Source organism: Saccharicrinis carchari (assembly GCF_900182605.1).
Classification (GTDB): domain Bacteria; phylum Bacteroidota; class Bacteroidia; order Bacteroidales; family Marinilabiliaceae; genus Saccharicrinis; species Saccharicrinis carchari.
Window position 1 is genome coordinate 288,358 of record NZ_FXTB01000001.1, and the last position, 57,671, is coordinate 346,028.

Consider the following 57,671-nt stretch of genomic DNA (forward strand, 5'->3'; position numbering starts at 1 on the left):
ATGTAACGTCCCACATACAACAGGCGCTGAGGTACGGTAGTTTGGGCTGCTTTTTTTTCATAGACCTTGGAGAAAGAGGCGGTATCGGCACTGTAAAATCCGGTTTGTATCTTCGCTCCAAAACCCAGTTTGCGCGCGTAAACGGCTTGCGGTTCTCCCGGCACCCAGGCATGGGAGAAATGTTTTTTCAGGTAAAAGGGCGAAATCAAACGGGCTACCTGTTGCCTGAAGCTTCCGTTCCACTGGTTGTCTAAGGTTAATACGGTAGGCACTTGGTTAAAAAAGTGCTTGGCTACTTTTAGATAGCCTTTGTCCACCCATCCGCTGACGATGATTTTATCGGGGTTGATACCTATCACCAAATCAAGCAATTGTTCATCAGTGTAATTGGGGCGGTCGTAGATAGTGACTCCTTCCGGAATGTCGAATTCAAAAGGGGCTTCTTTGTTTACAGGCCAGCGCACCACATGTACTTGCGTATTCTTATCGGCCAATGCCCTAAAGCAGCTCATCACGTAGCCGGCCAGTTCGGTATAAAGGAATAGTATTTTCATGATATTAGGTTGTTAGGTATAGGGTATAGGGTTTAGGTAATAGGTTATGGGGTGTTGGACCTAGGACTTTGGCCTTTGACGGCAGCAAAAGATAGGTAATTGTCTGGTGTCCTACAATATGTGATGCTTTGTACATAGTGTGCTTATTTCTTTTAAAGTAATTTATCAATTGAATATATTGTTAGCGTTTTGAGGTTATTAGCGCGTTTAACATTTTTAATATTTCCATGCTTTTAAGCTCCAGAAGGTCAAGTTTAGATTTTTGAATATATCCTCTACGAAAAAAAATGTTTAGTACAGTAATTGCTTCAAATAATGAACCTCTGGCAAAATGTAGAAAACGAACAAAATCTTTATTAGAAAAACGCCCTTTACCTTCGGCTATATTCTGGGGCACGGAGCATGAGCATGATTCTAACTGTTCGCATAAGCGAAAATGTCCTTTAATGGCTTCAGTAATTTGAAGACATTCGTCAGCGAAATCCATGGCCTTCTGCCAAACTACCAAATTCTTAAAGCTAAATTCGTCCATCTCTTATTCAATTTATCAAATTTTACCTTTGTATGGGTATAGGTGATACATCGAAAGATATAGGGTAAAATGAAATCCTATAACCCACTCCCTATAACAACCTATTACCTAAACCCCACATCCTAAACCCTAAACCCTATCTCCTAATTCCTCACGCTCATAAAACGCACTATTGCTCAGCAAACTCAAAATAATAACCAACTGAATGGTAAAGGGGTTCATACTTGCGGCCAGCCAGCTTTCTACGGTGGTAGACAGGATAATGCCGAACAAAACTGCCCATACCACCGGGGTAAAGAGCGAAGCACGATAAAAGTTTTTTAGCCAGCCCCATACAAAGGCCACCAATCCCACTAAGCCGGTATCTAACCAAATAGTCAGGTAGCTGTTGTGCACATTGCCTTGATGCCCTTTGTTCAGGAAGTAATCCGCATATTGGTGCATCAGGTGCTCAGTATATCCAAAACCTTTGCCCCACCAATAGTTGTATTGTATGTGTTGCCAGGCAAATTCAAAGGCCACTACACGTCCCGATCCCTTCTCCAGGGTGTCTATCCTAAAATAGTCTTCCAGGCCCATGGAGGCAATTATTTCTATGGCATTGTTTACCACCAGCTGGTACGATATAAAAATAGCAATCATAACCACAAAGCCCACCAAGGTGTTGCGTTGGAATAATATAAAACCGGCCAAAAATAAAAAGGAAGAGAAGATACCGCCACGGCTCCCCGCAAAAATGAGCGAAAGGCCTATGGCACCCAAAATTATATAATGTTCGGCCCGGGTAAAATAATGCCGGTGAAACCGGTGGATGAGCATATACATCATTAAAAAGCAAAAGGCAAAGATGCCCAGTCCGTTGGGATTGCCCAGCAGACCGCTGAAACGCTCCCCCTTGAAAATGACCATGCCGGGCAACACGAAGCGCAATGCCAGGCCTATGAGCAGTACCAGGGTGCCGGTGGTTACCAATCCGCGTAAAAAGCGCTCTTTGTTTATTAGTAGCAATCGATCCACCAACTGCGGTACCACAAAAAGGACTAAAAAGTAGGAAAAAGTTTTTTGTAGAGAGGTAAATTGTACAGGACTGTTAAAAACGCAATAAACGGCAATAACAAAAAACAGGATAAAAGAATGGTAAAAGTGGTTTTTAGGCCAATACGCCCGTTCTTCCCATATCAGGTAGGCTACCACCACCATGGCCACCGGTTTAACGGTTTGGGCAAAGCCAAAGAAATACTGGCGGCTGTCGGACAACAGGAACAAAAACCATAGCCCCAACAGCAATAGCAGATGAGCCTGCTTTTGGCGAAACGTAAATATATGCAAGGGTATGATGACCAGCGCGGCGGTTGACGAGGCCATGCCGATTATAGTCCACACCAACAGGGTAAGGAAGAGTTTTTTTTCGTAGATTAGGTAGTTTATCATTTTAGATCAATAGGTAGTTAGATCAATAGGTCGTTAGGTTGATATATCGTTAGGTTGATAGGCGGTGCAAGGTTAACGGTACACGGTTAATGGTTTGTCGGTGTGCGTTATGTGGTGCATGGCTTGATGATTTTTTGTTTATGCAAAAAAAGCAAAGAAAATAGTAACGGCAAAGGTCACGTTTAAATTAACGGCAAAGGTCACAATAATTTCACGGCTCGCTATGATATTTGTGATATCGCAAAATATTTATAAAAAGGCAGCACGCTTATACTGCAGTCAGATTCTGTTATTGTCTCCTCCTCATCCAGTGTGATGATGGTGCCACGATCAATCTTCAGAAAATGACATGCGTTAACAAGGCCTTTTATTTCTCTTGTGCGTGTTGTCTACGATCTTGATTCGTGAGATAAATTAAGTAAGAAGAACCAAGGTAATATCTTTTTATTGGTAAAAATTACTAAAGTTTATGATGTTTGATATTGATTAGAGTAAAGGTTGTTCTGCACACACTTCTAAGTTTTCCGTATATGATCTTAAAAATTATTCTTTTTCAGGAAAGCCCTTAGATGCAGGTGTTGAATACCTTTATATGGACCTATCTGAACAGGATCGAGCGAAACCACATATTTGGGGTAATTATCTTTTATGAGCAGTAAGTTGCCAAATTCCCGTAATTTCACCTTTTCGTCCGGTATCAAATAAGCTACCTGGATATATAGTTTTTCACCGTCTTTTTCTGCAATAAAGTCTATTTCGAGCTCTTTCATTACCCCAACATATACTTCGTATCCCAAAGTCTTTAGGTGGGCAAACACTACATTTTCCAATACATCGGGCACCGAATAATGATGCAGCCCAAGAAGGGCGTTGCGCAAGCCCCAATCTTCGAAATAGTATTTATTATTGATCTCAAATACCTTTTTTGAATGTACATCCACCCTGTTAACTTTATACAGTAAAAAGGCGTTTTGTAGGTGCTGCATGTACGCTAAAACTACCTTTGTGGATATATCAACTTTCTGTGATTTTAGATAATCGCTTATTTTTTTTGATGTTATAAGGTTGCCGGTGTTCGAAGCCGTATATAAGATGAGACGTTCAAAAAAATCAATGTTCCGTATTTTATAACGTGATATCACATCTTTAAACAGTATGGTGGAGAGTATGTTTTTTAGATAATCAAAGATGACTAGATCATTTTTTTGTAAGTTTTTAACGTAGGGCAGCCCTCCCCATCTTAAATATTTATACATGTTTTCGTCATGGTCTTCAAAATCGTGAAATTTTAAAAATTCAATATATGACAAAGAGTTGATTTGGATTTCGATATAACGCCCGCTTAACATGGTGGCCAGATCGCCCGAAAGCATATCTGCATTGCTGCCGGTGATGTATATGTCGGCTTTGTTTTGGTTCTGAAAGTGGCGCAATGCTTTCTGAAAAGCACTAATCTCTTGTATTTCATCGATAAATAGATAATTACTTTTCGATGCGTCAAGCCGCTCTTCTACATATTCAATCAGATGGTGATAGGTGCTGATATGGTCAAAATCATATAATTCTTTGTCGATATAAATGATATTGGCCGAAGGGTTACCTTTGAGTATATGATTGATGGTTGATTTTATTAAATACGATTTGCCGACCCTGCGCTGGCCAACAAATACTTTGATTAGATCTTTGTCAACATAGCTTTTTATTTTGTCCAAATATCTTAGTCTATCTATCGCTTCCATAAGTAAAAGTTTTATGCGAATGTACGAAAGATTTACTTACAAGTAAAACTTATAGACTTTTGGCTTTAAGTTTAACTTATAAAGACCTAAATGTATTAAAGTGCTGATAGGCAAATAAGGCGTTGAAGCGGAGTGTATTGGTCAACGAATTAAAGCTAAATATTACTGCAGGGCAGTGTTTTTTGTCAACACCGTACATTATTTAATGACTTTTATATTATCACGATAAGTCAGGATTGATTTGTATAGGTTGCCATAATAGCTGGTGTTAAAGGTGTATTGCAAAGTTACAAAAACAATACTGCAATTAAGACCGAGCCTTACGTACTAAAGGCCGGCAGATCCGGGTTAGCGGAGTTATCAGCTAATGTGTCAGCGAATTAGCACGAATTTACGCGAATTAGAACTGCTGTGCAGTTTGGTTTTTGTCAGCGAATTAGCACAAATTACTGCTGCGCATTTCGCTATCAGGAGCTACGCGCGCTGACAGGTTTATACTTTCTTCCAAGGGTTTATAATCATTCGTAAAAACCTGTCCGGCTCCCTGATAGAATCGTGTTAATTAGTTGATCTAATTTCTACCGACCTCTCCGGGTGCAAGCACGCCGAAGGGGCTATGTCCTGCCGGGTTGATATTGTCAAAGCTAATTTTGTTAGTGGGTTTAAAGTTTCAGAGCTTAAGTTCTCGGCTACCGTTATTTCGCATAGGTTAACGCCAATCCGTCAAGGGCCGGACAAGGTTGGTCTTCTTTCGCTAAAGCTATGGCGGACGAGGTTATTAGGTCAGCAGGTTAATACGATTTATTACTGCTGCGCAGTTTCTCTACTGATATTCATTTAACAAAAGGAAGTCGGCGATGTGTATGTGCCTTACTCCCTCGATATTATCCTGCCAAAGCGTATCCATGGTTACCACATATTTGGGGTAGTTGTCCTTTATCTCTAGTAAGGGTTTGAATTCTCTCTCAATGGTCGATTGCTCTGCCAATAAATATGAAACCTGAATATAAAGAGTTTTGTTACCTTTTATTGCAACAAAGTCAATTTCGGTGTTGTGGAGCTTACCCACAAACACCTTGTAATCACATCGCAGTAATTCCAGCATAACAATGTTTTCGAGGACACCTGCTATAATGCGATCTTTGTATCCCATAACTGCATAAATCAAGGCAGAGTCGGCTGCAAAATATTTTTCCTGTGTCTTTAAAATTTCTTTGCCTTTTACATCAAAACGGTTTAATTTATGAATGATGAATGCACTTTCGAGAGCAGCCAAATAGTTATATATGGTATTGATATCTACTTTTCGGTACTGGCTTTTAAAATAATCCGCTACCTTTTTGCCGGAGAATTTACTTCCAATATTGTCGAAAACATATTTTACAACACGCTCTAACAGCTCAATGTCCCGTATCTTGTTACGCTGAATGGTATCCCTTAGGATGACAGAGGAATATATGTCAAAAACAATTTTGTATGCGGTATCGTACGAGTAATCCGAGATGTGTAATACAGGAAAGCCCCCTGTCCGTAAATATATTTCAAATTCCTTATAATTATCAGTGATTTCCCGCTTACGTTCTTTCTTAAAAAAAAGATACTCCTTAAATGATAAAGGGAAAATATGAAATTCGATATATCTACCGGCCAAGTAGGTGGCAAGTTCTGAGGATAATAAATTGGAGTTGGAACCGGTTATATAAATATCCACGTTAAAATCTACCATGAATGAATTAATCGCCTTTTCCCAGTTGTTCACTTCTTGTATCTCGTCAAATATTAAGTAATAGCGCTTGGGAGCTGATATTTTAGAACTTATATGTGTGTGCAACGAAATCGCATCGCTTAAATTGAAATTCCTGAAACTTTCAAAATTGATGTATATAATTTGATCTTTACTTATGCCTCGCGACATCAGGTCTTTAGAAAGCAGCATAAGTATCGTGGATTTGCCGCTTCTGCGTATGCCTGTTATAACTTTTACAAATGGTTTATCAATGTAGTGCTGTATTTTATTTATATATAGATTTCGGGTAAGCATTGTGGATGGTTTTTAAGGTTGTAACCATAAAGATATGGATATATTTTTATTTTTTAAGGTTATAACCATAAAAAGTAATAAAATTGGTGTGCGCTTATTGGGTTGTTAGTCCTCCTTCGCTAAAGCTATGGCGGACGAGGTTAACACAGCCTGCCCCTTTTTAGGGGGAATTAGAACTGCTGTGCAGTTTGGTTTTTGTCAGCGAACCCGCCTGCCGGTCGGGCAGGTTAACACGAATTAGCACGAATTACTGCTGCGCATTTCGCTATCAGGAGCTACGCAAGTATAGGTCAGTAGGTCGTTAGGTCTCAGTAGGTCGTTAGGTCTCAGTAGGTCGTTAGGTCAGTAGGTTAATAGATTGGTAAATACTTTCTATCAACCCCAGCCTGCCGGCAGGCAGGTAACAACCTATCAACCTATTAACCTAACAACCTCCAGGCTTTGCCTGGCCACAACATCCCAGGTGTATTTCTCTTTTACTTTGTGCATGGAAGCTTCTTTCATTTGTTGTAAGGAGCTTTCTTCAATGGACAGGGCTTGGCGCATGGCATTTTTTAATCCGCTTACTAAATCATTTGCGATGTTGCCTTTGATAAGCCATCCGTTTTGGTCGTTCACCAACTCGCCCGAAGCCCCCACATCGGTGGCTATGATGGCACAGCCGCAGGCCATGGCTTCCAGTATTACCGTGGGCATGCCTTCGGAGTACGAGGGGCACAATAGTATGTCGCTCTCGTGCAGCAATGTTTGTATGGTTTGCTGTGAGGTGATGGAACCGTGGTAGATTATAGGGTTTAGGTTGTGGGGTTTAGGTTGTGGGTTGTAGGGTTTGGGGTTTAGGGTTTGGGGTTTAGGCTGTGGGTTGTGGGAATTAGAATTTCCCGTATTTGCTTTTACGCTATCACCTATATCCTTTTCCCTATGCCCTATATCCTTTTCCCTATGCCCTATATCCTTCGCCCTATATCCTATACCCTTTTCATTATCTCCTAAATCCAACCTTTTATTCTCTGGGATGGGCCCCACAAAATCGATTTGGAAATTGCGATGGCCTTCCTGCACCAATTGCTCCACGACTTGGTTGATTTCTTCGATGCCTTTGAGGCGTTCGTAACGGCCGATGAAGATAAAACGGCGGGTTTTATTAATTTTAACGTAGTCCCGTTTTTTATTCAAATTTTTAACCTTATCCGGTTTGGCATTGCTGACAGGTGAAAAATCAATCCACTCCCCGGCAATGGCATTGGGCACCTCGAAAACACTGTTGGGCTGGGCACCCTGCTTGTAAAGAATGTCCGTTAGCTTGCCTCCCAGGGATATTTGTTTGTGCGACTTTAGTATAATGGGCTTGGCGGGGATGCGCAATAAAAGTAGCTGTATCTTGTGTTTTATATTGACCGAGGCTTGAAACATATTTAAACCATGCAGGTTGGTAACCAGGTTGATATCTTCCTGGTTTTTTACAAAATACCATCCGGTAAAGCCCTGGGCATAGATGGCATCATATTTTTGGTTCCCCACTTTTTTATACAAGGCCTTGCTGTAGCGGTAACTGTTGTAAATGTAGTGGCCCGGAAACTTTATGGATTGTGGATGCTGCACATATACAAAATGGATGCGTTCTAGTTCTTCCGCCGTAAAATGCTCGTTCAGTACTTCCGCCTTGTATGGGTTGGGATGATACACATGTACGGCAATGCCTTGCCGGGCCCAGTACTTGGCCAAATAGTAGCTGTGCTTTTGTATGCCGCCCATGGTAAAAGGGTAGAAGCCGTCGGTGAGGAGTGCGATGGTCATTTTTTTGAGGTGTTAGGTGTTAGGTGATAGGACGCAGCAAAGCTGCTTTAGGGTATGGGTTGTTAGGTCGATTGGAGCTCAGCTCCATCCCGTCGCCTAAAATTTAATTTATGACGGGAAGGTTGATTGGTTGTTAGGTCGATAGATCGCTAGGTTATTAGGTAATTAGGGTTTAGGGTTTAGCATATATCAATAACCTGCTTCGTGTTTAAATTGAATCCGGTTTGATCTTTAAACAACCATCGTCCGATTCACATCCTTTGACAATAGGGCCAAAATTTTTTATCTTAACTTTAGTCATGGATTTTTTCTCGTTGAACGCCTTGTAAAGTTACATTTTTTAAATGCCGGATGGCTAATATTCCGAAATAACTGCCCATTTTTACCTAACTGCAATTGTAAGCACCATAATATGAATCAAATACAAGATTTAAGAAACAAGGTTGTTGAGAATGATATTTGCCATGTTCTCCCGCCTGCCTGCCGCTAGCAGGGATTATTGGATAGACCCCTTGTTTTGCGGCTAGGATACTGTTTACTGACCACCTACCGATCTAATGGCCTAATGACCTACCGATCTAATTATCTGCATATATTTCTCTGCAATATCTTCCGATTCCTTAGCTAAATATTTTTCTACAATCATCCTCGATTGTTCCCTATCTGCATCCATTATTTTTGATAGGCTTAGCTGCATGCCCTCTTCCCAGATGTAACCTGTTTTTGTGTTGGCTATCAGCTTGCTGTAATCGCCAATATTCGGCGAGATAATCACTTTTAGTCCGGCACGTAAATACTCGGCTACCTTAACAGGAGAGGCCACCCGGTTGGTAAGAGTGGGGTAACGCAATAACAAACCATAATCGCATTGGCTGATGATGGTGTGTACTTGCTCCGGTGATACAGTTTCTATATGCACTCTGTGTGGATATTTTTTTTGTAGTTTTTCCAGTTCGCTGTTTAAGGGGGTGAGTAACAAGGCTGCCGAATTATCATTTCGTTTAACCTCTTCTTCTAAAAAAGTAATCAATAAATCGATGCCTTGCCATTTGCCATTGCCTCCCGCAAAAGTAAATATAGTTTTGTTGTGCATACATTGTATAAAATTGGCGATGGATGAGGGGATACTTTCAGATTTGTCCGTTTTAGCCGATGATACCGTGCAAGGTATAACGCTGTGTTGTGTGCCGCGGTATGCGAACCTATCTTGCCAGTGCTGCACCAATTGTTCCGTTACCGCTATGCACCAATCGCTTTTTAATACGGCTTTTTGTTCAATGCTGTATAACTTGTGCTCTATACCTGAACCATCATATACACCATACTCCTCTTGCTCTGCCACAACTGCGCCACGCCCATCGTATATAACCGTACTGTCTTTAAAGGCATCAATGGACAGACAGGTGGCTACAGGGCCGCGACATATTATTTTTGAAAATCCCGAAAACAAACGGATAACGAATAGCCATAAAATATTTACACGCCAATATTTTAATGGAGCCAAAGTAGGAAGGACAACGGCATTGGGAATGAGTGCTTTTATTTGCTTTCTGTTTTTTAAAAACCCCCTGGGTGATATAATGGACAATAGCCTAACCTTTGTTGCAGGGTTTAAACCATTCAAATAGTTAACCACCTCAATCACCTGACTGTTGTAAACACCGCCGGGCAGATCGTTGAAGGTAAAGTAGAATAGTTGTTTATTTGGCATAAAGTAGGTTGTTAGCTTAATAGGTTATTAGATTTTTAGGTCGATTGGAGCGTAGCTCCATCCCGTCGCCTAAAATTTAATTTATGACGGGAAGGTTTTTAGGTCAATAGGTCAATAGGTTTTTACCTGCCAGCCGGCAGCCCGGGGTTAATAGGTCAACGAAATTACAGAATTATCACGAGTTTTACTGCTGTACAGGGGGTAACACTAGACTTTACATATTTGATTCTGTGTTCGAAACAACTTTAGGCATTTGCAATAGCTTCATCTTAATCATATAGGCTAGAAGTTCCAAAAACTGAAACATTGTATTTAGCCTGCCCTATTGGCTGCGTACTTTGTCGATGAAGCTTAAGCGTTCGGCGCAGCCAATAGGGCACCAAAGGCCGATTCAGCTTAGGCTGAATAGTATGTTAACCCTCGTAAAAGTTTTCTTAACTTTTAAGGCTTTCCGCCTATTAAAGCGTAACCTGAAAAATGTGTGCATTTTCAGCTTAGGTGTTTTTTCCCAATTTAAAACGCCGATTCGCTTGACTTATTGTAAAATAATCAATACATTTATTATCGTTCATTCATTTTTTTAACTTTTTAAACTTGTACTATGTCCAATTCCGATGATTATGCTTTAAAGTTGCCACTTGCCATGCAACTAAAACCTGACGAAATTAAAACCCCTTACATCCCCGTGGGCGTTTACCTGCAGGAGGCCGAGGATCTGTACCACTGGTGCCAGCCCGACAGAGAGAAACTGTTGGCCGCCGGGCTCGACGAAACTTTTGTAAATGATTTACCTGTTTTGGCAGGGGCCACCCGCGAGGCGCAATCCATATGGATGAAAAATGCACAGGCCAGGCAGGATGCAGAAAAAGCCTGGGCGGAGGAGGCACCCAAGGCCATTGATTTCCGCGACCAAATGCTGCATACCTTCCGTTATGCTTACCGCCAAATGCCCGATGTGCTGACACGTATTGCCGAAATTAGCGAGGGCACAAGCCATGCCGACATGATACAGGACCTGAACGACCTGGCCGTATTGGGGCGCGAAAACCCGGAACCCTTAACTACCATTGGCCAAACTGCCGATTTGTTTACCCAAGCGGCTACGCTGAGCGACGAGATGGCCGATTTGCGCGCCCGTGCCAACGGCGAAAAATTTGACGAGAATGAGCACAAACAAAATCGCGACCGACTTTATACCCTGCTTAAAACAGCCGTTGACGAAGTGCGCCAATGCGGTAAATTTGTTTTTTGGCGCCAACCCGATAGGTTGAGGGGCTACAATAGCAAGTATATACGGCAGAATATTAATAAGTAAATTAGGTTGTTAGGTTGATAGGTTGTTAGGTTGATAGGTTGATTGGAACGAAGTGACCCCGAAATGATATAAATATAACGCATCGGGATTTCACTTTATTCAACATCCCGTAGCCTGAAATATAATTACTACGGGAAGGTCGATAGATCGATAGCTTGTTGCCTGCCTGCCGGTAGCACCGACGGCATTCCTTACGCTTGCGCTGGAGCTTCAACGTAGGCGCATGGCGACCGATGGCAGGCAGGGGTCACTAGGCCAATACCTTAGAAATGTAACGATGCGATGTGCGTATAAATTATCCCGGCTGATATATTTGGCCGGGATTTTTTATTGGTATTCCTTAAAACCCAACTTGGACAAGCAAAACCAAACAAGGTGATTACGTAAACACTTGAGATATTCCTGTTTTGGTTTGTCCAAGTTGCCCGGCAAAATTTAAAATGCCCATATTACAGTAAAGCGCTTTTTTATTTTTCCTCTTTTCTCTAATATTCTGCCAATTTTTGGCAGAATATTAGAGAAAAGGTACTAATTAGTTTATCACTGAGATTCCCCGTAAAAACGGGGCAGGCTGTGTTGTTCTTGGCAGTATATTGTTAATAATGTAAAGAATTCCCCTAACAAACGAGGCCTTGATACTTCCCGCTAATGCGGGACAGGTTGTGTCTTGATACTTGATACTTGATACTTATTTCTTGATTCCTGTGTCTTGATTCTTGATACTTGATACTTGATACTTTGTCTTTTCTGGCGGATGGCCAAACACCTATTAGTTAAGGTCAAACACCTATTAGTTGACTAAAAACACCTATTAATTGAGCCCAAACACCTATTAATGGCCTGCAATTACCTATTATTTCAATAATAACAGCTATTAATTGGCTTAAGTAGTTATTAAATTGCCCCAAACTACTATTAGCGGGCTAAAATATCCTATTAATACAACCAAATTATCTATTAGCTGGCCCGGTACTGCTATTACAGGGCTTAATTATTCTATTTATCCACTTGCTACAGTTATTGCAAATGCAAAAAACCTATTAGTGCCGACTAAGCGATCGGTGTCCTCGATATATTATGTCCCGAACCATCGCCTAAATTGCTCTGCACCACGGAAACCAAAAATACGATAGAGCATCAAATATCCTTTGGTACAGTGGTTTTGTTGCGGTGACGGCCGGTAAGCTTTGCCCAGATGCTCGCCAAACAATTGATTGGCCTTTTTTAAATCGTGCTGTGCCATAATGCGCAGGATGCCAAATAAACTGTCCTTGTATAATGCCTCTTCTTTTTTGTAATAGGCGGTTTGGGTGTTTTTAATCCATTGCAACATTTTTAAGCGTACTTCAAAATATTGCACCCATTTTTCACTGGGATTACGCTGACTGATTTGCCCGGATTCGCGCTCCCAAATAATGGTTAGGGGTGTATTGTTGAAAAACAAATTGCTTTAATTCATATTCTCTATGCGCTGTCTATCTATATTTATTCATCGAAATTGTGAAATATAAAACTTCATTCTCTCAATGGGAGACAGTGACTTATGTAACATTAATGTAGATTTAGTGAAGCTTTTATAGCTGCCATATTTTTTAGTATGATATAAACATTCGTAAATCCTTTGGCTTAGCTGGTTAGCAAATATATTTTCATCATATATCATTAATTGATTATTTGCGCGAATCAATTTTTCACCAAGACTAGAAAGGATAACTAAAGATGCTTTATTGAAGTTAAAATCATAGCTAAATAATTTAAACCATATCTCACTCTCAATTTGATTTAATATTACTCCCAATTTTGTTAATTGGCGCATATTAATTTCAAAAGCCTTGTTCACCATTAATTCATTTTGAGTATAAGTCAGGTTTGCAGGGTGGGAATAATATTTTACCAAAACTTCATCCAAATTTCTTAATTCAAAACAATTCTGTGCTCTTTCAAATATATCATAATCCTCAGCTACTGGGAAGTTCTCATCGTATCTTAGATTGTTTTCAATCATCATTTTAAGGCGCATCATCAGGGTAGAATTAATCATTGAAGAGCCCCAAAATAACCTACACTTAATGTTTTTAGGTTCATTAGGATATTCCCAAATTCTTTTCTCTCCTAAGTGGTCTATCCTAAGCGCTTTACCACCGAGAATGCCAATTTGAGCATTGCTGTCTAAAAATTTGACTTGCTTCTCTAAGCGTTCAGGTAGCGAATAATCATCACTATCATTGATTGCTAGATATTCGCCACTTGCTAATTCAAAGGCTCGGTTTCTTGTGTAAACTACACCTTTGTTTTCGCTGTTTTGATAAACCTTAATTCTTTTGTCGTTGTATTTATTAACTACTTCAATGGAATTATCCGTTGAGCCATCGTCAATAATTATTAATTCGAAGTCTTTATAACTTTGTTGTAATAAACCTTCAATTGCTTTACCAATAGATTGTTCCCTGTTGTAAAGCGGAATATATACTGATACTTTTGGCATAGCTAAAATAAATCAGAGTTTATACTTGTATAGTTTTGTTTAACCCAATTGTAACCATTTTGTCCAAGTGTGGTTTGAAGTTCTTTATTTGTAAGTATTTCTTCTATTGTTTGAGTAAGTATGGTTTCGCTGTTGGGTTTGTCAAAATCAATTATATAACCTGTCTTTGTATCATTAATGGCTTCCGGTACACCACCGTGATTACCTCCAATTACGGGGGTGCAAAAATAGGATGCTTCAATAAAGCTAATGCCAAAACCTTCAAAATCTTCTTGCCCGAGGCTTTTGGTTGGCATTACAAATAACCTGGCATACTTTAATATTGAATATTTAGTTTGGTTATCAATGAATCCAAGAAGCTTTATATATTCTTTGGCATTGAGGTGGTTGATTTGAGTTTGCAGCGAGTCGTACATATTACCTCTACCACCAATTAGTAATATTGAATCAGGATGCTTTTGGTGGTATTTCATAAATGATGTTATTAAAGTGTCTAAACCTTTTCTTTTATCCAGTCGGCAGATGGAAGTGACAATTTGTTTATTTGTTAGCTTGGCGCCTGTTTTATGTTCTAATTGGCGTAATGAATAAATTTGCTCTTTATCTATTTCTTCGGGTTGTATTACAGGGTAAATAATTACTTCTTTCACTTGTATTTTACCATAGTTGGCATGTAGTGCGTTTTGACTGGCTTTTGAATTAATATAAATGGTGTGTGCCCCACTATATACCCATTTACTTAGTCGATAGTCAGATTTGGCATTGCTGATTATATCAAGACCATGTAATAGTATTGAATATTTTAAACCAAACAACTTAAGCGGTATAATATATAAAAGTTGAATTAAACCAAAGCAAGAATTAACAAAGTAATGTTGTTGAGGTTTTCTTAAAAACTCGATAGATGCTAGAATTAAAAGTTTAATATAATAAAAGTATCTTGCTATCCTGATTTTGCTGTTTAAGCTATTGATGGTTTGCGTGCAACTCGATAAAGTAATTGGGTAATTATATTGCGCCAATGGCTTACCATTGGTTGTTATGATTTTTGTTAGTTTCTTGCTTTTATATAGTTGTTTTGCAATAGAGTTAGTAAAATGTGATATCCCCCCATCACAGGGGTCGAAATTTAAGGCTAAAATAGTATATACACTCATTTTCTTTTAAATAACTTATTAAAGATTCTGGTAATTGCATAATTTGAATGGCTCCATATTTTGAGTATTCTATACTCTTCATCATTAAAAAAATTACTTGGCTTTAAATAGTTAAAAATTACTTGCCTTATTGTTCCATTTGATAATCTTTTATAATTCCAATAACAGAATGTAAGAAGCAAGCTGTTTGTATAGTTATCTTTTTGCGGGATTGTAAGTTGCTTTATGCTATGGGGCAAATGTTTTTTCCACTTCGTTGTGAATACAATGGAGGCTTCTGCCCAATGATTACTAACACTACCACTTGATAAATGAGCAATTAAAATATTGTGTGCTACAGCTACCTTATAATTAGCTTTATTTACCTGCATACAGATGTCTAAATCGTAGCAATGGAAACCATCAAAGGTATCGGTATCAAACTTAATGTGATTGAAAAGGTGTTTGGGTATAGCCATAAAAAAACCATCCACCGATGTTACCTGATTAATATTTTGGCTGGTATCATTTTCCTTATGGTAAATTAGGCTGGTATCTTTATAAGGTTCATTATAACTCCAACGTTTTATATTATCTCCCGGCTGCCATTTTTGCAATAAATGGATATAGTGTGTATTTACTTTATGACGATTCCACCAAGGCGCCGGCGCACCCGGTAATGCCGTACTACCCACTGTGCCTATTAAACCAAGTTGAGCGTCCAGTTTAAAATGCTCTAATAGCTTTAAACCCCAATCATTCGTATAGAAGAGAATGTCTTCATGGGCAAAACAGAGGATTTCGCCTTTGCTTTTTTTAACACCTAGGTTGTAGGCTTCAAATATATTATAATGGTTGTTGCTGTTGTCAATTGTAACAATCTCAAAGGCACAGCCAATAGTTTCACTTATGTTTTTTTTGAGTTTATTTAAAAGCTCAACTTCGCGGGAGCATACTATTATACTAATCATTTAGGGCAGTATTTAATAATTTAGGAGCAACTTTTTCAATATCATATTTTTCTCTCACAATATTGTAGCCTTTTTCACCAATTGATTTTAGTAACCCTTTGTTATCATATAATAAATTGATTTTTTTGTACACCGCATCAATATCCATATAGGGTACAACATATCCTGCACCCTGACTGACAAATTCCGGTTGTCCTCCTGCTTTTTCGAAACATATGATAGGTACTTTATTTAAAGAAGCTTCCAATCCAACCAGTCCAAAACCATCACTCTTGCTTGAGAAGAAGAAACAATCTAAAATAGAGAAATATTCAATTGATTGGTTTGGCAAAAAGGAATCAACAATAAATTTATCAGTGAGATTTAACCTGATAACATCATACTCAATTTCGGTTTTTTTTATTTTATTAGGCATTCCATACCATATAAAATAAAACTCTTTGGTTTCCCTAAATTTTGCCGCTAATTGTAAAAAAACATCAAATCCTTTAATATTACCCAGATTACCACATCCGCCAATAAGAAATGCCTCTTTAGGAATATTATATTTTCTTCTTAATAAATATTTCGATTTTATATTAGTTGTTTTCAATTCAATATGATTATTAACCACGCTTATTTTAGTTTTATCTACTCCATACCTTACCAAAGCGTTACTTACAGCATTAGTTATTGCAATAAATTTATCGGCATGTTGATTGTTTAATGAAATAATTTGCTCTCCACCAAAATCATTGTACGTCAGATCTACCTCTCTGGCATGTACAATTTTTTTGCATTTTATTGAAGATAAAAAGTCTAATACATCAGCATTTACAATAGTGTTGGAATAGATTAAATCATAGTTGTTTTTTTTTAATTTACAGAGAAGCAACAATTTGTGTATCCATTTTGTTAATAATAAAATTTTAGAATGAAAAGCTATTCGATTAATTATTGAACCACTTCTTTCTAAATATGGGGGAGTGTAGAGGTAAGTATTTATAGTGTCATCTAAAAAAGGTAGCTTAACTCCTCTTCTAAGAAGAATATCACATTTAATATCACTACGATTGTTTGCAATCCAATTAATAAATAGTCGAAGAGATTTTGGAGCTCCTGAGTGGCTTGTGTCGTGTGATATAAATAAGATTTTCATTATTGTTTCAAAGGAAATATGTTGTTACGAAGCCCAAAAATTAAATAGGCAATTCTATTTCTACCAAAGCAATTGTAAACAATATTGTTGAATAGTGACCTGTATAAATTATAACGTTTAAAAATCACATACAGGAATATATATAATTTTACCAGGTAGTTGGCATTAAAACTTAAATATGATAGGTAAAAGTATTTACAAGTTTCTAAGGCAGATTTAGGCATTTGATTTTTTAACCCCCATTTATAAAGTCCTTTATATAAAGGCAAATTATGCTCGAAGTTTCTTTTTGTTTCAGTGACTCTGTTTTCATCGTGCACTCCTCTTAAAGCAACTGCTTTGTCTATTGAACCAGAAGCTAGTTTACATTTTGTAGCAAGTCTAATAATAAAGTCTGTATCCTCAAATAATTTGAGTGACTCTTTAAATGGTTCTATTCTTTCAAAAATATTTTTTTTAATAGTTAAAGCTACACATGAAAAATAGCCTTTTGCTTTGCTGCTAATACCTAATAGTACATTTAATACCTCATTAGAATCTATTTGAGAATCTATTGTTGTAAGACCTCTCATGTCCAAATCGTCATATTTTTGTTTGGCTTCATTTGAGTAGTAATGAAAACCTAAGGCATTATAAACTCCTTCGATTGATTCATCTGAGTTAAATATTTGTTCATCAACTTTAAATCTATCCGAAAGATAAAAATCATCAGCATCTAAAAAGGCTATATATTCACATTGTGCCTTTTTTATTCCTAGATTACGTGATGCAGCAGCTCCTTTATTTACCCCACCTGGATGTTGAAGTAACTTAACTTGTTTATGCTGTTTAGATAGTTTTTTGCAAATAGCAAATGAGTTGTCTGGAGAACAATCTTCAATTAAAATAACTTCCTTAACTTGAGGTTGCAGTAAAGCTGAATTTGCTGCTTTAACTATATGTTTTTCAGCGTTATAAACGGGTATGATTACACTAATTTCCATGTAAAATAGATGTATTAAATCTAGCTAAGTTTATTTAATTTCTTAATCGCTGATTATGCTTGAAAATGGACACCAATCTACTTTTCAGGTTAATAATATGCAGTGTTAATTTGATTAAATTACTTGATTTGAGACCTTCAACTTCTATTTTATATTTATTTTTTTCAGATATGATATTTTCAATATCAGACCATATTTTTTTTGAGAGTATAGAAGACTTTATTGTAGAGCGTTCCTTTTGTAATAGACTCTTGTTAATAGTGCTAATGCCATCGATTGCAGGGAATATAGATAAATCTTCATTGATATATTGCACAGTAACTTCTTTAGTAAAAATTAGATTTAATAAAAAGTCATAATCAGATGCAATTTTATATTCTAATGAGTACAATCCATATTTATGGAATAAATCAGTTTTATGGAAGATAGATTGATGACAGATCGTTCCATTGACAAAATACTCAATTGAGTAGTTGGTATAACTTACCTTTTCAAAATAATTATCCCTAATTATTTCAGAATTAAAACTGATGATATCGCCAATTAGTTGATATCGGGATATATTAGATAATGTTCGATGTTCATATAGTAAATCCCCACTATTCAAAAATAAACAGTACTCACCTTTGGCCAATTTAATCCCCTTATTCATCCCATCGTAAATACCTTTATCGGGTTCGCTTTTCCAATAAAGTCGACCTTGTACGTGGACATATTGCTTTTCGTATCCCTTAATTACTTCAACAGAGCCATCGGTGCTGCCTCCATCGATAATAATGTGCTCAAAGTGGGTGTAGGTTTGATTTACCACGCTTTCGATGGTCTTTCGAAGACCTTCGGCATTGTTGAGGTTAACGGTTATGATGGAGAGTTTCAGCATTTACTTTTTAAGTATTTTGTTATATAGCTTGGTGTAATTTTTAGCAATTAAATCTTCTGAAAAATTTTCCTGGATATAGCTTCTTATTTTTTGAGAATCAAAAGTGTTTTTTATTTCAATAAATTCTTTAATTGCTGTTTTAATTCCTTCGGCAGAAACATCTTTGGAGAATAATCCATTCAAGCCTGGTTTTATTACATCGAGTAATCCACCTACAAGAGTCCCAATAACAGGCGTGCCACAGGCCATGGCTTCAAGCATTACATTACCTAAGGCCTCCTCTTTGGTGGGAAAAATAAAAGCATCTGATACACTGTAAACTTTATTTAGCTCGTATTGATTTAAACTTCCTAAATGACGATGCACAATATTAAAGGGCAACTGGGGTACTTGGCCTCGGCCAACAGTTAAAAAAGTTATATTTTCATTATTCTCCATTTTTTTTATTGCATCTACAAGTATATCAACCCCTTTTCTATTATTCAAGACTCCATCACTCACAAATGAAAAGACTGTATGGTTTTCTGAAATATTGAATTCTTTTTTTAGTGCTTTTTTATCGTAAAGCTGATATTGATTGGTATCAATGCAATTGGATATTGTTTTATGCTCAAAATGTTTGTGAATATTGCTCACTAATGATTGCTCTGTTATCCATTGGGATATTCCTACTATTGTAATTGTAGATCTTCTTTTTGAAATAGCCTTAGATTTAAATAGCCTCATAGCATCCTCAACCTCTCCAAACTTTTTTTGATTAACTACTAAATCATTATTGTAGTGAAAAATACCTTGTATAGAAAAGAGATCCCGGAGTGTTATTACTATAGGTTTTTTGCACTTTTTGAAGAAAGATTGATAGTCTAAAAAATTAGCAAACCAATGGAAATTAATAATATCAGCTTCTTGAAATTCTTTTGATTGGGTTATATCATAATCGGAGAAAGGGAATGAAATTATTTCGTATTGACCTTTTAAACATTTTATTGTATTCCATCTTTTTTGTTGCGCAGTAACTGGCCAACCCATACGAGTTGAAATACGATTGAGAACATTAGGTTTTCGAAAGGGCTCATTATAGGTATATACCTCTTTTAATGATGTTGATGGCACTGCTGAATCATCTAAAACCAACATTTTAGATTTAACACCGTTTTTAAGTAATGCACAATGCAACCTATAGGCTCCATTAAAAGCACCTCCATGGGCATGAGTATTTATATGTAAAACTTTCATTCTGCCTTTTATTTCAGGTTTGATTTTATTCAAAACATTTCAATTACTTCTTTCAACATATCTTCACTTTTTTGTTTTACAGCGTTTAGCTTTCAGTTTGTGACTATGATGTGTGACAGATAGGTTTGGGGTTATTACTTACTTATTACATAAGTATTTTACTAATTCTTTGGTTTCCTTTACAACTTTTTCACGAGAATATAGTCTTTTTAATATGGGACGATTACGTCCAGCTAATTCTTCAAATGACATTAAGTTTTTATATTTGCCAGCTTTAGATACTTTATAAACCTTTATCCCTATACTCTTAAAATAATGATAAGTTGGATTCTTTTTATTAAGGAATACTCTTGCCCCATACCATAGTGCAATAATTATATTCCCAATTGCTTGCTGGCGATTTGAGTTGATTACAACATTACCGCACTTAAGCAGAATTTTTGTGTATTCTTCCATAGGCATGAAATCAATTATAGGTCTAAATCCGATACCAAACATTTCAATACCAGCATTTGTAACTTTATCAGCATTGATTTTATCGCCATATGAAAGGGGAGCATAAACTAATTCATCATTTCTTATGGTATAAATCTTTTTAAATGCATTAATGTGATTACTGCTTTTATGGGCGGAATTTCCTACAAGAAAATTGTTTTCATTACAAATAGGTGAATCACTTTTTAATAAAGCTCCTTCTAATGTTACATATTTAAATGGTTTATATACAATGTTTTTATTTAAATACTTTTTAATCAAATCAACTTCAGTAGGTAATACAGTTGAAACAGTGTTAATTCGCTCAGCTAACTCTTTATAGTAGTTTGGGTGTTCAATAACTTTGGGTTGATCAATGCCTTTGGATTTTAGGTAATATCGATTCCATAAATTTGGAAAAGCCGAATTAATAATATCTCCAATTATACCTTTGTAATTTTTCTTTATTTGACAATCCTTTTTGTCGATTAACAGTTGTTTTTGAAGGCTAGGGACACAGTTGTATAAATCCCCACCCCAACACATCCAGTGAAAATGTATTGATTTAGGAGCATTTTTGATGATTTCTTGTTTATATGGAGATAAGAAATGAAGTATTACTGCTTCATAGGTGTTTAGTTTTTGTATTACGTTAGTGTATTTATCACCAGTGATTGTGTCGGAGATAATATTTTTGTGCTTTGACTTAATATATCTAAGGCTACAATTATTATCTTCTAATTTTATAAAATATATATTCCCATCTGGATTTGTCTCTTCAAACATATCTATAACATGGTCAATGAATTTTTCGTCTTCCGCTAAATGTAGTATCATTGGTCGGTCTGCTTTAAAACAATATTAAGGAATATTTTTTCCTTTGTTTTTTCATCAATAAAATAAGCATTTGAATATTTCCCGTGGCTTAGTGCTCTTAGTCGATTTATGGCATCTCCATAAGTAACAGTTTCATTCAAATTTATTTCGCATAAATTTTTATAGGCTTGTCTTGTAAAAAAGTTTTCTTTGCTATCCTTGTCGTAGTATGCTGTATAAGCATTATCCAATATCTTTAGGAGATTTTTTTCAATTAAGTCAATTTCCAATTTTAGTATATTTTCATACACCTCCTTGGAAGTTTCCCACGGTTTTATTTCCAATAACTGCCTATCAATAATTCCACCATGGTCCACCAATTCATCCATTTCGTGTATTGTAGCTCCAATAGGTAAGTTATAATTAATTGCAAAAACCTGAGGATACCAACCTCTATTAATTGGGTTATACCCAGGGTGTATATTAATACACTTAACAGATGTAACTAGTTCTTTGGGGAATATTTGCTTGCAGTGCAGCGAAAATATGATGCTATAATTATCTATCAGAAATTGGTAATCTTCTTTTACATTTACAATTTCAAGATGTTTAATATCCTCTTCATACAGTTTAGCAATCTTGCTTTCGGCACTTTTTTTAAAATCGAAATTACTTAATTCAATAGGAAATTTCTCTTCTAACATTTTAATAAATGCCTTGTATTGAGGTCCATTGTCGGTAACAACCAAGTATTTACTTTTCATACGTAATTATTATTTGAACTATACTTTTTATTTCCTCTGTTGCTAAATTCCAATATAAAGGCAGGCACAATATGCGTTTGGCAATATCCTCAGAAATTGGAGTAGGCTGATAAGTTACTACATTATTATAGGTGTTTACGGAGGGGTAAAAATAACGTCTGGGGAATACATTGTTTGTGTTCAGTGCCTTTTCAACCTTTATCAGTTGTGCTTCGGTTTTAAAAATAACCGGGAAATAGGAATAGTTTATTTCTCCGAGGGCTTGTGTTTTTTGGAAACTTAAACCGTCAACCATGCTTAGGCTGTCTTTGTACAATTTGTATTTGGCTTTTCTGTCGGCCAATACGGGGATATAATACTTTAGGTTGGCAATACCCAGTGCGGCATGTACCTCGGTCATCTTACCGTTAAAGCCATCTTCCACAATATCTTTGGCATCGTTGTGCCCAAAAAACCGGATGCACTTTAGTTTTTCGTGCAGTGCATTATCGGTTGTAATACAGCCTCCGCCCTCTGCGGTATTCAGTAGCTTGGTGGCGTGCAGGCTGGTGGCACTAATATCGCCATATTGCAATGCCGGCTTCCCTTTATAGGTAGAGCCTATGGCATGGGCGGCATCGTAAATTACTTTTAGCTTGTGTTTTTTGGCTATGCTTTCTATGGCATCCATGTCGCAGGGGTTACCAAATACATGCACGGGCATGATGCCCACGGTGTTGTCGGTAATGAGTGCTTCAATTTTCGCGGGATCAATGTTTAGGGTTTCCGGGTCTATGTCGCAAAACACGGGCGTGCATCCTTCCCATTTTATGGCGCTTACGGTGGCAATCCAGGTAAAAGGGGTGGTTATTATTTCGCCTTTTAGTTCCAATGCCTTAATCGCCATCTGCAATGCAATGGTCCCGTTTGATACCGCCACAAAATGAGGGATATCTAAAGTGCTGCAAATATCGTTTTCCAGTTGCTGCACCAATGGCCCGTTGTGGGTGAGAATGCCCCGCTCCCAAACACCTTTGAGTAAAGCGGTGTATTCTTCGAGTGGAGCAAGAGAGGGTTGTGTAACGTATATGGGTTTGTTCATTTTTTTAGATAAGAGATTAGGAGATAAGAGATTAAAAGGATTAAAGATTATAATGGATTAAATGACAATAAATAATTTGTCTCCCGAAACGAGTTCGGTAGGTCGTGGCAGACAGGGGGCAAAGATATTAATTATAAATTGGATTTTCTTTGTTTGGGATGGGCTTCTCCCGGTTTACCCCTAGATCCCTACCCCTAAATCCTCCCGTAAAAAAACGGGAGGTTGGGGGTACCGAGCTGTTTACCCTGTGTAATAATATTTAATTACATAGGGTAAATCAGCTCCCGTGTTACCCCTAAATCCCCTAAAGGGGACTTTAGTACTCTTCAGGATTGATGTTTTATTTTTACAGAAATAGTCTTGTACACAACATTACCAAGCTGCAAATCAGCTCCCCTTCAGGGGCTGGGGGTAGCAAGCTGTAAATCAGCTCCCCCTTAGAGCCTGTCCCGTTAGAACGGGAGGTTGGGGGTATCAAGCTGTAAATCTGCTCCCGTATTACCCCTAAATCCCCTCAAGGGGACTTTAGTACTCTTCAAGATTGATGCTTTATTCTTACAGAAATAGTCTTGTACACAACATTACCAAGCTGCAAATCAGCTCCCCTTTAGAGCCTGTCCCGTAGGATTACGGGAGGCTGGGGGCTGCAAGCTGTAATTCAAAGCCCCTTCAGGAGCTGGGGGTACCAAGCTGTAAATCAACTCCCCTTTAGGGGCTGGGGGTAGGGCTGGGGGTAGGTTAACTTTGCACATCAACTTTCCATTTCCTTGTTAAGTTCTGTTAAGCGGATTTGAGCTATACGCCTAATTTTATCTAGTACATTGTCTAAATCGTTTATAACTTGTCGGTTTGTAAATCGTATTACCTTTATTCCGAATGCTTCCAATTCGGCCGTTCTTCCCTTATCGTATTCCTGTTGTTCTAAAGTGTTATGCACTCCGCCATCTAATTCTATAACCAACATTAACTGGTGGCAATAGAAATCGGCTATAAAAATATCCATCGGGTGTTGACTCTTAAACCTCAAACCAGCGAGTTGTTTGTTTCGGAGTTTATCCCAAAGCAACTTTTCTGCTCCTGTCAATTTACTGCGCAGTATCTTTGCTTTTTCAAAGATAGGAGGTTTAGCACCATAAAACATGCTTCTTTCAATTGAGTCGGGCATGGTTTATTCATTTAAAGTTTCCGTTTATTTTCTACCCCTACCTGCCTGCCGGTTAGGCAGGAATCTTCCCGTAGGATTACGGGAGGCTGGGGGTACCAAGCTGTAAATCAGCTCCCCTTTAGACCTTCCCAAACGAGTTCGGAATAGCTTGACCGGCTTTTGACGGAGGTTTGGGCTTCACCTGCGGCAAGCCTTGCGTCTCCGCTAAAGCTTCAGCGTACGCGGATGACGACCGAAGGGTGGTTCAGGTAATACGAGTCTGCGGAGATGAATATATATTTTCTTCATTAAATACAATGTCATCACTCTGATATTATTTCCCAATGTCCACCTTTGGGCGATCCAATTCTACGCAGTATTTGTCCGGTCTTTAACTTGCTTATGTTTTCCTTGATTTTTCGTTGGGATATACCAATCAATTCTGAAAGCTCGGCCGTTGTGATATTGCTTTTTACCTTTATAAGGTTTAATATTTTTCGTTGGTTATCGGTGACCCTATCGGTGACCCTATCGGTGACCCTATCGGTGACCCTATCGGTGATATCATTATATGGTTTTCTTACCGTTTCATCCGCACTGGGTAACAGAGGCACTATGGTATTAAATATATCCTCTTCTTTAAATATGATGTTATCACTTCCAGAATATTTTTTCGAGAATTTGAAAACATTTTTAATGCCTGTTCCCAGTTCCTCCGATCGCCCCATTTGCGTAAATATTTGTGCAATATGTGGGTTTTTGGGATGTGGTTCGAAATTACCGGGTTTTAACAAACGATGTACGTGTGGTTTGTTGGCATTTTTTGTTTCTATCCTGTTGTTGTATATAATAAATGTAGAAGGGAAGGCGTTTGTATATTCGCGATGTATTAAAATGTTAGCAATAATCTCCCTGAAAATTTTATCGCGTAAGGAAATGCGTTGGTCATTTTGCAGAAAAAATTTATCGGGCAAATGTTTAGCCACAAAAGCCATTAACCTGTCGTAGGCTTCAACCAGGTTACAACGTATATTATCCCTGTCGTCGTACCTATCCAAATTTACTTTTCGTACAAGTGCGTCTATTTTGTAATGGGGAATGGCGCTTTGTATCACCTCGTCTCTGCCAAAAAGTAACAGGGCTGACATGGTAAAACCTTCTTTCCCCGTTGACAGATCTTTGCGGTATAAACCTGATGTTTTAAAGAACTCCATGTCGTTAAGTTCATTCCATGGATGATCGGGGCGATTTATACGAATAATTTTCCTAACCCGATCAACAATGCCAGCCGCAAAATCTGTTTGTACCAAAAACGGATAGATAGTGTTTTCAGAATACTGAGCACTTTTGCGGATGTATGCTTGTTTAATTTGGTCGTCCGAGCTTAAAACAAAGTCGCCATCTGCACTCCTATCGTAAATTTTTCCCTTAAATTTATGTATTTGTGAAGATATCGGTACATAAATATAAATTAGTTTTTTATTATGGTATTCTACCTCACACGCATGTATTAAGAAAGATGGAAATAACAATTGCGGATTGTTACTCGTGTTTGCTATTTGTTTACAAAATGATTCCGTGAGATTTTCACTTACACCGATAATATTTCTATCATCATCAATCCCCAAAAGAATTTCTCCACCTTCTCGATTCAGGAAAGCCGAAATTGTCTCGAACAAGTTTGAGGGTAGTGTATCGGTAGCTTTTTTAAACTCTACAGAAATCCCTTCACCTTTTTCAAGAATTGATTTTAGTTTATTTTTAAACACTGGACCGCTTTGTTTTTGTCAAAAGTATATATGGTGTTTGTTCTTATGGCTTTGATAGTTCAAATTTATAAAGAGTTGATTGGCTAATAGTTTTGAGATTTAAGCTGTAACTTAATTCCCCGCTAACCTAACAAATTCCTCAATCAACTGCGCCTGATTGATGTTCTGCTGATATTCTCTCTCTGGCAGTTCAGGGTTTAAAATTAGTTTGTGAAAATACAACAGCATGTTGGCAAAATGATTGTCGGCTTTCACTTTAATGGTTTCCTTGCCCTCGTTTGTTTCCAGTATTATCTCGGCTTCGTATCCGGGAGGGGCGGTAAATATCCTGTTGGTATATATTTTTCCTTTGCTTCCCCACAGCTCCAGGTTGCATTGGTAAAAGTGGTCGAAGCCAAAAGCTATTTCGGCAAATAAGTCTCCTTTTTTTTGTGCTATAAAACCGCCGCCCCAAATATCTACTTTTTTATTGTCGTCGAAGGACAGTTTGGCGGCACTCACTTTGAGATTAGTTCCTAATATTTCCTGGGCTATTTTAATGGGGTAGGCGCCGGCATCCAGTAATGCACCTCCGCCCAATGCTGCTTGGTATCTGATGTTATCCTGCTCTTTAAATGGGGGGAAGCCGAAGGATGAGCGCACACAGCGCAATTCGCCGATTGTATCATCGGCAAGTAGTTGCTTTATAGCTTGCAGCTGTTTATGAAAACGGAACTGAAAGTTTTCGACCAATGCCAATTTTTGCTCCTTGGCTAAATCGTTTAATTCCACCACTTCTTTTAGGGTGCAGGCCAAGGACTTTTCCACCAGTACATGAATACCTCTTTGGAGTGCTGTTTTTACCCATTGGTAATGCAAGGCGTTGGGCAGCGGAATGTAAATGGCGTCTACCAGGGTAGGGGATAGGAGTTCGTCGTAACTGTAATAAGCTTTGGTGGCAAACTGACTGGCAAAGTCGTCTGCTTTTGAGGTGCTTCGGCTGGCCACGCCCGAAAGGGTAAATTCTTGTAAAGTTTTTAGCGAGGGTATAACCGCCTTTTGTGCAATGCCTGCGCAACCCAGTACGCCTATTTTAATTTGTTTCTCCATACGTTTCAAAATTAGAGCTTCTAAGAAGATTCTCTATTCTATAAATTCTCTTTCGTGATTACCTCTAATCCGGCAGTTGCCGGAGAATTAGCTTTCTTCTGTAAGTTCTAGTTCTCCCTTTAGAGCCTGTCCCGAACTTGTATTCGGGAGAGTTACCTCCCTGCCGGTTGGCAGGGAGGGATTTTAAAAGAGAATTGTTGCGTTTTCTTATAGCCACTAATTAGCAAAATTCTGATAGCTAATGCAATTTAGAAGCACGCTCTTATGTGTTTAAATATTTGCACTTGACACTAGTGTGCGTCTTGGTTGAATTTTTCTTTTCCATGTTTACCCCTCTAACTCCCCTAAAGGGGAGGACCAGTCCACATGCCAAATCAATAAGCGACACATTATACTAGTCTTGATCATTACATTTTTAGTTTAGACAAACGAAATACCTGCAATAAGGCTGCGGGCCTGGATATTGAGGTAATTGTTAAATTTTAAAAAGGTATATAGTTGGTTCATGGTCATCCAAATATAGTTATCGGGCAGTATGTCGGGTATCTCGTCGCCAGCAATAATCAACATATTTCTGTTTTGTTCGTGGTAAAACCGGCCACCTTCTTCCGATTGTAAAGCATCGAACACAATTTGATGGGCTTGGGCATTTAAAACATAATCGAGAAAGGGTAATGTCCCTTTTTTTGTTTCTTTGTAATTACCCGTTAAACATTGCACGGTAGGGGCAAATTCAATAATGTCACGATTGCCGCATTCGAGCTTGGCCTGCACGGCAAAATGGAGCACGCCGTTTATTTCCTTACAGATAAATGCGCACAATCCCTCTTGTGCGGGTTGCACCATGGGCTGACTCCAATTGACCACCTCGCGGCTGCTGATGTTTACGTTTACAGCTATAATTTTAAAAAACTTATTGTCTACATGTGCTATTTCATGGTCAGTAAATATCCAGCTGTCGAGTTGCTTTAAATCTTTTTTGCTTACCTCTAAGTCATAATTGCTTTTGATATGGGTTAAAAAAGTGATGATTTCGCCAATGGAGTGCAAAGAATTGTTCTTTATCAAGGCCGATTTTAACAGGGCATTTTTAATTTCATCGTTTTGGTCGCTGTAGCCTATAAAGTTAATGAGTTCGATCACTTCTTCGCGATAATCGCCATAGGGTATGCCGGCTATTACGGTGCGTGTATCCATATTGACCAGGTTGTCGCACTGCATCAATAGTTTTACCTGTGCCAGGGTAAGCCAAATAAAATTATCGTGAACGGTTATGTCCTCTTCAATCTTTATAATAATGTTACGGTTTCTTTTCCGAAGGAACCTGGCGCCTTGCTCGGATTGCAACTGATCCAACAGTATTTGGTCGGGGGCGGCATGTTGAAAATATTCGAGATAGACTGGCTTTTTACCACCATGTACCTGCGAATAATTGCTGCGGGTGGCTTGCAGGGTGGGCGACAGTTGCACATGATTGATGTTTCCGGGTTCTATTTTGGCTTGCAAAAGAAAATACAACACCCCGTTGAACTCTTTGCATATCATGCCCAAATACCCAATTTCGGGTTGATTGATAATGGGCTGGTCCCATTGGTTTATAGTTCCCCAATTGGTACGTATGTTGATGCCGTCGATGGAAAAAAATTTACCGGACGCATGTCTTATATTCCTCTCAACCTTATCATATCCCCATTTATCCAAGGCATCGAAAGTTGTTTTGGCAACTTTGACTTCTACTTTTTGGTTTTGATCCCGCAGCCATTGCTTGATCTCCTCCAAATTGTAAAATATCCCCTCTTTGGTAAAAGAGCTCTTGATAAACATTAAGTCAGCCGTAGATAAGTTCATGCTCAGGTGTTGATCGTTCGGTTTATAAAAGGTTTTTCTCCCACTGAAACAAAGGGTGCAATGCGCCCGGTTCTTTGCCCGAGAATTGTCCTATTGCAATAGCTTTATTCGCAATAGTGAATGAAAGCAAATCATTTTCTTTTAATATGGATCTTCGTACATTTTCAACAATATAGACATCGATATAAAATGTGCCCCAATTAAAAAAATGTTTGGGTATAGTTCCGGTTACGATATAATTGCCTTTTTCTTTTTCGTTGTCGGGTTGAATTTGAGATTGAAAAGAGCCTGCACTAAATAACTTTTGCCCTTGTTCATCTTTAAAATGTAAGGTAATGTCTATACGTTTGTTATCTGTAAGTTGTTTGTATTTGGCTATAAACTCGATTTCATCGGTCATAAGCATAGGATCTTCAAAACCTTTGTTTTTGGCCTTTATGCCTATCTCGTTTAATTCAAACTCATCATTGGCAATTTCAGGTTTTCCGTCCCAAACTTTATGGTTGAGTAGGGTGGTGTCACCTCTTAGATAGTTGGTTACGCAGGTGTCAATATCTCCCTCAAAATAATTTTCACCATTTACTAACTGGATACCTTTTGTACAAAGCGTTTTCACACTTGCCATATTATGGCTCACAAACAGCACGGTCCGGCCATGGTTGGTGCTTACATCTTGCATTTTACCAATGGCTTTTTTTTGAAATTCAGCATCGCCCACGGCCAGTACTTCGTCCACCACCAGTATTTCGGGCTCTAGGTGGGCGGCAATGGCAAAGCCCAGTCGCACCGTCATGCCACTGCTGTAGCGTTTGGTGGGGGTGTCTAAGTATTTGGCCACGCCGGCAAAGTCAACAATGGCTTCCATTTGCTTGTCTATCTCCCACTTGCGCATGCCCATAATGGTGCCGTTCATGTAGATATTCTCGCGGCCCGTCATCTCGGGATGGAACCCGGTGCCTACCTCCAAGAGGGAAGCCAGCCGTCCCTTTACCTTTATGCTGCCGGTGGTGGGGGAGGTTACACGGCTCAGGAGTTTTAAAAGGGTGCTTTTGCCCGCCCCGTTTTTACCGATGATGCCCAGCACTTCGCCTTCTTTAACCTCTAGGTTGATATTGCTTAAAGCACTGATGTGCTCGCCCTTGTGGGCTGCCTGGGTCCGGTCGTTTACCTGGCCTACTTTGGCGTACGGATCGTCCTGTCCAAGTATATTCATTCGTACGAACCTATTCAAATCATGACTTAAGGTCCCAGTTCCAACTTCCCCAAGTCTGTAAATTTTTGATAGGTTCTCTATCTTAATAACTGTCTTCGACATGTTTTTTGTCCGCTAATTGCGCGAATTTTCGCTAATTAAATTTTCTTAATTCGTTTAATTAGTGTAATTCGCGGATTATCTTTTATTTTTCTTTTACTATTCTTTTGTATTTCAATGACTGCTCACCAAAGTTAACAAGTATTCCTAATTTGTGTGTTGTAGCTTTTAAGTAATTTATAACTTGAGATTCGTGCACACTTTCCAGGTAATTGATTGCTTTTAATTCAAGTATTATTTTATCATAACAGATAAAGTCTGCTAGGTAACATTTCTTTAAGAGTTTGCCTTTATACTCAATGGTAATGGGTACTTCTCGTATAAAAGGTATGCCTTGATTACCCAATTCTATTTCTAAAGCCTCAGCATAGACAGCTTCGAGGAAGCCACATCCTAATTCTCGATGCACAGTCATACAAGCTCCAATAATCTTGTAGGCTTCATCTTTATAGATAAGTTCTTGTTGTTTGAGTAGATTTGGCATATTTATTTATTATCCACAGCCTGTCCCTTTTTACGGGAAATTACACAAATTGACGCTAATTTAATTACTCCAAGCCTGCCCCGCGCTAGGGAGGCTTGCTTTATGCTTAGCCGAACTTATGCGGGGTACCTACTTCTCCGAGGCGATAGACCTTGGATAAGTTCTCTATTTTAATAACGGTTTTTCTCATAAAATACTTCCGCAAATAAACGGATTATTAGTTAATTGCTTCGCAATTTCTTTTGAACCGCGAAACAACGTTCGGCGTAGCCAATTAACGCAGATTGTAACTGCTTGCGGAGTTTTATCTTTCATTTGTGATTTGTTCGTATATCAAATAATTAGCGTTAATCAGCGTAATTAGCGGACTATAATTTAAGCGTCATGCAAATAAAGCTACTTCTTCGCAGTTTTTTTGTCCGCGGATTTCGCGAATTAATCGAATTTTGATTGGCTGCGCCAATTAACGCAGATTGTAACTGCTTGCGGAGTTTTATCTTTCTTTTGTGATTTGTTCGTATATCAAATAATTAGCGTTAATCAGCGTAATTAGCGGACTATAATTTAAGCGTCATACAAATAAAGCTACTGCTTCGCAGTTTTTTTGTCCGCGGATTTCGCGAATTAATCGAATTTTGATTGGCTGCGCCAATTAACGCAGATTGTAACTGCTTGCGGAGTTTTATCTTTCTTTGGCGATTTGCTTGTATATCAAATAATTAGCGTTTACCCCGTGGAATCACTTTTATTTCATAGGGTTAATCAACGTAATTAGCGGACTATAATTTAGGCGTCATGCAAATAAATTTACTGCTTCGCAGTTTTTTCTTTTGAACCACGAATTTAGCGAATTAGACGAATTGTAACTGCTGTGCAGTTTTTAGAAACGTAATATAATTTTAAAGAACTACGTAGTAGTTCAATTTAATTCGTCACATTCGTTTAATTCGTGGTTCCCTATATTTTTTATTTAATAATACGTTTGTATTCAAGTGATGTTTCACCGAAGTTTATAAGCAACCCTAATCTATAGCCCGTTGCTTTTAAATAATTGAATACTTGTGCTTCATGGATGTTATCCAATTCTTTTACTGCTTTTAGTTCTACTATTATCTTGTCATAGCAAGTAAAATCGGCAAAATATTGATTGTTGAGTTTTATACCATCATATATGATTGTTAGGGGAGCCTCGCGATTGAAAGGGATATTTTGTTTTTTCAATTCTATTTGGAGGGCTTCCTGGTAAACTTGCTCCAAGAATCCGCATCCTAATGTGGAGTGAACTTTCATGGCTGCACCTATAATATCATAGGCCTCTTGTTTGTATAACATATATTTTAAGATATGTGTATCAGTTTAAAGACTGTAGACTAGGGGCCGGTGCCTACTTCGCCGAGGCGGTATACTCTGGATAGGTTCTCTATTTTTATTACTGTCTTAGACATATTGTTGTGTCAACGAAAATTTTATATAAATGTTACTGCTTCGCAGTTTTTTTGTCCACGAATTACACGAATTAAGCGAATTTGGATTGGCTTCGCCTATTATATTTACTTCTTTAATTTGTATAATTCGTATAATTCGCCAAATTCGTGGTTTAACTTTTTTTGCTATCTTTTTTTTTACCCGTTGTAGCATTCTCCAACGGCACGCTGCCGCTGAAGCTTTAGCGTAAGAGTCCATAGCCTTATGCTTACGCCGGAGCTACAGCATAGGCGCTACGCTTGCGCCAGAGCTACAGCGTAGGAGCATGGCGAAGGACTTGCTTATCGACGCTGTCGGGTCTAAGGACGCCAACAGGTCTGGGGACACACCATGTTTTGTTTCCCTTTTTTCTCTCCGTTTTACGCTCATTTCTCACCGCTTACCGAATACTGAACACCGCTCACCACTCACCACTCTTCACTCACCACTCAAAACTGTTAACTGTGGTCTGTTCCATACTCTCCGCTCTCTTGTATTCGCCCTAGCCCTTTGCTCCCCGCCCCACGCTTCTTTTTGTTTTCTCTCCTCGAAGTCTTATTTCGTATAAATGGTTTGTCCAAATTGGTCGATATGGTTTTTGAGCTCTTCGCTTTGGCAGTGGGTATAGTCAACCACATCGAACAAATAGGGCATGGGGCTATCTTCTTGCAGCAAGTCCTTGACATGGGCGATGGTTGTAAAATTAACCTTATCGCCATGCAAAGCCAGGTCGATATCTGATCCCTTTTTAAAATTGCCAAGTGCCCTGGAGCCAAATATGCTGGCTTTTTCTACTTCGGGGAATTTGGCTAGGGTGTTTATGATATATCTTATATCCCCTGGTTGGATGCCGTGTGCCATTTGTAGGGTATATCTTAAAGTTTTGATTCAAAAAAAACGACCAGTTTGCTTATCTCCGTAAAATAGGAAGAGCGGATCAGTTCTTCGGCTTCTCTGGCTCTATCTTCATCGTATGTATGCGCCATCAAATTTCGTTTTTGGAGGGCGTCGATCCAGATATGCCCGTCGGCAATAATTTCTATTTCAAAGGCTTTCTGAATAGTTTCGCGCGGTGTTTTAACATCAATTTGTTCACTTTCCAGATAATCTTTCAATGTTTTCCAGGCCAGCTCCAGGGTCATCTCAAAAAACTGAATGATACCTGCCCGGTATATATCGTCAGGCGCTTCAATTTTAAGCGCATTTTGCAATTGGTTAAACGCTTTGCGCAGTTGGCTATACCGTTGTTTCCAGCGTGTATCTTTTAATTTATCCATTGCGTTGTTTTTAGCTTAATGTATTGTTTTAAGCTGTTGTTTATTCGGTATCGGTTCCTAATTCTATGGGGTAAAATACTTTACGCTTGTCTCTTTCTTCCTCCGCTCTCTGCTCCCTGCTCTCTGCTCTCTCGGCTTATCGACGCTGTCGGGACTGTAGACACCAACAGGTCCGGGGAGTTACATTTATTAATTTTCCTATATTTCTATCTTATTTCCTTTTACCTCTTCTTTTCGCTATTCGCTTTCCGCTTATTTCTCTCTTCTCCTAACTCCTAATCTCTAACCCCTATTTTCTACACCGTATCAATAAAGTTGCGTTCGGTTTTATGGAATATCACGATGCCCGAAACCAGCAATATGGCTGCAACGGCTGCACTGTAACCCAGACTGAACCAGCTAAAATGTCCTGCCCCGAGGAAGGCATATTTAAAGCCTTCGAGGATGGGGGTGAAGGGGTTGTATAGGGCGATCAGTTGCAGTTTGGGATTTTCAATGGTGCTGACCGGGTAGATAACCGGACTGGCATACATCAGCAACTGTACGCCAAAGGCCAGCAGAAAGGTGAGGTCGCGGTATTTGGTGGTGAGGCTGGTAAATATGATACCGGCACCCAGTCCGTAAGCTGCCATCAGTAGGATGTACACAGGCAGCAGGGCGATGTTCCAGTTGGGATTCACGCTGGTGTCGCCGCTAAAAATATAATACAGGTAAACGGCCATAAACAACATAAACTGTATGCCAAATTTAATGAGTCCGCTGGTTACCTTGGCAAAGGGCATGATGAGGCGGGGAAAATACACCTTGCCAAAGATGGCGGCATTTTCTGTAAATGTTTTGGCGGTGGTGTTAAAGCTCTCGGCAAAGTAGTTCCATATGGTGATGCCGGCCAGGTAAAACAGTGCCTGTGGAACGCCGTCGGTAGATATCTTGGCGATGTTACCAAACACCACGATATATATGAGCGTGGTCATGATGGGCTGCACGATAAACCAGATGGGTCCCAACACGGTTTGTTTGTATATGGTGATGATATCGCGTTTCACGAACATCTTGAGTAAGTCGCGGTAGGCCCATATCTCTTTAAAATTGATATCGAAGGCGTGCCGCTTTGGGCGTATGATTAAGTCGTAATTTTCCAATTTGTATGTTGTTATCTGTTAGGTTCTTGTTTTTAGTTCATAGTTGTTAGCTCTTAGTTTTAAGCTGTTAGGTTTTAGCTGTTAGGTTTTAGTTTTTAGTTCTTAGTGCCTTCCCTCTAACTCCTACCCCCTTACTCCTACCCCCTAACTCCTACCACCTAACCCTTATCTCCCAACTATTGACTGTACCTCACGGCTTCGCCTTGCTCAGTCCCATTTTTTGGGGTGAGTAGCTGAAAGAAATGAGGTGATACCTTGTTTTAATTGCCTGTAGGCAAGTGGTTTGGTGTTGTAGCGTTATTTTTCTACCGTGGCTTCGTCCAGGTTAATCACCAGGGTGTAGCCTATGTTGGTAATGTTCAGGTACAGCTTTTTGGTGCCCTGCACATTCTGCACAATGCCTTTTATACCCTTTAAAGGGCCTGAGGTTACAGTAATCTCTTCCCCTTTTCTTATTCTTCCGGCCTCCACGTCAAAGTTAATTTTATTTTCGATGGTGCGTTGCATGGCCAGCATCTGGTATTCGGGTATGACAAGTGCCTGTCCTTTATGCGAAACATAGGCCACCACGCCGTTTACCTCAAATACGCTTCGGTACTGATCGGGTGTTATTTTAACAAAAATATAGGAACTGATGACGGGCGATTCCACCCATTTTTTGCGGTCGCTCCATTGTTTCAGCACGCGTTTTAAGGGCAGGTAGTTGATAATGCCCAACTTATTGAGTCCTTCCGCCACTTTCTTTTCGGCCCTGCTTTTGGTATAAAGGGCATACCAGTTATGTGTTGTTGTGTCTCCTTTCAAAATTGAGTAATTTTTTTCAACCGGCAAATTTATAAAATTAATAACATAGTAGAAGTATTATCATTTAAAATCCGACCTGTTGGCGCACTTTACGAGCGTAGTGCTTGTTTTTCAGTAGGGTAGGGAGGGGAACGGTATGATGGTATGTGGTATGACGGTTTTAGATTTATGTGAGCCACATTGTGCTTAAAATGTAAACCACAAAGTGCACAATGGATGCCCACAGTACACAAAGAATTATGGTGTGCATAATGCCTTCTTTGTGTACATAGTGCTTATGAATTCCATGTAAGTTAAGTGCTGTGTAGGTTTGTGGCTTATAAAGATATGCTTACTTCTAAGCTCAAAATGTCTAACCTCTAACCCCTAATCTCTAACCCCTAATCTCTAACCCCTAATCTCTAACCCCTAACCTCTAACCCCTAACCTCTAACCCCTAACCTCTAACCCCTAACCTCTAACCCCTAATCTCTAACCCCTAATCTCTAACCCCTAATCTCTAACCCCTAATCTCTAACCCCTAATCTCTAACCCCTAATCTCTAACCCCTAATCTCTAACCCCTAATCTCTAACCCCTAATCTCTAACCCCTAATCTCTAACCCCTAACCCCTAACCCCTAACCCCTAACCTCTAACCTCTAATTTCTAACCTCTAACCTCTAAGCTCTTAATTTCTCAATTATTATAAACGCGGTCAGATTTATCGACGTCAACAGGTTTTGGAATTTCCATCGATTTATTTCCCTTTATTTCATCTGTCTAAATATATTTTTTAACGGCCAGATGGAACTCGCCACATTAGTCATTCTCCTGTGTGAGCGAGTACTCTCTCCGCTTTGGCGGAGCTGGCTATGGCTCGTTTCATATGTCTAACGGTTCTTTGCTTTCCGCTCTCCCGTCTTCGCTCAATAGCCCCGGCAGGTTTAGGTCGTCGCAATTGTCGCAATCCCCTGGTATTTACTCGGGGTGCGACATTTACATGGCACACATTGTCGCACGCTGAGCTTTTAGTACTCTACGCTAATGTATTTGGGTTATAGGCTTTCGCAAAGGAGGAACCCTCATTAATCCGCGGTTAAATACATCATCGGATCACCAATAATATTCTGATAGATGGGTCTGTACCGTTTGGTATCGTAATACTTTTCTATGTTTACTTTTTTTATGCTTTGGCCTTTTTCATCTTTTTTTACAGCCTCTATCGACACGTAATCAAACTTACCATTTTTAACACAAACCATGTATCCTGATTCGCCTTTTTTAATTAAGTCCAGGGCCATGTTTCCGTAGGTGGTAGGAATAATTGAATCCAGCGCATCGGGTTGACCTGAGCGCACCAGATAACCCAGTTTTTGGTTGATGATGTTTATTTGGCGTCCATGGTTGAATTTGGAAGAGTGGCGTTTAAGCTCTTTGCCAATCATTTCGCCTATGCCACCTAATTTTTTATGTCCAAAAGCATCGGTTTCGGAATCGGCATACACGGTGTCCATTCCGTTAAAAGTGGCGCCTTCCGAAATCAGCACTACGGAATAATTACTGGGGTTGTTTCTCCGGTCTTCCACCAGCAATTCGGTTAAATGTTCGGTGTTGATAGGAAATTCCGGAATTACGCAACGGTCGGCTGCACCGCCTATGGTGGGCATAAGTGCTGAGAAACCGGCATTACGGCCAAAAACTTCCAGCACCAAAAAGCGTTCGTGCGAACCGGCACAGGTGCGAAGCTCGTGGGTTAACTCAATGGTGCGTGTAATGCAAGTACTAAATCCGATGCAGTACTCGGTGCCGGGAACATCCCCATCCATGGTTTTGGGAATGCCTATTACCTTGATGCCCTCTTTGTGCAGTCGCACGGCATAGCTCAGGGTGTCGTCGCCACCTATGGGAATGAGGTAATCAATACCTAAATGATTAAGGTTGGCCACTGCCTCATCTGTAAGGTCGTTATATTCATCCGTATAGGTGCCCTTTAAATGCTCGGGCAGATCGTTCAGGGCCACCCGGGTGGCTTTGGTGCGGCTCGAGTGGAGAAAAGTGCCTCCCGTACGGCCAATCCGGTTAACCGTGAGCTCGGTGAGGGGCATGCAATAAGCTTGTTGATCCAGGGGTTTGGAACGGTCGATACTGATAACGCCTTTCCATCCGTTTTTAATACCAATAACCTGATAACCTTCGCGTATAGCCCGCAAGGTAACCGCGCGTATTGCGGGGTTAAGACCGGGCACATCGCCTCCTCCGGTGAGGATGCCTATGGTAAGTCCGTTTTTGCTCATAAAAAATTGTTTTAGTTAATATAGTATTGTGCAGAAGTAAGCTTATACCCAAATAATGCGAGAAATATTTCTACCTGCGGTAGCGAATAAACTCCAGTAACAACTCTTTTTAAAAGTTGAACTGTAGTCGGGTAGGGATAAAGCTACACTTTATACATATTTCCTACACTTTATGAATAGTTAAGCTTAAAGATATACAATAAATAATAGAATAAAAATAGCTAAGGGGATAATGAAATATTTAATAAAATATCTGGCCTAAAGACAATAGCTCTTGTTATCTTTGCACTTTTTATTGCAGAAACAGAATAAATGGAGTTGCAGGATTACATTGACAGATACATACGCTTTAAAGCATCGGACAGGATTGTGGACCGGGGGATTGAATTATATAACCAGGGAGCGGTGTCCTTAAAATATGCCAATAAAGCTTCCGACACCTGGCATTTCAAAGTGCAGGGAGGGCAAAAATATTCGGTTATCATAAGGGATGTATCTAAGGGCGATTTAAAAAGCACTTGTACCTGTCCGTTCGATTGGGGTACTATTTGCAAGCATACCGTGGCAGCGCTCATGTTTATCAAAGACGGGGGGGAGCACAGGCCTGCAACAAATGCGATGGGCGAAGCGGTGCAGCAAGCCTCTTCGCTGCGCACCGCCCGTGGTTACCTTATCGAGAATTACCGTTTTATCTCAAAAAGCGATATTGAAGAGCATACTTCGGTGAGTGTAATCAACGATATTTTACACGGCTATAACAATTTAATGTTTAGTCAGGTTGTTATTGATAAGGATAAAATAACATTCGAGTACAGTACTTTTCATACTAAACAGTGGGCTGCCATTAGTTACCATAATGGTAAGGTATACATCAGCAGCGATAGCAAAAAGCCGATACCTAAATTAAACAAAGTAGAGGCCTATACGCTGTTGATGATAGCGGAATCGGAAACACCCGATCTTCTGGATATTATTTTTGGCGAGAAACTCAACCAGAAAAAGAAAATTGCACTTCAGGTATATGGTTTAAGCGAAGAGGCCGATTTTGACCGTTATTTTTACTACAGCTTTAATCCCAAAAAGGGACTTACCATTTTGTTTCGTGCGCAACAGGAGGGCATGCTGCCTGTTGATCCCGGTCATAAATCAAACTTCCGGCATTTTATTGACGACATAAATAACGAAGAGTTACAACTGGAATCTGTTCCCCAAAAAAATGAAGAAAGGGCGGTGGGTTTTGTAGTGCAGTTTAACGAGGACGACTACTACGACTATAATGCACGAGCCGATTTTAGGGTGATAGCTGTGGTGGGTAAGCCCAACAAGGATCGCACAAAACTATCGAGCCATATTGAGCGCTACGATGAATATTTAGATGCCGATACCATAAAGCTTTCGGCCAATGCCGAAGAGCTGTTGCGTTATATCAATAAGTTGAACCAAAGTGATAATGAAAAAGCGGCTTTTTCAATTAAACGGCGGATAGTTCAGCTTCTGAGTAAAGAAAAAATACTGTTCCTGCGCAGCGAAACGGGTTCTAAAATAAAAAAATCGGAACTTCGAAAAACCAAGGTCCTTCCATCGCTTGTTACGGCCAAATATGTGGCTTTTGAGGACGATACTTTTGTAGGACTGCGGTTGATGCTGAGTATAGATGGACAGCAGTATGATGTGGACGAGATAGATATAATATACAGAGATTGCCATGTGTACCTGTTTAAAAAATCAATAGCCATGCCCGCCACCTATACCATTGCCCGCCACATGGAGATGTGGCGCAATGATTTAAAAATGGTTAAAACGCACAAGCAACATTTCTTTGATGAGATAGTGATGCCGCTTTCCCGTAACTTTGAGATAGATTTTGGCCAGGGGGTGTTTAATATTGAGTCGGTGGAGCTTGATTTTAGAAAAAAACAGGTTTTTTTGTCGGAGCTGCACGATTTTTTAATCATCACCCCGCAGGTAGAATACCACAATGGAGTGTCGGTAATGCTCAATCAGTCGGGGCATGTGTTGGTGGATGAAAATGGTGAGCTAACAGAATACAAACGCAACATTGAGCTGGAGGATGATTTTGTGAACGCTATTGCCGAGCTGCATCCCTACTTTGAAGAGCAGGTGGACGACAAGCGTTTTTATCTGCATTACGATACCTTTGCCCGCGACATGTGGTTTTATAGGTTTTTTGAACGAATGCAGCACATGGAGGTGGAGGTGTTTGGATTGAAGGAACTAAAAAACTTCAAGTTTTCGCCCTATGCCGGTAAGGTATCCACTTCCATCAGCAGCGGACAGGATTGGTTTGAGGTAGATGTGAAAGTAAGTTTTGGCGATAGCAAAGTAAAGCTCAAAGACATTAAAAATGCCGTGCTTAATAAGCAAAAGTACATTCAGCTTAAAGATGGTAGTGTAGGCATGTTACCCACGGAGTGGATGCACAAGTTGGAGAAGTTTTTTAGACATGGCGAAATAAAAGACGATAAGCTGGCCGTTTCTAAAATGCGCTTTTCAATTATCGACGAGTTGTTTGAGGATATGGACAACGCGGAGATAATGGACGAGATAGCCCAAAAAAGGCAGCGACTGGCCGGTTTTAAAGAGATATCGAATACAGCGGTGCCGGCGGGTATCACCGCCGAATTAAGACCCTACCAAAAGGAAGGATTAAACTGGCTTAACTTCCTCCACGAGATGGGATGGGGCGGCATATTGGCCGATGATATGGGATTGGGTAAAACGGTGCAGGTGCTTGCTTTTTTACAGCATGTGTTGGCCATGGATGCTACCCCCAATATTATTATTGTACCCACCACCTTGCTTTTTAACTGGGAAAACGAGATTGCTAAATTTGCTCCCGGTCTGAAAGCCTATTATCATTACGGCCTCAACCGCACGCGCGATAGCCATGTTTTTTCGGAATACGATCTGGTTTTTACTACCTATGGTGTTTTGTTACGCGATATTGAAATGTTGATGAATTTTAAATTCAACTACGCCGTTTTAGACGAATCGCAGGCCATAAAAAATCCGGCATCGCGAAGATTTAAGGCGGCTAATCTGATTGATGCCAACAATCGGATAGCCCTTTCGGGTACGCCCATCGAAAACAGTACCTTTGACCTGTATGCACAAATGAGCTTTGTAAACAAAGGCTTCTTTGGTGGGGCCACCGGGTTCCGTGCACAGTTTAGTAACGCCATTGATAAGGAGGGCGATGATAACATAGCCGCCGAACTGCAACGACTGATCAACCCTTTTATATTGCGACGCACCAAGGAGAAAGTGGCATCGGAGTTGCCGCCCAAAACCGAGGACGTTATTTATTGCGAGATGGAAAGCGAGCAGCGTAAAATATACGATGCTTACCGTAACGAATATAAAAATAAACTGCTGGAGCAGGTCGAGAATAAGGGTATTGAAAATTCTAAGCTGATGGTGCTGGAAGCGCTTACACGCATGCGTCAGATCTGCGACTCGCCGGCCTTGCTCAACGACGATAGCCTGGCTAGTACCGAGTCGGTGAAAATAAAGGAGATAGTGCAGGTGATCACCGATAAAACAGGTAAGCATAAAATATTGATTTTTTCGCAGTTTGTAAAGATGCTGGGTCTGATTAAAACCGAGCTGAACAGACGAAACATTGATTACGAATACCTGGATGGTAAAAGCACAGCGGTGCAGCGCGAAAAGTCGGTCAACAATTTTCAGGAAAATGAAGATCTGCGGGTGTTCCTTATCAGTTTAAAGGCGGGTGGTACCGGACTTAATCTGACGGCCGCCGATTATGTTTATATTGTTGATCCCTGGTGGAATCCGGCTGTTGAAAACCAGGCCATCGACCGCTGTTACCGTATCGGGCAGGATAAAAAGGTGTTTGCCTATCGGATGATATGCAAGGATACGGTGGAGGAGAAGATTTTGCTGCTGCAAAATAAAAAGAAAAAGATAGCCGGCGACATTGTACAAAGCGACGAGAATATTCTGAAAACTCTTCAGCCCGAAGATATTCGGAATCTATTTTCGTAAACCGCGTACCGCTGAACCGCCTACCTTGATTGCCATCCAGAACCACGATGTTCACTGCGAAGGCACGATGCACACTAGGCTTCTCTGTGTTCTTTGTGCCTTTGTGATTATTTTTGTACCACGATGGTCAAAGAACTTGGCACTACTTATCCGTATAACTATACACAGGTGATGCCGGATGGGTCTTGCCTTTTTTAATGCTGCCGGCTGGCCAGCTGGTGATAGGTAAAAAAGGTGGTCTTCCCTTTTTGTATTTCAAAAGTAAAATCGGTACTTTCCTGTTGACCGCCTTGCATTTGCAGACTTAGTTGATGATTACCTTCACTTAAAGGGATACGAGCATAATGAATGGCGTAGGGGAGCGATTGCCAGTTGCGGGTGTCGGCTTTTTCTGTCATGGCGTTGATGATACTTAATACGGTGCCTATGTTCTGGTTTTCCTGGTTGGCCAGTGCTTCCAATGCTTTTTTAGTAGCTAAACGCGCTATACTGTTGGCCAGTTCGCGCGCCATCCTGTCTTTTAACGATTGAAAAGCAATGGCATTGATATCCTGCGAAAGCTCCAGGGGATATTTTTGCTTGTCGCTTTGCAGGTAGGCATGGGAAAATACAGGTTTCCGTTCTACATATTTAGGGAAGGTAACCCTTAAAAACGATAGGTTTTTAAAAGCATTCTGTTCCTGTGCTTTTCTGTTGCCCACATAAATGGGAAAGCTTAGGCCATAGTCGTCGTTGGTAAGGTTAATCCATCCGTTGTTAAAACCGGTGTTGGTAAAATTAATGCTCCATTCTGATTTTACCGGGCCAAATCCGTTCATCCATAAAAATATCAACGAACCGGATGCAGTGCTGTCCGGAATATATTCCATTCCAAATTTATCCTGGTAGCTACGATACTCTTCCATAAACCCGACTTGGTAAGCGGTTCGCAAAAGATCTTTTTTTAACTGTTGGGGCGGTGCTATCCCAAAAAGTTCTCTATACTCTTGATCGTAGGCGTTAAAGGCATTTCGATAGGCTATAAAAGCATTGTTTTTATCACCCGATGCATCGTAAATCATACCCATCAGGTTATGGGCAAAGGCATCGTTGGCATATTTGTTTTTGTGCTTTTTGTATTTGTCGTTGAGCTGTTGCAATTGTATGTTTATCCTTCTGCATTCTACAAGTGCATTTTCGTATTGCCCTATCATCAAATAATTTAACGATTTATAATAGTGTACCATTACCGCCTCAAAGTCCTCCGGTTTGTAGGGTTTAACCATGGGGTTGGATATCAGTGCAAGTGCTTCGGAACCCAGACTTTTACGGTAGTCTTCGTTGTACAGGTCGGCTTTTTCAAAGTAGCGGTTACTTTCCTGGTGCCGGCCTAACATAAAATTAACCATGCCTTTGTTCATATAATATAGTACACGGTTAATTCCGTCTTCGCCTTTTTTGTTTTGATTCAGAAGCTTATCGGCAGCTGAAAAGTTACCCTGGGTAATATAGTTTTGCAGCTGATAGTTTTTTTGGTAGTAGGTGGCGCATCCCAAAATTGTTAGGCAAAAAAATACGATGACAATTAAAAGATGATATTTGCTGTTTTTAATTGGCATAGGATGCGATAGATTAAGTTAGAATAAGCTGGTTATCTTATCTGCAATAATTTGGGCTTAGCACCTGCTAGCCTCGGTTATGGTAGCAATCAGTATGGTTTTATCAGTTGTACAATACACCCTGCGCTCCATACTGTGCTTGCCACTCTGCACTTTATTAGGCTAAGCCGGTAAAATAATCCATGCAACCCACATAAACGCGCCTGCATGGATATACCCGGTAATGTGCTGAATTATTTATTGATGTATTTTTTTATTTTTTTATCTCCTATCCAAACTATTTCGTTTGTTTCCAGGTTGGATAGTTCCAGGTTAGTCTGATAATAGTTAACCCGTTCTTTTTTGTAGGTGTCCACAATGGAGTTGATGTCGCCGTTGAGCATAAAGTCGGCGCCTAATTCTTTTCCCCATTGTTTGGTGGTCTCCATCGAAGCAAATTCTTGCTGGGCCGCACGTTCTTGTCGCAGCTCTTCTCTTTTATCGGCCGCTTGCACCAGTCGCACCCTTCCGCTGTTGATAAAGGCACGTTCCACATCTTTAATAAAAGTGCCGGCACTGATGTGTTCGTGCGATTTATTGTAAATCAGGCCAACGATAACAACTGGTTTACGGCCATCGTTTGATCGGGCATAATTGTCAATCCAACGGCCCGAAAGAACTTGTTCTACCATAGCTTCAGCTACCATTCTGGAGTCTGTATCATTCCATCTTCCACTTAAATCAATGGCCTCATCGGGCGAAACACGCTCTACTTTATGGGTTGCACAGGAAGCAAACAGTAAAGCAACAAAAAGTAATGGGGATAGTAATTTAGTTTTCATGTTGTATGTGTTTAAATGAAGTAGGACGCTGTTTCTATTGAAACGTACTACAGGTAATTATTTTTAAGATGCAAATAAATCATAATTAAAAAATGCTTTGCAAAAAAGCTGGTTTATAAAAGTTAATTTAGCGAAATTGATTGGCAGAAAGCAATTATCATGCCTTTGTTCAGCTTATAATGCTAAGATAGTATTTTAGATGCTTGCAAAGATAGGCCGAGTCGCCTTTGTTGTTGTTCACATCTATCATTAAATCGTGCATGCTTGGATCCAGGTGAGCACAACCCACTTTAAATTTGGCCTCGGACATTTTAGTGATGTATTCTACCGGAAATTCAGCATCCTGATACAAATTGATTAATATATCAAAATTGCGCTGTATAAAACTATCAACCGCATTGTTTTTGGGATGGTAAAAAAAATTAAAATCCTGAGGATGTATGTAGTGGTGTTGGTTGTCGCCAATTAAATTACCGGTGTTATGTTTAAATTTGGAGTAACCCAATACTTCTATCCGAACCTCCGACTGCTTGAAAAATGATTCAAGCGCTTTGGCTGTTTTCCGGTCACTTTCGTTGTCGGAGTTAAATAATAGTCCAATGCTTTTGGCGGCACTAAGATTGCAGGTTACAGGTGTGCGTTTTCTTTTTTTTAGTTTTAGCTTTAGCAAAAAACCAGCAAGGAGTATTCTTAATTTTTTTAAGTAGCTCACAGAATTAACGTTCTAATAGTTCAATAAAATCGCTTTCACTAATAATTTTCACCTTTAGCTTCTCGGCCTTGGCGAGTTTTGCGGGCCCCGTATTTTCGCCAGCCACAAGATACGATGTTTTTGTTGAAACCCCGCTAATGTTTTTACCACCGTTGCGTTCAATAATTTTTTTAAGTTCGTCGCGCGAAAAAGCGGAAAAAGTACCACTGATGACAAACGACTGATCCTTAAATTTTTCGCTGCTTTGCGTGGGGGCTTCGCTTTTAAAGTTAAGGCCCGCGGCTTTTAAGCGTTCCACGAGTGCGCGGTGATCGGTATCGGCAAAATAGTCAATTACACTTTGGGCTACTTTGGGGCCTATATCGTCTAAGGTGGTCAGTTGCTCCAGCTTGGCTTGCGAAAGTTTGTCAATCGTATTAAATTCTTTGGTAAGGGTTTTGGCAACAGTGGCACCCACGTGTTTTATACCTAAGCCAAACAATACGTTGGCATAAGGTGCATTTTTCGATTGGGCAATGCCATCCAACAGATTTTGGGTTGATTTTTCCTTAAAGCTGAATAGTCTTTTGTTTTCTTCGTCGTCCGATACACGGTTAATGCCAATGAGTTTATCATAGCTTAAATCATAAATGTCGCTCACATCCTTTACCAGTCCTTTTTCAAATAGCAAATCTACTACCTGCTCTCCAAAAGAGTCGATATCGAGTGCTTTACGGCTCACAAAATGCTCTATTTTACCCTTTAGCTGCGGAGGACAGGCCTTGTCGTTGGGGCACAGGTGCGCTGCCTCACCCTCAGGACGTATCAGGGGCGTGTTGCATTGCGGGCAATGACTGATAAATTGTACGGGAGCCGACATAGGATGGCGCGCACTTACTTCTACACGGGTTATTTTTGGGATTATCTCACCCCCTTTTTCCACATAAACCCAATCATTTTCGTGCAAATCCAGTTGGGCAATAATATCGGCATTATGCAACGAAGCTCTTTTAACGGTTGTTCCGGCCAGCTGAACGGGTTCCAGGTTGGCAACCGGGGTAATCCTGCCCGACCTGCCCACTTGATAATCGACCGAGAGGAGCTGGGTACGGGCCTCTTCTGCTTTAAATTTGTACGATATAGCCCAGCGGGGTGTTTTAGCGGTGTAACCCAGTTCGTTTTGCAGATGGATGTTGTTCACCTTAATCACAATACCATCTATCTCGAAGGGGAGTTTATGACGCTCTTTGTCCCAATGATTTATAAACGTGTATATTTCGGGCAACGAGGTACATATTTTATAATGTTCGGGAATTTTAAAACCCCAACTACGGGCCTGTTCTAAATTTTGGGAATGCAGGTTGCCGGGCAGATCCGGACCCAGTAGGTAATATAAAAAGCAATCTAACCTGCGTTTGGCCATTTCGGCACTTTTTTTCATTTTAAGCGATCCGGCAGCAGCGTTACGGGCATTGGCAAAAGGCGCTTCCCCTTCGGCCACTCTTAATTGGTTGGTTTTGATAAATTCGGCGAGGGGCATAAATATTTCTCCTCGTATTTCAAAATTGGCAGGGTAATCGCCTTTTAGGTGTAGGGGTATGCTTTTTATTGTTTTAACGTTAGCGGTAACATCATCCCCTTTTTCTCCGTCGCCGCGGGTAACGGCATGTTTGAGCCTGCCATTTTCGTAGGTCAGGCTGATGGATGTGCCGTCGTATTTCAGTTCGCACACGTATTCAATGTTGTCGCCTATGGCCCGGCTCACCCGCTGATAAAAATCTGCAATCTCTCCTTCGCTATAGGTGTTACCCAGCGATAGCATGGGATACTGGTGCGTAATCTGTTCAAAATCGTTGGATAAGTCGCTGCCCACTCTTTGCGTGGGACTATCCGGATCTTTAAATTCAGGATGCTCTTTTTCCAGCTTCATTAGCTCGTGCATCAGCGCATCGTAAGCATAATCCGAAATGGTGGGCTTGTTTAATACGTAATAGCTGTGGTTGTGTTGGTTAAGTTCCTGAGTGAGTGAGGTAATCCTGTTTTTTATATCGTTATTCATTATATAGGATAATTACAAATTTGGGTTTGTGCAAAATACAATTGCGTCTACGCTAAAGGGTGTTTTTTATTTTAAGTGGATCGTATTGTATTTTGTTGTTAAAATGGACAAAAGCCGTTATTACTTCTAATAACGGCTTTTGTGGAGCGCTTGCGACGCATCGCATCCGCCCTACAAATATACAACGCAAATAATTAAAATGCAATCAAGGTTTGCTCGGATTTAAAAGGCGGGATTTTCCATTTTTATAATCGCCACTGTTTTTTTAGCCGAATAAAAAGCATACTTTTGTAGCCGAATTGGTTCAAAGAAGTTTTATTCAAAGCTTATGCGACCAAAGAGGGAATGCCGTTAAAATCGGCAACAGTTTCCGCTGCTGTAAGTTCCGATCCGAACAATTCGGATAGTATGCTTTTTGTCAATCAGGCCACTATTAAAAATGGGAAGGCGACAAAAGGTCGGGATAAGTCAGAAGACCTGCCAATTCGTTATTCATTGTTCAAGGTATTCGGTATAAATACATGGCAAGATTTTCACTTCCCTGGTTGATTTCCGTTATTCAAGAGCAATACTTTTTGAAGTATTTTTTGCAGGATGAATAAAGTTATGTTACGTGTAATTTCGTTGTTTTTGTCTTTTTTATTTTATCAGGTGTCGGGTCAGCGAATAGATCTGGATACGATAAGAATAGATGAGGTGAGCATTGTAAAGTCGCGTATCAGCTATTATGCCGAAGCTGATAAAACGGTGCGTTTGGATTCTCTGACCATCAATCGTTATCAGGCTCAGGACCTGGGTGCCTTACTCACAAAAACCTCTCTGATAAAGGTTTCATCAAATGGGGGGGCAGGTAATGTGGCCACGGCAAGCATTCGAGGGGCAGCCTCAACCCATACTACCGTAAATTGGAACGGTATACCCATTAATTCTTTAACCACCGGGGTAACGGATCTTTCGTTGATAAATGTGGGGGGCTTCGATAAAATAGATCTTGTGTATGGAGCTAGTGGAGCGGTTTATGGAAGTGGCACGATGGGAGGAGCGATAAATATTTCCAACACCCCTGGCTGGGAAAAAAACTTGTCAATTGGTATTGCTTCCGAAGTGGGCGGATACGCCAATTATAGCGATCAGTTTTTATCTGGTAAAAACAAGCGCTTAATCAAAGCGCTCTCGTCCTTTAAAGAACAGCTGCTTGTAAAAGCTTCTAACCATAGTGTTTCGTATAGTGGACAATTGTTTGTACAAAAAAGTAAAAACAATTTCAAATACATCGATATCCATGATTTTGGACAACCTCAGGAACAGCTCAACCATAATGAGAGTCGTGTTATGGGCACCATTCAGGATATTCATATAAAACTAAATCGAAATTACTTTGGTGCTGGTGTTTGGTATCAGGTGAACGAAAAACAAATTCCCGGGAAAATGGGTATAGGGCCCCCGGTAAGTTTTCAAGATCAAAAAGATTCCTTGCTTCGTAGTTATTTATCGTGGAAAACGCTTTTAGGTTCGTTTAGGTTGGAGCTAAAGGCTGCTTACCTTTATGATTTTATGCGCTTTACAGATAAAGAGTCAGACAATAACGGGGGCTATAAAATATTTTCTGAAATATCTTCTAAGAGGTGGTTGAGCGACTTTAACGCGCGATACTACCTGGGGGCTAAATTGAGTGCCGACATGTCGGTGAAATACATGTACCTCAATGGTAGGACAAATTATTACAACAAAGACGAACAAGAGTATCGGTTGTCGGTGGCCACCAGATACAAAACAGGTAATTTTGTGCACTCGGGCTCTATAGGCAAAGAGTGGAATACGCTAAAAGATGCGCCGCTGACCTTTTCGTTTAGCTCGCTTTACAATTTAGATCATTGGTTTACAGCTCGCGTAAAATTAGGGAATCACTATAGAAGACCCACTTTTAACGAACGGTATTGGGAGCCTGGGGGCAATATAAATATAGATGCCGAAAAAGGCGAGAGCTACGAACTAGGCCTTTCTTTTCAAGGGCAAACGGCTTTGCACAGCAGTGTGACGGCCGACTTAGCCTTTTATGTAATCAATAATATTCAATCGATAGCCTGGCGACCAAAGGCGGGCGAATTGTTTTGGCAGCCCATCAACATAGGTCGTACCCTATCCAAGGGGGCAGAGTTAGAACTCAAGCACACTTTTGCACCATCAGCTTACCAATTTGATAATCGTCTGTCGTATGGTTATAATCACTCGTACAACAATGATAAAAACAGTGCTGAATATAAAAAAACAATTGCCTATAAACCCCGGCATCTCATAAAAGCATCGAGCAATTATATGCGTAATAATTGGAACATAGGTATATCCTATGCTTTTCAATCATCAGCTATCACATGGGAGAATGCAAGCATGTCTTCTTTTGGCATTGTAGATGCTAACGTGGGTCGTGTATGGCAATTGGATTTTTTGAATTTGGATACCAAAGTAAGAATCGAAAATATATTAAATAAGTCGTATCAAATAATATATGCTTACCCGATGCCCGGGAGAGCATTTTACTTAACAGCAATAATTAATTTTTAAAAACCATGAAAAATTTTTTTAGTCTTTCTATTGCCGTCGTAATAGCGATGTTGTCCATCACCTCTTGTAGCAACGATGATGAAGTTACGCCGGTAAATAAAACAGTGAGCCATGTACTTGTGCTTAACGAAGGTAATAGTACAGGTGGCATAAGCTATATTGATGCCGATGGCAATGTAAATAATGATTATTTTAAAAGTGTAAATAAAATTGATTTGGGCAAATTTCCTCAATCAATAGCAGCCAATGAGCAAGATGTTTTTATTGTTGTAACCACTGATAATGGTGCAGGTTATGTATTGGTAGCCGATAAGTCCACTTTAAAGGTTAAAAAAACAATTACAGGATTTTCTTATCCCAGAGAAATTGTTTTACTCGAAGATAAAGCCTACATATCCAACGGAAATGGAGTGAGTGGTGTTTGGCCTAATCAAACTACCCAAAATAACGAAGTTCATGTTTTGGATTTAAATACATTTACCATTACCGGAACAATCCCTGTGGGTGCTGGCCCCGAAAAAATGGTGGCTTCGAATGGTATGGTTTATGTTGCCAACAGTGGGGGATGGTCCAACGACGACAACACAGTTAGCGTGATAAACACCCAAACGGATAAAGTGGTTGAAACACTAACGGTAAAGTATTGTCCCAAGGATATGGAAGTGGATGCTAACGGCGACGTGTGGGTGTATTGTGGTGGCATTCCGAACTGGACAACCGGTACTGAAACGGATGCAGGTATATCAAAAATTACCGTACCTACTCACGAGGTTAAATCCTGGGATGTTGAAGACGTTGCAGGCGGCACTAAAAATATGGCCATCAGTACGGATAAAAAAACACTATTTTTTATAACAGATGCAGTTTATGCCATGAATATCGCATCCACCACATTGCCTAAGGACAAGTTAATAGATCTTACCTTTAATGGTATTGATGTACATCCCATTGGCAATACGTTATGGCTATGCCATTCGGAAAGTGCAACAGAGGCGGGAAGTGTATTGGTATATGATGCCAATGGCATGCAGATAAAAGAATATACCGTTGGGAATGTGCCTAACTCCTGTATATTTGTTTTTTAAAACTTAAAATGTTGTACAAAAGAAAAAAGCCGGCTTGTCCGGCTTTTTTTTATCTGATTATATAATCGTAAAAATGTACGCTTGGGGTGCTCTATTGATTAAATTTATCAATAGGGTGGGGATGAAGATAAAGGCCTGTTTAAAAAAAGAATAGGCCATTTTTAGAACATCTACAATTATGTTTTGAATAAGTTAGCGGTTTTATTAGGTCGAAATCTTATATTTGCATTTAATTTTTTTAGAAAAGGATAAGTAAATGAAGAGAATATTTCAAATAACATTGGTTCTTGTTATTGCATCGGTACTGGTTTCGTGTAACAAAGAGTATGAAGACATTATAACAGATACAGGTTTAAGGGGTACTTTTGTGCGCAACGAAGCAGGGAGTATAAGCTATTATAATGATGTGGACGAAACGGTGACGGCAGATTTTTATAAATCGGTAAACGGGGCTGATTTGGGTGCTCCTTTTTCTGCATTGTCCATTTTTGGCAATAAAGGGTATGCACTAAAGGGCGCGCTTAATGACCAAAAAGTAGAGACCCTGGATGCCACCACGTTTAAAAAAATAGGTGAACAAGGTAATTTTAGCCACCTTACCGATTTAACAACGGTATCTGATACTTTTGTAGTGGTGGCCCAAGGCGTTTCGGATAGCGAAAATCCGGGTTCGGTAACCATACTGGATAGCGATGATTTGAGTAAAAGCATAGCTACTTTTAAAGTAGGGCAAAATCCCACGCGGCTTGCCTACAGTAGGGGTAAAAAAGTATATGTAGCCAACACCGGGGGAGGAGCCTATCCCGATTCTACGGTGATGGTGATAGATATCGATTTAAAACAAGTGAGTGATACCATTGTGTTAGAACAACAGGATGGTGTATCCAGCCCAAAAAAACTCACCAGACCTGTTGATATGGTGATTGATGCTTATCAGAACGTATGGGTGCTCTGTGCAGGCCAAAACAACCAGAGTGCAGGATTGGCGCGTATAAGTTACGGAACCCATGAAGTAAAAGTGTTTAAATTCGGGAGTGAAGTGGGATATGTGGGTAAAGGGAAAGGCGGATTAGCGGTATCACCGGGAGGAATAAGGGTTTATTATGTGAATGACGGCATGTATGCGATGGGCATTAACGACGTTCAGTTACCTGAAGATAAGTTTTTAGCTGAAGATTATAAAGATTTGGTTTTTAATGCCATAGGTGTTAGTCCGTCTACCGGCAAATTCTTTTGTGCGATGGATGCCAGCACCGGAGCCAAGGGGGAGGTATATATTTTTGACAGGTATGGTATCGAATTAGAAAAAACGATTGAGGTTGGCGAAAAGCCGCGCCAGATTGTTTTTGTGCGATAAGTCCTCACATCTTCCGCCGCGGCCCCGCAAGGGGAGGAGCAAAAAAACCACGGCGTGCCCATAGTGTTGGCGGAATGTGTAGTATTAGAAAAAAGGGTAGCCTTGCGTTGTATAGCAAAACCTGAATGCCTGGTATGAGCCCTTGGCCAAACGCATGCGCTGAGTCCGTGTTGCCCACTTGGCTTGGGATTGGCGAAAACATGAAGGAACTGAGGTAAAAACGTTTTTTTCGATGTTATACAGTTATGGATGAAGTAGCATATTCACAATAAATGGAGCACAATATCAGCCGCTACCGATGCTATTTCTGATTATAGGCCTATTTAACATTTCTACAGATTGTCTTACGCAAGCGGGTCGGGGAGTTGCCTATTGTAAAATCTGATATTATTCGAAAGAAACAAACCCTAATTTACAAGGAAGGAGTTTGGCTAAGTCCTTTGTTTTAGGCTATGGCCGCCGCATAAAGCTATAGCGTAATACTATAATTTTATTTTGCTTGGTCTAATTATCATCAATCCTTCGATCGATCTGACATCGGGTCGGAGGCTTTTTTTCTTTTCTTTCCACTTTTTTTCTTTCCAAAGAAGAATCTTTTTATGGAAGATTTTAAAATACCAAGCAAGGGTTTGGATAATTCATTTAAAAGCACGGTTACAAGCCGTATAGGATTCAGAAACTCCTGCAGTTCCATTTTTTTGATCTCCAGTTTTTTTTCTGACAACCGGATTTGGTATAAAAGACGCATCTTTTCTTCTCTGAAATCGTTGAAAGAATTGATATTTGAATAATTATTATTGCTCATATTTGGTGTAGTTAGGGAAAAATAAATGAATAAATGATTTTATGATAGGTCTGTTAATCAATATGCCTCTCAGTAAGTAAAATAAAATACCCACCAGCAAATAAAAACCGGCCACAACAATAAAACCTGTAACCATGTTATTGGTATAGCTACCAATAGCATAGGCAGCGGCCATGGATAAAAATAACAGCACAAAAAATGCGATGTAAAATAGCAATAGTCGCACGGCAAGACCGGCGGTTAATTTGCTTAAATCTTCGGCTACGTGCAGTTTGGTGAGATCTATCTTATTTTGCACATACGACTCTATTTCTTGTTTGATATCCGCAATCTCATCTGAAATTTTCTCTTTTCTACTCATAATATTTACTATAAAAATACCCGAATCAATTTCTATTGAATGTAAGAAAATTGATTCGGGCTTCCAAAAAAAGTGTCAATAACTAAATAACTAAAAACGTTTGTTCGTTGCCTGTGCAAAATACTATCCGCCATAATTTCCGGAAATGGAACCATCAATAAAAACTATTTTGCTGCTTTTGTTGGCTCAAGCGAGCGCTTGTACTCTTCGAGCAATTTTTCAATTTTACCTTCAATTGTACTTATCTTGGCTTTAAGTTCGTCCTTAAGTTCGCCACCCTTTGCTTTCATTTTTTCCTGGGTTTCTTTCATTTCTTTTTCAAGCTCATTTAGTTTTTCTTTGAGCTGCTTGCGGGTCTCCTGACCTGATTGGGGAGCAAATAATAATGCGCTGGCCGCACCCAACATTGCACCTACTATCATACCTCCTAATAATAAACCACTATCTTTCATAATTTATAATTTTAAATTGGTTAATAATTAATGTTCACGATGAAAGTAGCATTAATTACGATAAAAGTCAAATTATAGATAAAGCTTTTGATATATTGTTTTGTTTAAATGCATGGGTAAACTAATTTTGGGGTTCGATTAAAGTTTGCGGTGTATCGTTGTGCGATTGGCATAATGCAAAACAAATGAGGAAAGGAATATTTATGGAGAACCAGGTTGTACTTGATAGTTCTGAGCGTAACGAAATAATAGTTAACTACCGAAACTTACTGAGAGCCAGTAAAAATGTGTTGAGTGACGAGGATGTGGCGCATGTGCGCACAGCGGTTGAAATGGCACTGAGCAGAAAAAAAGAGATCAGAAGGCCATCGGGAAAAATATCGGCCATTCATGCATTGCAGGTGGCGAATATAGTGGCATCCGAAATCGGTTTGGGACGTACCTCAATTATCTGTGCCTTGTTGTATGATGTGGTGCAGCATCAGGATGTGGAAAAGAATGAGATGGCACAGCTTTTTGGTACCAGCGTAGAGGGTATTGTAACAGGCCTGATGAAAGTAAAGGAGCTGTACAGCAAAGATACTTCTATCGAAACCGAAAATTTTAGGAAGCTGTTGCTCACCTTTGCCCAGGATGTAAGGGTGATTCTGATTATTCTGGCCGACCGCTTGCAGACACTGCGTAGTTTAAATCTTTACCAACCGGGCGATCAACAAAAAATAGCTGCCGAGGTGGGGTATCTTTATGCCCCTTTGGCGCACCGCTTGGGTTTATATGCCATAAAAAGCGAGATGGAAGATGGTGTGATGAAGTACACCAACCGAACGATGTATAATTCCATTGCCAAAAAGCTTAATGAAACCAAAAAAGCCCGCGATAAATTTATAAATGACTTTATAGCGCCTATAAAAAAAGAATTGGAGGCAGCCGAACTAAAATTTGATATTAAAGGTCGTACCAAAACCATTCATTCAATCTATAACAAGATGATTAATCAAAATACACCTTTTGAAAAGGTGTACGATTTGTTTGCCATCCGTGTTATATTAGACAGTAAACCCAAAGATGAAAAAGCGGATTGCTGGAAGGTGTATTCTATTGTTACGGATAAATACCAGCCCAATCCATCGCGTCTGCGCGATTGGCTGTCCATACCCAAATCAAATGGATATGAATCCCTACACACCACGGTGTTGGGTCCCGAAAAAAAGTGGGTAGAAGTACAAATACGCACCCAAAGAATGAATGAGGTGGCCGAAAAAGGACTGGCAGCACACTGGAAATATAAAGGTGGAGAAGGGGAGAAGGGAATGGACGACTGGCTGGCTAACATACGCGAGGTACTCGAAAATCCCGAACGGAATGCAGTTGATTTTATCGACGACTTTAAACTGAATTTGTATGACCAGGAGGTGTTTGTGTTTACCCCGATAGGCGATTTACGTCGGTTGCCTAAAGGTGCTACGGTACTGGATTTTGCTTTTGATATACATTCAGGTGTAGGTAAACGATGTGTTGGTGCCAAGGTGAACGGCAAGCATGCTTCCATAAAGCAAGTGCTTAAAAATGGCGATCAGATTGAGGTGGTAACCTCAAAAACTCAGGAGCCCAGAATAGAGTGGTTAAACGTGGTGGCTACCTCACGAGCCAGATCTAAGGTGAAACAAGCGCTTAAAGAGATTCATTACAAAGAAGCAGAGTTTGGCAGGGAAACCTTGTCGCGAAGACTGAAGAACTGGAAAATTGAGCTCAACGATCAGCTGATCCATCAATTGGTAAAACATTATAAGTCGAAAACCATTAACGATTTTTTTCGGGAAATTGCTCTGGGTAATATTGCTGTTACCAGTGTAAAAGACTTTGTGAACAGCCAAAAAGATGAGGAGAACGAAAAGGAAAAACAGGATCAGGCCACGCATCAGAAAAGTGCGACCAATTTTGTGGCTAATGTAGATGACCAATCCGATTCGGACGATGTTTTAATGATCGACCACAACTTAAAAAATGTGGACTATGTATTGTCGAAATGCTGTAATCCTATTTTTGGCGATGAAATATTTGGCTTTGTGAGTGTTTCGGGCGGTATAAAAATTCACAGACAGAATTGTCCCAATGCCCCGGAAATGAAATCGAAATTTGGCTATCGCATTGTAAATGCGAAGTGGACATCGGGTGCCACCGCCAGCTTCCAGGCCACCTTAAAGATAACGGGTGCAGATGATATTGGCATCGTAAGTAATATTAGCCAGTTGATAACCAAAGAGCTGAAGATAAAGATGCGCTCCATATCCATTGATTCCGATGAGGGCAGCTTTGAGGGTAGGGTTACCGTGTTTGTAAACGATACAGACATGCTGGGGCGTTTAATTAAAAAGGTAAAAAATGTAAAAGGGGTGTATAGTGTGTCGCGTATCGATTCAACAGAATAATTCGCCTGGTTTTGTACATAAAAAAAGCCCCATAAGTTTGGGGCAGTTTGTATGCAGAGCTCATGTAAAAATCAATTCAGCTGATAACAGCGTACCCAATCTATATCCATAAACAGGGGGAGCTTCTGCTTATTGGGTGGGTTGGTAAAATGGGTGCTCAACGATATATACATGGGCTGTTGCGGCACGTTTTGGGTTATCGTATGAACGGTTACCCCATTAATTTTCCATTCCATTTTATCTTTACTCCATTCCAGTCCATAGATAAAAAAATCTTTCGATGAGCCGGGTATCTTAAGTGTTTGCGTACTTTTTGAAGGTTGTCCGTTACCCATCCAAAAGTTTCCGGCTTCAATTTTATTTTTACCTTTTTCGGGACTGCTAAAGATATTTACCTGTGGTGTTAAATGTTCCGATAACAACCAAAAAGCGTGCTGTGCGGGTGTGGCATGACTGAATTTAATTTTGGCCTCGAATCTGCCAAATTGTTGGCGGAAACTTTGGCCTGTGTTCATTATACCGGAGGTGTACTCGAACTCTTGCGGCACAAAGCCAAGTCCCTTATCCCATATTTTACCGGTACATTTTTCCGATTTGGATATAATTGTAGCACAGCTGTTTCGGAGTTCGATATTTTGCGCTTTAAAAAATTGCTTTTCATTGGCTTGCACATAATTGTCGTTCATTAAAGCTTTGCCCCAATAATATCCGGTTATCCACTTGCTCTCGTCCAGCCTGGTGCCGTCAAAATCATCTTCAAATGTTAAACGCCATTTGTCTATTTGGGTAAAGGGGTTTTCTTTCTTCGTTTTAATAAACCAATTTACATCGTCACTTTTACTGAGTGCTTTAAATTCTTCGAGCAGCAAATATTCCTGTGATTTTTTAAATCGCTGCTTGTCATTCATTTCTCTTTTTACCGCAGAAAAATCAGGCGATTCTATATAGTTTTTAAGCCCCAGGTAAGTCTGTATTTCACTGGTATTTCGTAATTTTTCGGCTTCTTCGTTTTTACCTTTACGTAAATATTTGTTATAACGCTTTACGTTGCTGGAACGTTTGTACTCCTTAAACTTTTTATATTGGTGGAATGCTTCGGTATGCCTGAAACGTTCCTTTTTAAGTTTTGTCACATTTTGTTTGAACTCACCCGAATGTACCAGCGTATCCAGCTCGAAGTATCGTAATACGGAATCGGACTTTTCAAGTTTTTTAAACCTTTCGAGATCACTTCTTAATTGTTTATTTTCGTTTTCGTATTTATCGGTACTGGGAAACTTATTCCCAAACAACCCACTAAAAAAATTGGCCATGCGTAAGTATAGTTTGTAATGATATCGGTACATTCTACGCTGATATGGTAAAATAGTTATCCTAAACAACTATTTTTTATGTTATTAATTTAATACACAAACTAGGAGCTGGTAATAATTTTGTTTTGAGCATTGATTAATAATGTGTTGTGTAGATACGTATAGATGCTTTATTTTAATTGTGTTTTTTTTGTGTTTTTATTGTCATTATTTGATTCGATAACGATATTTTTTTCTACTTTTGTCAGCGCAAATGCGAAAATAGCTCAGTTGGTAGAGCACGACCTTGCCAAGGTCGGGGTCGCGGGTTCGAGTCCCGTTTTTCGCTCGTAGAGTAAAAAGGGGGCGAGAAGTTTATGCCGTGATAAAATTTGTTACGAAGGATGAGTTATAAATTTATCCACGGTAAGTCCCGTTT

General features: G+C 39.7%; 44 protein-coding genes, 1 tRNA gene and 1 riboswitch (1 of these 46 running past the window's edge). Of the genes, 7 read left to right on the top strand and 38 right to left on the bottom strand.

What is annotated here, in order from left to right; all coding sequences use genetic code 11:
* The 7 genes from FN809_RS00970 to FN809_RS01000 all read right to left on the bottom strand — a co-directional run.
* A protein-coding gene (locus FN809_RS00970) for a glycosyltransferase family 4 protein (protein WP_142531612.1) crosses the window boundary here: on the bottom strand, positions 1 to 554 show its 5' portion. The gene continues 472 nt to the left of window position 1, outside the view; only the first 554 of its 1,026 coding nucleotides appear in the window; its start codon is at positions 552 to 554; its stop codon lies beyond the left edge, outside the window.
* Positions 555 to 735: 181 nt separating this feature from the next.
* Positions 736 to 1,086: a four helix bundle protein gene (locus FN809_RS00975; RefSeq protein ID WP_142531613.1), complete on the bottom strand. Its 351-nt coding sequence runs from the start codon at positions 1,084 to 1,086 to the stop codon at positions 736 to 738.
* Between the two features lie 129 nt (positions 1,087 to 1,215).
* On the bottom strand, positions 1,216 to 2,517 hold the full coding sequence (locus tag FN809_RS00980; protein WP_142531614.1) for an O-antigen ligase family protein: 1,302 nt from the start codon (positions 2,515 to 2,517) through the stop codon (positions 1,216 to 1,218).
* 536 nt (positions 2,518 to 3,053) lie between these two features.
* On the bottom strand, positions 3,054 to 4,256 hold the full coding sequence (locus FN809_RS00985; RefSeq protein ID WP_142531615.1) for an ATP-binding protein: 1,203 nt from the start codon (positions 4,254 to 4,256) through the stop codon (positions 3,054 to 3,056).
* Between the two features lie 823 nt (positions 4,257 to 5,079).
* On the bottom strand, positions 5,080 to 6,297 hold the full coding sequence (locus FN809_RS00990; RefSeq protein WP_142531616.1) for an ATP-binding protein: 1,218 nt from the start codon (positions 6,295 to 6,297) through the stop codon (positions 5,080 to 5,082).
* Between the two features lie 411 nt (positions 6,298 to 6,708).
* Positions 6,709 to 8,094: a glycosyltransferase family 4 protein gene (locus tag FN809_RS00995; protein ID WP_142531617.1), complete on the bottom strand. Its 1,386-nt coding sequence runs from the start codon at positions 8,092 to 8,094 to the stop codon at positions 6,709 to 6,711.
* Positions 8,095 to 8,656: 562 nt separating this feature from the next.
* Positions 8,657 to 9,805, bottom strand: coding sequence for a glycosyltransferase family protein (locus FN809_RS01000; protein ID WP_142531618.1), 1,149 nt, complete (start codon positions 9,803 to 9,805; stop codon positions 8,657 to 8,659).
* A gap of 601 nt (positions 9,806 to 10,406) precedes the next feature.
* On the opposite strand from FN809_RS01000, the gene FN809_RS01005 reads away from it, so the two are divergent.
* Positions 10,407 to 11,120: a hypothetical protein gene (locus tag FN809_RS01005; RefSeq protein WP_142531619.1), complete on the top strand. Its 714-nt coding sequence runs from the start codon at positions 10,407 to 10,409 to the stop codon at positions 11,118 to 11,120.
* 1,075 nt (positions 11,121 to 12,195) lie between these two features.
* Here the strand turns inward: FN809_RS01005 and FN809_RS01010 are convergent.
* From FN809_RS01010 to FN809_RS01120, 23 genes are all read right to left on the bottom strand, one after another.
* Positions 12,196 to 12,564 carry a hypothetical protein gene (locus FN809_RS01010; RefSeq protein WP_142531620.1) on the bottom strand — a complete coding sequence of 123 codons (369 nt, stop codon included), beginning with the start codon at positions 12,562 to 12,564 and terminating at the stop codon, positions 12,196 to 12,198.
* Positions 12,565 to 12,609: 45 nt separating this feature from the next.
* A complete protein-coding gene (locus tag FN809_RS01015) occupies positions 12,610 to 13,605 on the bottom strand; it encodes a glycosyltransferase family 2 protein (RefSeq protein WP_142531621.1) in 996 nt (331 codons plus the stop codon).
* Between the two features lie 2 nt (positions 13,606 to 13,607).
* Positions 13,608 to 14,762, bottom strand: a complete 1,155-nt coding sequence (locus FN809_RS01020) for a glycosyltransferase family 4 protein (protein ID WP_142531622.1) — start codon at positions 14,760 to 14,762, stop codon at positions 13,608 to 13,610.
* Positions 14,759 to 15,712, bottom strand: a complete 954-nt coding sequence (locus FN809_RS01025; protein ID WP_142531623.1) for a glycosyltransferase — start codon at positions 15,710 to 15,712, stop codon at positions 14,759 to 14,761. Before FN809_RS01025 ends, FN809_RS01020 begins: the two co-directional genes overlap by 4 nt.
* Positions 15,705 to 16,850, bottom strand: a complete 1,146-nt coding sequence (locus tag FN809_RS01030; RefSeq protein ID WP_142531624.1) for a glycosyltransferase family 4 protein — start codon at positions 16,848 to 16,850, stop codon at positions 15,705 to 15,707. The genes FN809_RS01025 and FN809_RS01030 overlap by 8 nt, the downstream gene beginning before the upstream one ends.
* Positions 16,850 to 17,833 (bottom strand): glycosyltransferase family 2 protein, encoded by a 984-nt coding sequence (locus tag FN809_RS01035; RefSeq protein WP_142531625.1) that lies wholly within the window; start codon positions 17,831 to 17,833, stop codon positions 16,850 to 16,852. Before FN809_RS01035 ends, FN809_RS01030 begins: the two co-directional genes overlap by 1 nt.
* A gap of 34 nt (positions 17,834 to 17,867) precedes the next feature.
* The gene (locus FN809_RS01040; protein ID WP_142531626.1) at positions 17,868 to 18,713 is read right to left on the bottom strand and encodes a glycosyltransferase family 2 protein; all 846 of its coding nucleotides are present in this window, start codon (positions 18,711 to 18,713) and stop codon (positions 17,868 to 17,870) included.
* Positions 18,714 to 19,949 (bottom strand): glycosyltransferase, encoded by a 1,236-nt coding sequence (locus tag FN809_RS01045; protein WP_185957390.1) that lies wholly within the window; start codon positions 19,947 to 19,949, stop codon positions 18,714 to 18,716.
* Between the two features lie 138 nt (positions 19,950 to 20,087).
* Positions 20,088 to 21,260 carry a TDP-N-acetylfucosamine:lipid II N-acetylfucosaminyltransferase gene (locus FN809_RS01050; protein ID WP_142531628.1) on the bottom strand — a complete coding sequence of 391 codons (1,173 nt, stop codon included), beginning with the start codon at positions 21,258 to 21,260 and terminating at the stop codon, positions 20,088 to 20,090.
* A complete protein-coding gene (locus FN809_RS01055; protein WP_142531629.1) occupies positions 21,257 to 22,003 on the bottom strand; it encodes a dTDP-4-amino-4,6-dideoxyglucose formyltransferase in 747 nt (248 codons plus the stop codon). Before FN809_RS01055 ends, FN809_RS01050 begins: the two co-directional genes overlap by 4 nt.
* Positions 21,993 to 23,084, bottom strand: coding sequence for a DegT/DnrJ/EryC1/StrS family aminotransferase (locus FN809_RS01060; protein WP_142531630.1), 1,092 nt, complete (start codon positions 23,082 to 23,084; stop codon positions 21,993 to 21,995). The genes FN809_RS01055 and FN809_RS01060 overlap by 11 nt, the downstream gene beginning before the upstream one ends.
* Before the next feature lie 751 nt (positions 23,085 to 23,835).
* A complete protein-coding gene (locus tag FN809_RS01065) occupies positions 23,836 to 24,249 on the bottom strand; it encodes an endonuclease domain-containing protein (protein WP_142531631.1) in 414 nt (137 codons plus the stop codon).
* A gap of 302 nt (positions 24,250 to 24,551) precedes the next feature.
* A complete protein-coding gene (locus tag FN809_RS01070) occupies positions 24,552 to 25,997 on the bottom strand; it encodes an RNA-binding domain-containing protein (protein WP_142531632.1) in 1,446 nt (481 codons plus the stop codon).
* Positions 25,998 to 26,108: 111 nt separating this feature from the next.
* Positions 26,109 to 27,086, bottom strand: a complete 978-nt coding sequence (locus tag FN809_RS01075) for a Gfo/Idh/MocA family protein (RefSeq protein WP_142531633.1) — start codon at positions 27,084 to 27,086, stop codon at positions 26,109 to 26,111.
* A gap of 420 nt (positions 27,087 to 27,506) precedes the next feature.
* Entirely contained in the window at positions 27,507 to 28,934 is a 1,428-nt protein-coding gene (locus tag FN809_RS01080; RefSeq protein ID WP_221929326.1) for an NDP-hexose 2,3-dehydratase family protein, read from the bottom strand.
* 22 nt (positions 28,935 to 28,956) lie between these two features.
* Positions 28,957 to 30,249, bottom strand: a complete 1,293-nt coding sequence (locus tag FN809_RS01085; RefSeq protein ID WP_142531634.1) for an ABC transporter ATP-binding protein — start codon at positions 30,247 to 30,249, stop codon at positions 28,957 to 28,959.
* Between the two features lie 82 nt (positions 30,250 to 30,331).
* Complete coding sequence (locus tag FN809_RS01090) at positions 30,332 to 30,730, bottom strand: GxxExxY protein (RefSeq protein WP_142531635.1); 399 nt, start codon at positions 30,728 to 30,730, stop codon at positions 30,332 to 30,334.
* Between the two features lie 966 nt (positions 30,731 to 31,696).
* Positions 31,697 to 32,062 carry a GxxExxY protein gene (locus FN809_RS01095; RefSeq protein ID WP_142531636.1) on the bottom strand — a complete coding sequence of 122 codons (366 nt, stop codon included), beginning with the start codon at positions 32,060 to 32,062 and terminating at the stop codon, positions 31,697 to 31,699.
* Between the two features lie 687 nt (positions 32,063 to 32,749).
* Positions 32,750 to 33,055 carry a nucleotidyltransferase family protein gene (locus FN809_RS01100; protein WP_142531637.1) on the bottom strand — a complete coding sequence of 102 codons (306 nt, stop codon included), beginning with the start codon at positions 33,053 to 33,055 and terminating at the stop codon, positions 32,750 to 32,752.
* Positions 33,056 to 33,069: 14 nt separating this feature from the next.
* Positions 33,070 to 33,471 (bottom strand): nucleotidyltransferase substrate binding protein, encoded by a 402-nt coding sequence (locus FN809_RS01105; RefSeq protein ID WP_142531638.1) that lies wholly within the window; start codon positions 33,469 to 33,471, stop codon positions 33,070 to 33,072.
* A 296-nt stretch (positions 33,472 to 33,767) separates the two neighbouring features.
* Positions 33,768 to 34,613: an ABC transporter permease gene (locus FN809_RS01110; RefSeq protein WP_142531639.1), complete on the bottom strand. Its 846-nt coding sequence runs from the start codon at positions 34,611 to 34,613 to the stop codon at positions 33,768 to 33,770.
* 297 nt (positions 34,614 to 34,910) lie between these two features.
* Entirely contained in the window at positions 34,911 to 35,417 is a 507-nt protein-coding gene (locus tag FN809_RS01115) for a UpxY family transcription antiterminator (protein WP_221929327.1), read from the bottom strand.
* A gap of 1,065 nt (positions 35,418 to 36,482) precedes the next feature.
* Positions 36,483 to 37,691 (bottom strand): 6-phosphofructokinase, encoded by a 1,209-nt coding sequence (locus FN809_RS01120; protein WP_142531640.1) that lies wholly within the window; start codon positions 37,689 to 37,691, stop codon positions 36,483 to 36,485.
* A 312-nt stretch (positions 37,692 to 38,003) separates the two neighbouring features.
* Between FN809_RS01120 and FN809_RS01125 the strand changes: the two genes are divergently transcribed.
* Positions 38,004 to 41,720, top strand: a complete 3,717-nt coding sequence (locus FN809_RS01125) for a DEAD/DEAH box helicase (RefSeq protein ID WP_142531641.1) — start codon at positions 38,004 to 38,006, stop codon at positions 41,718 to 41,720.
* A gap of 194 nt (positions 41,721 to 41,914) precedes the next feature.
* Here the strand turns inward: FN809_RS01125 and FN809_RS01130 are convergent, their stop codons facing one another.
* From FN809_RS01130 to ligA, 4 genes are all read right to left on the bottom strand, one after another.
* Positions 41,915 to 43,318, bottom strand: a complete 1,404-nt coding sequence (locus FN809_RS01130; protein ID WP_246095374.1) for a COG3014 family protein — start codon at positions 43,316 to 43,318, stop codon at positions 41,915 to 41,917.
* Between the two features lie 233 nt (positions 43,319 to 43,551).
* Entirely contained in the window at positions 43,552 to 44,139 is a 588-nt protein-coding gene (locus FN809_RS01135; protein ID WP_142531642.1) for a penicillin-binding protein activator LpoB, read from the bottom strand.
* A 169-nt stretch (positions 44,140 to 44,308) separates the two neighbouring features.
* A complete protein-coding gene (locus tag FN809_RS01140; RefSeq protein WP_142531643.1) occupies positions 44,309 to 44,851 on the bottom strand; it encodes a DUF6913 domain-containing protein in 543 nt (180 codons plus the stop codon).
* A gap of 4 nt (positions 44,852 to 44,855) precedes the next feature.
* The gene (gene ligA, locus FN809_RS01145; RefSeq protein ID WP_142531644.1) at positions 44,856 to 46,889 is read right to left on the bottom strand and encodes an NAD-dependent DNA ligase LigA; all 2,034 of its coding nucleotides are present in this window, start codon (positions 46,887 to 46,889) and stop codon (positions 44,856 to 44,858) included.
* A 283-nt stretch (positions 46,890 to 47,172) separates the two neighbouring features.
* Positions 47,173 to 47,388: riboswitch (cobalamin riboswitch) on the top strand.
* 107 nt (positions 47,389 to 47,495) lie between these two features.
* On the opposite strand from ligA, the gene FN809_RS01150 reads away from it, so the two are divergent.
* The 3 genes from FN809_RS01150 (at position 47,496) to FN809_RS01160 (ending at position 51,893) form a co-directional block, all read left to right on the top strand.
* Positions 47,496 to 49,451: a TonB-dependent receptor plug domain-containing protein gene (locus FN809_RS01150; protein ID WP_185957391.1), complete on the top strand. Its 1,956-nt coding sequence runs from the start codon at positions 47,496 to 47,498 to the stop codon at positions 49,449 to 49,451.
* Between the two features lie 5 nt (positions 49,452 to 49,456).
* Positions 49,457 to 50,536 carry a YncE family protein gene (locus tag FN809_RS01155; protein WP_142531646.1) on the top strand — a complete coding sequence of 360 codons (1,080 nt, stop codon included), beginning with the start codon at positions 49,457 to 49,459 and terminating at the stop codon, positions 50,534 to 50,536.
* A gap of 256 nt (positions 50,537 to 50,792) precedes the next feature.
* A complete protein-coding gene (locus FN809_RS01160) occupies positions 50,793 to 51,893 on the top strand; it encodes a YncE family protein (protein ID WP_142531647.1) in 1,101 nt (366 codons plus the stop codon).
* Positions 51,894 to 52,407: 514 nt separating this feature from the next.
* On the opposite strand, the gene FN809_RS01165 is transcribed toward FN809_RS01160, so the two are convergent.
* The 3 genes from FN809_RS01165 to FN809_RS01175 form a co-directional block, all read right to left on the bottom strand.
* A complete protein-coding gene (locus tag FN809_RS01165; RefSeq protein WP_142531648.1) occupies positions 52,408 to 52,698 on the bottom strand; it encodes a hypothetical protein in 291 nt (96 codons plus the stop codon).
* Positions 52,688 to 53,059, bottom strand: coding sequence for a phage holin family protein (locus FN809_RS01170; RefSeq protein ID WP_142531649.1), 372 nt, complete (start codon positions 53,057 to 53,059; stop codon positions 52,688 to 52,690). The genes FN809_RS01165 and FN809_RS01170 overlap by 11 nt, the downstream gene beginning before the upstream one ends.
* A gap of 164 nt (positions 53,060 to 53,223) precedes the next feature.
* The gene (locus tag FN809_RS01175) at positions 53,224 to 53,511 is read right to left on the bottom strand and encodes a YtxH domain-containing protein (RefSeq protein WP_142531650.1); all 288 of its coding nucleotides are present in this window, start codon (positions 53,509 to 53,511) and stop codon (positions 53,224 to 53,226) included.
* Between the two features lie 185 nt (positions 53,512 to 53,696).
* Here FN809_RS01175 and FN809_RS01180 point away from each other — a divergent pair, with 185 nt between their 5' ends.
* Entirely contained in the window at positions 53,697 to 55,940 is a 2,244-nt protein-coding gene (locus tag FN809_RS01180; protein ID WP_246095376.1) for a RelA/SpoT family protein, read from the top strand.
* A gap of 71 nt (positions 55,941 to 56,011) precedes the next feature.
* On the opposite strand, the gene FN809_RS01185 is transcribed toward FN809_RS01180, so the two are convergent.
* Complete coding sequence (locus FN809_RS01185) at positions 56,012 to 57,253, bottom strand: glycoside hydrolase family 16 protein (protein WP_185957392.1); 1,242 nt, start codon at positions 57,251 to 57,253, stop codon at positions 56,012 to 56,014.
* 255 nt (positions 57,254 to 57,508) lie between these two features.
* On the opposite strand from FN809_RS01185, the gene FN809_RS01190 reads away from it, so the two are divergent.
* Positions 57,509 to 57,581: transfer RNA gene (locus FN809_RS01190), tRNA-Gly, on the top strand.
* The last annotated feature ends 90 nt before the right edge of the window (positions 57,582 to 57,671 follow it).

What these genes read in the sequence shown, in the direction of transcription:
- FN809_RS00975 (WP_142531613.1), bottom strand. Translation starts at nt 1,086, where the DNA reads ATGGACGAATTTAGCTTTAAGAATTTGGTAGTTTGGCAGAAGGCCATG.
- FN809_RS00980 (WP_142531614.1), bottom strand. Translation starts at nt 2,517, where the DNA reads ATGATAAACTACCTAATCTACGAAAAAAAACTCTTCCTTACCCTGTTG.
- FN809_RS00985 (WP_142531615.1), bottom strand. Translation starts at nt 4,256, where the DNA reads ATGGAAGCGATAGATAGACTAAGATATTTGGACAAAATAAAAAGCTAT.
- FN809_RS00990 (WP_142531616.1), bottom strand. Translation starts at nt 6,297, where the DNA reads ATGCTTACCCGAAATCTATATATAAATAAAATACAGCACTACATTGAT.
- FN809_RS00995 (WP_142531617.1), bottom strand. Translation starts at nt 8,094, where the DNA reads ATGACCATCGCACTCCTCACCGACGGCTTCTACCCTTTTACCATGGGC.
- FN809_RS01000 (WP_142531618.1), bottom strand. Translation starts at nt 9,805, where the DNA reads ATGCCAAATAAACAACTATTCTACTTTACCTTCAACGATCTGCCCGGC.
- FN809_RS01005 (WP_142531619.1), top strand. Translation starts at nt 10,407, where the DNA reads ATGTCCAATTCCGATGATTATGCTTTAAAGTTGCCACTTGCCATGCAA.
- FN809_RS01015 (WP_142531621.1), bottom strand. Translation starts at nt 13,605, where the DNA reads ATGCCAAAAGTATCAGTATATATTCCGCTTTACAACAGGGAACAATCT.
- FN809_RS01020 (WP_142531622.1), bottom strand. Translation starts at nt 14,762, where the DNA reads ATGAGTGTATATACTATTTTAGCCTTAAATTTCGACCCCTGTGATGGG.
- FN809_RS01025 (WP_142531623.1), bottom strand. Translation starts at nt 15,712, where the DNA reads ATGATTAGTATAATAGTATGCTCCCGCGAAGTTGAGCTTTTAAATAAA.
- FN809_RS01030 (WP_142531624.1), bottom strand. Translation starts at nt 16,850, where the DNA reads ATGAAAATCTTATTTATATCACACGACACAAGCCACTCAGGAGCTCCA.
- FN809_RS01035 (WP_142531625.1), bottom strand. Translation starts at nt 17,833, where the DNA reads ATGGAAATTAGTGTAATCATACCCGTTTATAACGCTGAAAAACATATA.
- FN809_RS01040 (WP_142531626.1), bottom strand. Translation starts at nt 18,713, where the DNA reads ATGCTGAAACTCTCCATCATAACCGTTAACCTCAACAATGCCGAAGGT.
- FN809_RS01045 (WP_185957390.1), bottom strand. Translation starts at nt 19,949, where the DNA reads ATGAAAGTTTTACATATAAATACTCATGCCCATGGAGGTGCTTTTAAT.
- FN809_RS01050 (WP_142531628.1), bottom strand. Translation starts at nt 21,260, where the DNA reads ATGATACTACATTTAGCGGAAGACGAAAAATTCATTGACCATGTTATA.
- FN809_RS01055 (WP_142531629.1), bottom strand. Translation starts at nt 22,003, where the DNA reads ATGAAAAGTAAATACTTGGTTGTTACCGACAATGGACCTCAATACAAG.
- FN809_RS01060 (WP_142531630.1), bottom strand. Translation starts at nt 23,084, where the DNA reads ATGAACAAACCCATATACGTTACACAACCCTCTCTTGCTCCACTCGAA.
- FN809_RS01065 (WP_142531631.1), bottom strand. Translation starts at nt 24,249, where the DNA reads ATGCCCGACTCAATTGAAAGAAGCATGTTTTATGGTGCTAAACCTCCT.
- FN809_RS01075 (WP_142531633.1), bottom strand. Translation starts at nt 27,086, where the DNA reads ATGGAGAAACAAATTAAAATAGGCGTACTGGGTTGCGCAGGCATTGCA.
- FN809_RS01080 (WP_221929326.1), bottom strand. Translation starts at nt 28,934, where the DNA reads ATGAACTTATCTACGGCTGACTTAATGTTTATCAAGAGCTCTTTTACC.
- FN809_RS01085 (WP_142531634.1), bottom strand. Translation starts at nt 30,249, where the DNA reads ATGTCGAAGACAGTTATTAAGATAGAGAACCTATCAAAAATTTACAGA.
- FN809_RS01090 (WP_142531635.1), bottom strand. Translation starts at nt 30,730, where the DNA reads ATGCCAAATCTACTCAAACAACAAGAACTTATCTATAAAGATGAAGCC.
- FN809_RS01095 (WP_142531636.1), bottom strand. Translation starts at nt 32,062, where the DNA reads ATGTTATACAAACAAGAGGCCTATGATATTATAGGTGCAGCCATGAAA.
- FN809_RS01100 (WP_142531637.1), bottom strand. Translation starts at nt 33,055, where the DNA reads ATGGCACACGGCATCCAACCAGGGGATATAAGATATATCATAAACACC.
- FN809_RS01105 (WP_142531638.1), bottom strand. Translation starts at nt 33,471, where the DNA reads ATGGATAAATTAAAAGATACACGCTGGAAACAACGGTATAGCCAACTG.
- FN809_RS01120 (WP_142531640.1), bottom strand. Translation starts at nt 37,691, where the DNA reads ATGAGCAAAAACGGACTTACCATAGGCATCCTCACCGGAGGAGGCGAT.
- FN809_RS01125 (WP_142531641.1), top strand. Translation starts at nt 38,004, where the DNA reads ATGGAGTTGCAGGATTACATTGACAGATACATACGCTTTAAAGCATCG.
- FN809_RS01130 (WP_246095374.1), bottom strand. Translation starts at nt 43,318, where the DNA reads ATGCCAATTAAAAACAGCAAATATCATCTTTTAATTGTCATCGTATTT.
- FN809_RS01135 (WP_142531642.1), bottom strand. Translation starts at nt 44,139, where the DNA reads ATGAAAACTAAATTACTATCCCCATTACTTTTTGTTGCTTTACTGTTT.
- ligA (WP_142531644.1), bottom strand. Translation starts at nt 46,889, where the DNA reads ATGAATAACGATATAAAAAACAGGATTACCTCACTCACTCAGGAACTT.
- FN809_RS01150 (WP_185957391.1), top strand. Translation starts at nt 47,496, where the DNA reads ATGTTACGTGTAATTTCGTTGTTTTTGTCTTTTTTATTTTATCAGGTG.
- FN809_RS01155 (WP_142531646.1), top strand. Translation starts at nt 49,457, where the DNA reads ATGAAAAATTTTTTTAGTCTTTCTATTGCCGTCGTAATAGCGATGTTG.
- FN809_RS01160 (WP_142531647.1), top strand. Translation starts at nt 50,793, where the DNA reads ATGAAGAGAATATTTCAAATAACATTGGTTCTTGTTATTGCATCGGTA.
- FN809_RS01165 (WP_142531648.1), bottom strand. Translation starts at nt 52,698, where the DNA reads ATGAGCAATAATAATTATTCAAATATCAATTCTTTCAACGATTTCAGA.
- FN809_RS01170 (WP_142531649.1), bottom strand. Translation starts at nt 53,059, where the DNA reads ATGAGTAGAAAAGAGAAAATTTCAGATGAGATTGCGGATATCAAACAA.
- FN809_RS01175 (WP_142531650.1), bottom strand. Translation starts at nt 53,511, where the DNA reads ATGAAAGATAGTGGTTTATTATTAGGAGGTATGATAGTAGGTGCAATG.
- FN809_RS01180 (WP_246095376.1), top strand. Translation starts at nt 53,697, where the DNA reads ATGAGGAAAGGAATATTTATGGAGAACCAGGTTGTACTTGATAGTTCT.
- FN809_RS01185 (WP_185957392.1), bottom strand. Translation starts at nt 57,253, where the DNA reads ATGGCCAATTTTTTTAGTGGGTTGTTTGGGAATAAGTTTCCCAGTACC.